The organism is Alteribacillus sp. HJP-4 (assembly GCF_042139015.1).
Classification (GTDB): Bacteria; Bacillota; Bacilli; order Bacillales; family Marinococcaceae; genus JBHIKY01.
Genome location: NZ_JBHIKY010000003.1, coordinates 115,344 through 172,840, shown reverse-complemented (window position 1 = coordinate 172,840; position 57,497 = coordinate 115,344). Strand labels below are relative to the sequence as shown.

General features: G+C 45.2%; 54 protein-coding genes and 3 pseudogenes (2 of these 57 cut by a window edge). 45 read left to right on the top strand and 12 right to left on the bottom strand.

Going from position 1 to position 57,497, the window contains the following annotated elements; all coding sequences use genetic code 11:
- Together ACE4RR_RS03890 and ACE4RR_RS03885 are read left to right on the top strand one after the other, a co-directional pair.
- Nucleotides 1-459: the 3' portion of a bifunctional transcriptional activator/DNA repair enzyme AdaA gene (locus tag ACE4RR_RS03890; protein WP_375534083.1), read on the top strand. It extends 108 nt beyond the left edge of the window; 459 of the gene's 567 nt are visible here — the last part of the coding sequence; its start codon lies off the left edge, out of view; it ends in the stop codon at nucleotides 457-459.
- Nucleotides 449-928 (top strand): methylated-DNA--[protein]-cysteine S-methyltransferase, encoded by a 480-nt coding sequence (locus ACE4RR_RS03885; protein ID WP_375534082.1) that lies wholly within the window; start codon nucleotides 449-451, stop codon nucleotides 926-928. The genes ACE4RR_RS03890 and ACE4RR_RS03885 overlap by 11 nt, the downstream gene beginning before the upstream one ends.
- Before the next feature lie 17 nt (nucleotides 929-945).
- On the opposite strand, the gene ACE4RR_RS03880 is transcribed toward ACE4RR_RS03885, so the two are convergent.
- Nucleotides 946-1,659: an AAA family ATPase gene (locus ACE4RR_RS03880; RefSeq protein ID WP_375534081.1), complete on the bottom strand. Its 714-nt coding sequence runs from the start codon at nucleotides 1,657-1,659 to the stop codon at nucleotides 946-948.
- A gap of 102 nt (nucleotides 1,660-1,761) precedes the next feature.
- On the opposite strand from ACE4RR_RS03880, the gene ACE4RR_RS03875 reads away from it, so the two are divergent.
- Together ACE4RR_RS03875 and ACE4RR_RS03870 are read left to right on the top strand one after the other, a co-directional pair.
- The gene (locus tag ACE4RR_RS03875) at nucleotides 1,762-2,283 is read left to right on the top strand and encodes a DinB family protein (protein ID WP_375534080.1); all 522 of its coding nucleotides are present in this window, start codon (nucleotides 1,762-1,764) and stop codon (nucleotides 2,281-2,283) included.
- 43 nt (nucleotides 2,284-2,326) lie between these two features.
- Complete coding sequence (locus tag ACE4RR_RS03870; RefSeq protein WP_375534079.1) at nucleotides 2,327-2,812, top strand: DinB family protein; 486 nt, start codon at nucleotides 2,327-2,329, stop codon at nucleotides 2,810-2,812.
- Nucleotides 2,813-3,077: 265 nt separating this feature from the next.
- Here the strand turns inward: ACE4RR_RS03870 and ACE4RR_RS03865 are convergent, their stop codons facing one another.
- Together ACE4RR_RS03865 and ACE4RR_RS03860 are read right to left on the bottom strand one after the other, a co-directional pair.
- A complete protein-coding gene (locus ACE4RR_RS03865; protein WP_375534078.1) occupies nucleotides 3,078-3,473 on the bottom strand; it encodes a hypothetical protein in 396 nt (131 codons plus the stop codon).
- A gap of 257 nt (nucleotides 3,474-3,730) precedes the next feature.
- Complete coding sequence (locus tag ACE4RR_RS03860) at nucleotides 3,731-4,240, bottom strand: hypothetical protein (protein WP_375534077.1); 510 nt, start codon at nucleotides 4,238-4,240, stop codon at nucleotides 3,731-3,733.
- Nucleotides 4,241-4,718: 478 nt separating this feature from the next.
- Between ACE4RR_RS03860 and ACE4RR_RS03855 the strand changes: the two genes are divergently transcribed.
- A complete protein-coding gene (locus ACE4RR_RS03855) occupies nucleotides 4,719-5,507 on the top strand; it encodes a DUF4349 domain-containing protein (protein ID WP_375534076.1) in 789 nt (262 codons plus the stop codon).
- A 67-nt stretch (nucleotides 5,508-5,574) separates the two neighbouring features.
- On the top strand, nucleotides 5,575-6,114 hold the full coding sequence (locus ACE4RR_RS03850; protein WP_375534075.1) for a hypothetical protein: 540 nt from the start codon (nucleotides 5,575-5,577) through the stop codon (nucleotides 6,112-6,114).
- 49 nt (nucleotides 6,115-6,163) lie between these two features.
- On the opposite strand, the gene ACE4RR_RS03845 is transcribed toward ACE4RR_RS03850, so the two are convergent.
- A complete protein-coding gene (locus tag ACE4RR_RS03845; protein ID WP_375534074.1) occupies nucleotides 6,164-7,030 on the bottom strand; it encodes an SDR family oxidoreductase in 867 nt (288 codons plus the stop codon).
- 96 nt (nucleotides 7,031-7,126) lie between these two features.
- Between ACE4RR_RS03845 and ACE4RR_RS03840 the strand changes: the two genes are divergently transcribed.
- The 4 genes from ACE4RR_RS03840 (at nucleotide 7,127) to ACE4RR_RS03825 (ending at nucleotide 10,315) form a co-directional block, all read left to right on the top strand.
- Entirely contained in the window at nucleotides 7,127-8,086 is a 960-nt protein-coding gene (locus ACE4RR_RS03840) for a helix-turn-helix transcriptional regulator (RefSeq protein WP_375534073.1), read from the top strand.
- Nucleotides 8,087-8,321: 235 nt separating this feature from the next.
- Entirely contained in the window at nucleotides 8,322-9,149 is an 828-nt protein-coding gene (locus ACE4RR_RS03835) for an MBL fold metallo-hydrolase (protein WP_375534072.1), read from the top strand.
- 89 nt (nucleotides 9,150-9,238) lie between these two features.
- On the top strand, nucleotides 9,239-9,610 hold the full coding sequence (locus ACE4RR_RS03830; RefSeq protein ID WP_375534071.1) for an ArsR/SmtB family transcription factor: 372 nt from the start codon (nucleotides 9,239-9,241) through the stop codon (nucleotides 9,608-9,610).
- 66 nt (nucleotides 9,611-9,676) lie between these two features.
- Complete coding sequence (locus ACE4RR_RS03825) at nucleotides 9,677-10,315, top strand: LysE family translocator (protein WP_375534070.1); 639 nt, start codon at nucleotides 9,677-9,679, stop codon at nucleotides 10,313-10,315.
- 36 nt (nucleotides 10,316-10,351) lie between these two features.
- Here the strand turns inward: ACE4RR_RS03825 and ACE4RR_RS03820 are convergent, their stop codons facing one another.
- Together ACE4RR_RS03820 and ACE4RR_RS03815 are read right to left on the bottom strand one after the other, a co-directional pair.
- Complete coding sequence (locus tag ACE4RR_RS03820; protein WP_375534069.1) at nucleotides 10,352-10,816, bottom strand: CBO0543 family protein; 465 nt, start codon at nucleotides 10,814-10,816, stop codon at nucleotides 10,352-10,354.
- Nucleotides 10,737-11,897, bottom strand: coding sequence for a DUF2515 family protein (locus ACE4RR_RS03815; protein WP_375534068.1), 1,161 nt, complete (start codon nucleotides 11,895-11,897; stop codon nucleotides 10,737-10,739). The genes ACE4RR_RS03820 and ACE4RR_RS03815 overlap by 80 nt, the downstream gene beginning before the upstream one ends.
- 77 nt (nucleotides 11,898-11,974) lie before the next feature.
- Between ACE4RR_RS03815 and shc the strand changes: the two are divergent.
- A pseudogene (gene shc, locus ACE4RR_RS03810) lies at nucleotides 11,975-13,858 on the top strand (squalene--hopene cyclase); the annotation flags it as partial.
- Nucleotides 13,859-14,144: 286 nt separating this feature from the next.
- On the opposite strand, the pseudogene scpC reads toward shc, so the two are convergent.
- Nucleotides 14,145-15,676 (bottom strand): annotated as a pseudogene (gene scpC / locus ACE4RR_RS03805) (succinyl-CoA:acetate CoA-transferase ScpC).
- 114 nt (nucleotides 15,677-15,790) lie between these two features.
- Nucleotides 15,791-16,441: a LytTR family DNA-binding domain-containing protein gene (locus ACE4RR_RS03800; protein WP_375534067.1), complete on the bottom strand. Its 651-nt coding sequence runs from the start codon at nucleotides 16,439-16,441 to the stop codon at nucleotides 15,791-15,793.
- Nucleotides 16,442-16,951: 510 nt separating this feature from the next.
- On the opposite strand from ACE4RR_RS03800, the gene ACE4RR_RS03795 reads away from it, so the two are divergent.
- Together ACE4RR_RS03795 and ACE4RR_RS03790 are read left to right on the top strand one after the other, a co-directional pair.
- Complete coding sequence (locus tag ACE4RR_RS03795; RefSeq protein ID WP_375534066.1) at nucleotides 16,952-17,668, top strand: metallophosphoesterase family protein; 717 nt, start codon at nucleotides 16,952-16,954, stop codon at nucleotides 17,666-17,668.
- Between the two features lie 74 nt (nucleotides 17,669-17,742).
- On the top strand, nucleotides 17,743-18,519 hold the full coding sequence (locus tag ACE4RR_RS03790) for a methyltransferase domain-containing protein (protein ID WP_375534065.1): 777 nt from the start codon (nucleotides 17,743-17,745) through the stop codon (nucleotides 18,517-18,519).
- 462 nt (nucleotides 18,520-18,981) lie between these two features.
- Here ACE4RR_RS03790 and ACE4RR_RS03785 read toward each other — a convergent pair whose 3' ends face one another.
- The gene (locus ACE4RR_RS03785) at nucleotides 18,982-19,863 is read right to left on the bottom strand and encodes a hypothetical protein (protein ID WP_375534064.1); all 882 of its coding nucleotides are present in this window, start codon (nucleotides 19,861-19,863) and stop codon (nucleotides 18,982-18,984) included.
- 12 nt (nucleotides 19,864-19,875) lie between these two features.
- Entirely contained in the window at nucleotides 19,876-20,574 is a 699-nt protein-coding gene (locus ACE4RR_RS03780) for a TetR/AcrR family transcriptional regulator (protein WP_375534063.1), read from the bottom strand.
- 113 nt (nucleotides 20,575-20,687) lie between these two features.
- On the opposite strand from ACE4RR_RS03780, the gene ACE4RR_RS03775 reads away from it, so the two are divergent.
- The 6 genes and pseudogenes from ACE4RR_RS03775 (at nucleotide 20,688) to ACE4RR_RS03750 (ending at nucleotide 26,508) form a co-directional block, all read left to right on the top strand.
- The gene (locus ACE4RR_RS03775; protein WP_375534062.1) at nucleotides 20,688-21,071 is read left to right on the top strand and encodes a VOC family protein; all 384 of its coding nucleotides are present in this window, start codon (nucleotides 20,688-20,690) and stop codon (nucleotides 21,069-21,071) included.
- A 99-nt stretch (nucleotides 21,072-21,170) separates the two neighbouring features.
- Nucleotides 21,171-22,580: a Na+/H+ antiporter NhaC family protein gene (locus tag ACE4RR_RS03770; RefSeq protein ID WP_375534061.1), complete on the top strand. Its 1,410-nt coding sequence runs from the start codon at nucleotides 21,171-21,173 to the stop codon at nucleotides 22,578-22,580.
- Nucleotides 22,581-22,801: 221 nt separating this feature from the next.
- On the top strand, nucleotides 22,802-25,024 hold the full coding sequence (fliD, locus tag ACE4RR_RS03765; RefSeq protein ID WP_375534060.1) for a flagellar filament capping protein FliD: 2,223 nt from the start codon (nucleotides 22,802-22,804) through the stop codon (nucleotides 25,022-25,024).
- A gap of 213 nt (nucleotides 25,025-25,237) precedes the next feature.
- Nucleotides 25,238-25,621 (top strand): annotated as a pseudogene (gene fliS / locus ACE4RR_RS03760) (flagellar export chaperone FliS); the annotation flags it as partial.
- On the top strand, nucleotides 25,622-25,984 hold the full coding sequence (fliT, locus tag ACE4RR_RS03755) for a flagellar protein FliT (protein ID WP_375534059.1): 363 nt from the start codon (nucleotides 25,622-25,624) through the stop codon (nucleotides 25,982-25,984). It abuts the pseudogene before it with no gap.
- Nucleotides 25,985-26,124: 140 nt separating this feature from the next.
- Nucleotides 26,125-26,508: a DUF8042 domain-containing protein gene (locus ACE4RR_RS03750; RefSeq protein ID WP_375534058.1), complete on the top strand. Its 384-nt coding sequence runs from the start codon at nucleotides 26,125-26,127 to the stop codon at nucleotides 26,506-26,508.
- Between the two features lie 171 nt (nucleotides 26,509-26,679).
- Here the strand turns inward: ACE4RR_RS03750 and ACE4RR_RS03745 are convergent, their stop codons facing one another.
- Nucleotides 26,680-27,750 carry a DUF6612 family protein gene (locus ACE4RR_RS03745; RefSeq protein WP_375534057.1) on the bottom strand — a complete coding sequence of 357 codons (1,071 nt, stop codon included), beginning with the start codon at nucleotides 27,748-27,750 and terminating at the stop codon, nucleotides 26,680-26,682.
- Between the two features lie 468 nt (nucleotides 27,751-28,218).
- Between ACE4RR_RS03745 and ACE4RR_RS03740 the strand changes: the two genes are divergently transcribed.
- From ACE4RR_RS03740 to ACE4RR_RS03695, 10 genes are all read left to right on the top strand, one after another.
- A complete protein-coding gene (locus tag ACE4RR_RS03740) occupies nucleotides 28,219-29,649 on the top strand; it encodes an NAD-dependent succinate-semialdehyde dehydrogenase (protein ID WP_375534056.1) in 1,431 nt (476 codons plus the stop codon).
- Between the two features lie 213 nt (nucleotides 29,650-29,862).
- Nucleotides 29,863-30,060, top strand: a complete 198-nt coding sequence (locus tag ACE4RR_RS03735; protein WP_375534209.1) for a cold shock domain-containing protein — start codon at nucleotides 29,863-29,865, stop codon at nucleotides 30,058-30,060.
- Nucleotides 30,061-30,243: 183 nt separating this feature from the next.
- Complete coding sequence (gene hpf, locus ACE4RR_RS03730) at nucleotides 30,244-30,831, top strand: ribosome hibernation-promoting factor, HPF/YfiA family (protein WP_375534208.1); 588 nt, start codon at nucleotides 30,244-30,246, stop codon at nucleotides 30,829-30,831.
- A 345-nt stretch (nucleotides 30,832-31,176) separates the two neighbouring features.
- Nucleotides 31,177-33,714, top strand: coding sequence for a preprotein translocase subunit SecA (gene secA, locus ACE4RR_RS03725; protein ID WP_375534055.1), 2,538 nt, complete (start codon nucleotides 31,177-31,179; stop codon nucleotides 33,712-33,714).
- An 85-nt stretch (nucleotides 33,715-33,799) separates the two neighbouring features.
- A protein-coding gene (prfB, locus tag ACE4RR_RS03720) for a peptide chain release factor 2 (protein ID WP_375534054.1) occupies nucleotides 33,800-34,904 on the top strand; the annotation gives its coding sequence in 2 pieces (ribosomal slippage) (nucleotides 33,800-33,871 and nucleotides 33,873-34,904; 1,104 coding nt in all).
- A 139-nt stretch (nucleotides 34,905-35,043) separates the two neighbouring features.
- Nucleotides 35,044-35,931 (top strand): YitT family protein, encoded by an 888-nt coding sequence (locus ACE4RR_RS03715; protein ID WP_375534053.1) that lies wholly within the window; start codon nucleotides 35,044-35,046, stop codon nucleotides 35,929-35,931.
- A 44-nt stretch (nucleotides 35,932-35,975) separates the two neighbouring features.
- The gene (locus ACE4RR_RS03710; protein WP_375534052.1) at nucleotides 35,976-36,305 is read left to right on the top strand and encodes a c-type cytochrome; all 330 of its coding nucleotides are present in this window, start codon (nucleotides 35,976-35,978) and stop codon (nucleotides 36,303-36,305) included.
- A 412-nt stretch (nucleotides 36,306-36,717) separates the two neighbouring features.
- Nucleotides 36,718-37,404 carry a cell division ATP-binding protein FtsE gene (gene ftsE, locus ACE4RR_RS03705; protein WP_375534051.1) on the top strand — a complete coding sequence of 229 codons (687 nt, stop codon included), beginning with the start codon at nucleotides 36,718-36,720 and terminating at the stop codon, nucleotides 37,402-37,404.
- The gene (ftsX, locus tag ACE4RR_RS03700; protein ID WP_375534050.1) at nucleotides 37,394-38,287 is read left to right on the top strand and encodes a permease-like cell division protein FtsX; all 894 of its coding nucleotides are present in this window, start codon (nucleotides 37,394-37,396) and stop codon (nucleotides 38,285-38,287) included. The genes ftsE and ftsX overlap by 11 nt, the downstream gene beginning before the upstream one ends.
- 39 nt (nucleotides 38,288-38,326) lie before the next feature.
- Nucleotides 38,327-39,673 (top strand): murein hydrolase activator EnvC family protein, encoded by a 1,347-nt coding sequence (locus tag ACE4RR_RS03695; RefSeq protein WP_375534049.1) that lies wholly within the window; start codon nucleotides 38,327-38,329, stop codon nucleotides 39,671-39,673.
- A gap of 286 nt (nucleotides 39,674-39,959) precedes the next feature.
- On the opposite strand, the gene ACE4RR_RS03690 is transcribed toward ACE4RR_RS03695, so the two are convergent.
- Complete coding sequence (locus ACE4RR_RS03690; protein ID WP_375534048.1) at nucleotides 39,960-41,084, bottom strand: cysteine desulfurase family protein; 1,125 nt, start codon at nucleotides 41,082-41,084, stop codon at nucleotides 39,960-39,962.
- A 178-nt stretch (nucleotides 41,085-41,262) separates the two neighbouring features.
- Here ACE4RR_RS03690 and ACE4RR_RS03685 point away from each other — a divergent pair, with 178 nt between their 5' ends.
- From ACE4RR_RS03685 to ACE4RR_RS03610, 16 genes are all read left to right on the top strand, one after another.
- Complete coding sequence (locus ACE4RR_RS03685) at nucleotides 41,263-41,562, top strand: PadR family transcriptional regulator (RefSeq protein ID WP_375534047.1); 300 nt, start codon at nucleotides 41,263-41,265, stop codon at nucleotides 41,560-41,562.
- A gap of 14 nt (nucleotides 41,563-41,576) precedes the next feature.
- The gene (chrA, locus tag ACE4RR_RS03680) at nucleotides 41,577-42,755 is read left to right on the top strand and encodes a chromate efflux transporter (protein WP_375534046.1); all 1,179 of its coding nucleotides are present in this window, start codon (nucleotides 41,577-41,579) and stop codon (nucleotides 42,753-42,755) included.
- 184 nt (nucleotides 42,756-42,939) lie between these two features.
- The gene (locus ACE4RR_RS03675; RefSeq protein ID WP_375534045.1) at nucleotides 42,940-44,421 is read left to right on the top strand and encodes a S41 family peptidase; all 1,482 of its coding nucleotides are present in this window, start codon (nucleotides 42,940-42,942) and stop codon (nucleotides 44,419-44,421) included.
- A 164-nt stretch (nucleotides 44,422-44,585) separates the two neighbouring features.
- Nucleotides 44,586-45,779: a PDZ domain-containing protein gene (locus ACE4RR_RS03670; RefSeq protein ID WP_375534044.1), complete on the top strand. Its 1,194-nt coding sequence runs from the start codon at nucleotides 44,586-44,588 to the stop codon at nucleotides 45,777-45,779.
- A gap of 54 nt (nucleotides 45,780-45,833) precedes the next feature.
- The gene (locus ACE4RR_RS03665; RefSeq protein ID WP_375534043.1) at nucleotides 45,834-46,064 is read left to right on the top strand and encodes a DUF2198 family protein; all 231 of its coding nucleotides are present in this window, start codon (nucleotides 45,834-45,836) and stop codon (nucleotides 46,062-46,064) included.
- Between the two features lie 26 nt (nucleotides 46,065-46,090).
- Nucleotides 46,091-46,273 (top strand): hypothetical protein, encoded by a 183-nt coding sequence (locus ACE4RR_RS03660; protein ID WP_375534042.1) that lies wholly within the window; start codon nucleotides 46,091-46,093, stop codon nucleotides 46,271-46,273.
- 516 nt (nucleotides 46,274-46,789) lie between these two features.
- Nucleotides 46,790-48,766 (top strand): excinuclease ABC subunit UvrB, encoded by a 1,977-nt coding sequence (uvrB, locus tag ACE4RR_RS03655; protein WP_375534041.1) that lies wholly within the window; start codon nucleotides 46,790-46,792, stop codon nucleotides 48,764-48,766.
- A gap of 7 nt (nucleotides 48,767-48,773) precedes the next feature.
- Nucleotides 48,774-51,656, top strand: a complete 2,883-nt coding sequence (gene uvrA / locus ACE4RR_RS03650; protein ID WP_375534040.1) for an excinuclease ABC subunit UvrA — start codon at nucleotides 48,774-48,776, stop codon at nucleotides 51,654-51,656.
- Between the two features lie 300 nt (nucleotides 51,657-51,956).
- Nucleotides 51,957-53,123 (top strand): DUF4097 family beta strand repeat-containing protein, encoded by a 1,167-nt coding sequence (locus ACE4RR_RS03645; protein WP_375534039.1) that lies wholly within the window; start codon nucleotides 51,957-51,959, stop codon nucleotides 53,121-53,123.
- 12 nt (nucleotides 53,124-53,135) lie between these two features.
- Entirely contained in the window at nucleotides 53,136-53,336 is a 201-nt protein-coding gene (locus ACE4RR_RS03640) for a PspC domain-containing protein (protein ID WP_375534038.1), read from the top strand.
- Nucleotides 53,336-53,695 (top strand): phage holin family protein, encoded by a 360-nt coding sequence (locus ACE4RR_RS03635; RefSeq protein WP_375534037.1) that lies wholly within the window; start codon nucleotides 53,336-53,338, stop codon nucleotides 53,693-53,695. Before ACE4RR_RS03640 ends, ACE4RR_RS03635 begins: the two co-directional genes overlap by 1 nt.
- Nucleotides 53,696-53,889: 194 nt before the next feature.
- Nucleotides 53,890-54,825, top strand: coding sequence for an HPr(Ser) kinase/phosphatase (hprK, locus tag ACE4RR_RS03630; RefSeq protein ID WP_375534036.1), 936 nt, complete (start codon nucleotides 53,890-53,892; stop codon nucleotides 54,823-54,825).
- A gap of 43 nt (nucleotides 54,826-54,868) precedes the next feature.
- Nucleotides 54,869-55,750, top strand: coding sequence for a prolipoprotein diacylglyceryl transferase (gene lgt / locus ACE4RR_RS03625; RefSeq protein WP_375534035.1), 882 nt, complete (start codon nucleotides 54,869-54,871; stop codon nucleotides 55,748-55,750).
- Nucleotides 55,751-55,777: 27 nt separating this feature from the next.
- A complete protein-coding gene (locus tag ACE4RR_RS03620) occupies nucleotides 55,778-56,728 on the top strand; it encodes a nucleoside recognition domain-containing protein (RefSeq protein ID WP_375534034.1) in 951 nt (316 codons plus the stop codon).
- On the top strand, nucleotides 56,718-57,365 hold the full coding sequence (gene ppaX, locus ACE4RR_RS03615; protein WP_375534033.1) for a pyrophosphatase PpaX: 648 nt from the start codon (nucleotides 56,718-56,720) through the stop codon (nucleotides 57,363-57,365). Before ACE4RR_RS03620 ends, ppaX begins: the two co-directional genes overlap by 11 nt.
- Nucleotides 57,362-57,497, top strand: the beginning of a protein-coding gene (locus ACE4RR_RS03610; RefSeq protein ID WP_375534032.1) for an acyltransferase. The gene runs 356 nt beyond the window's last position; 136 of the gene's 492 nt are visible here — the first part of the coding sequence; it begins with the start codon at nucleotides 57,362-57,364; its stop codon lies beyond the right edge, outside the window. Before ppaX ends, ACE4RR_RS03610 begins: the two co-directional genes overlap by 4 nt.

The following is a 57,497-nucleotide window of genomic DNA, read 5'->3' as shown; positions in this document are numbered from 1 at the left end:
CGCCCATCCTGCAGCTCCCGGAGACCGAATAAAGAAAATGTCACATTCTTTGAAACGACGCTGGAGGCAAGAGCGGCGGGGTACCGTCCCTGCAAAAGGTGCGAGCCGGAAACCACTGATTTTGCACCGGATTTAGATATTATAAAAAACGTCAGATCATTCATCCATGAGCATTATAAGGAAAAGCTCACGCTGCCTCAAATGGCACATCACGCTGGAGTCAGCCCCTATTATTTAGGGCGCCTTTTTAAAAAAAGAACGTTGGAAACCCCGCGTGTTTATCTGGAAAGAGTGCGCTTAAGAAAAGCTATCCAGCTTTTGAAAACGACAGACCTCTCTATCCTTGACGTCTGCCTGGAAGCAGGATTTCAAAACCAATCCAGCTTTTATCAAGCTTTTCAACGAAAGAATACAGTTTCACCTAAGCGTTATAGAAAGGAGAAGAGCCTTGAATTATGAGGAGTATAAAACAGATTTCGGAACGATAAGGATTGTGTTAAAGGAAAATGGTAATCTCGTTCGCGTAGTATTAACTGAGCACCACTGGAGAACTGTTGTAGAAAATCAGGAATTGAAGAAGAGTGTGGAGAACAGCGGGGAGGTGCGCAGGCAGCTTCAAGAATATTTTGAAGGAAAACGAAAGTATTTTGAGGTACCGTTTGAGATGAAAGGGACCCCCTTTCAAAAGGAAGTATGGTCGGCTCTTCAGAGCATTCCATACGGTGAAACGACTTCGTATTCAGAGATTGCTTCAATCCTTGGACGTCCTCAGGCTGTCCGGGCGGTCGGCCATGCCAATAGTATAAATCCTCTGCCGATTATTTTCCCCTGTCACCGGGTGATAGGAAAGAATAAAACGTTGACAGGCTACGCCGGAGGAATGGAGATGAAGAAGAAGTTACTTCAGTTGGAGGGAGCTTCGTTTTAAAAGCTTATGCTTCTCTGCTAATCATCGAAAATATCCTTCAAAAACTTTTCTCTGTTCTGGAGGAAGTAACTAGTAATTTGATAGGGGTCAGTCATTTCATACTCTATCTCTTTAATATGCCCATTATCAAAGCTTAAAATAGTGGCGTCCGGATAACCTAACAGAATGGGAGAATGAGTGGAAATGATAAATTGACTCTCCCTCGACACGTCTAAATCACGTAAAATTTTAAGAAATGTCAGCTGCCGCTGCGGAGATAAAGCGGCCTCTGGTTCATCCAATAAATAAATCGCCTTCCCCTTGAAGCGATTTAGAAAAAGGGATAAAAAAGACTCTCCATGGGATTGCTCGTGCAAGGATCGGCTGCCATAGGAATCAGCTGCCTCTACAGTATCAACATGGGAAGCAAAATGAAAAAAAGACTCAGCCCGCAGAAAGAAACCATTGGTGACTTTAGGAAGCCAGGACAGTCTTATGTAATCTCCAAGAGCTGATTCTGAAGCATCTACTTCATAATAATTATTTCTTCCGCCGCCTGCTGTATTAAATTCACACTTGTCTGCGACTGCTTCAAGCAGCGTGGACTTTCCTGCTCCGTTTTCACCGACAAAAAATGTAACATTACTTTTAATATCCAATTGATGAAGACTTTTGATGGAAGGTATAGAAAAAGGATAGCTCTGAAAAGAAGGAATTTGATCATGCTGAAGTTGAATTCTTTTTAAGAACAAAAGATCACCAGCTTTTCACATTTATTTTTAGTCTCAGCTTATCACAAGTGCCTTTAGTAAGGGAGAGGTACGCCTATTTACAATAGAAAGGAAAAGTCTCCTATGAATTTTACGATGGAAGAAGCGATTGAGATTTTAGAAAGAACGCCGAATGCATTAGAGGGACTATTATCCGGCGTGTCCGAGGGCTGGATCGAATGCAGGGAAGGCAAAGATACGTGGAACGCTGCAGACGTGGTTGAACATCTTATTGAGGCAGAAAAGTACAATTGGATTCCGAGAATGGAATTTCTTCTTAAAGAAGGAGAGCAAAAGCCATTTCCAGCATTTGACCGCTTTTCTCATCTGGAAAAGCCTGCCCGTCCAATAGAACAACAGCTCCTAGAGTTTAAATCCGTGCGTGCTCAAAATCTCGCTAGACTGAAGGAGCTGATTGATCCTGCCGTTCATCTTGAGTTAACGGGATTTCATCCTGCCTTCGGCGCAGTAAAAGGAAGAGAGCTGATTTCAACCTGGGTAGTTCACGACCTAACCCATCTTGCGCAGATTACCAGGGTGATGGCAAAAAGGTACCGGGAGGATGTGGGACCATGGGAAGAATATTTAGGAATTTTAAAAAAATAAAATGAAAATGGAGTTGTAATCTTATGAACGGGAGGCTAGATTCATGCAGAAGTTATTTCAGTATAATTGGCAGGTAAGAAATGATTGGTTCGCATGGTGTGAAAATGTGCCGGAAGAAGAACTATTAAAAAAACGGACAGGAGGGGCAGGAAGCATCCTCTACACGTTGTTTCACATTATTGATGTGGAATACAGCTGGCTGCAGGACCTCCAGGGAAAACAAGCACCTGAGGAGCCACCATTTCATAATTACAACAGCCTGGAAAGAGTCAGGGAGCTTTCGAACATTTATCATCAAGAAGTCGAACCGTTTGTATCTTCCTGGACAGATGAAATGGAATCACTTATTCATCTGGATACAAATGCTGAAGGAAGAACTATCCGGTTAAGGCATGGAGAAGTCATGCGCCACGTAATAGCACACGAGATACATCATGTGGGGCAGCTGTCCATTTGGGCTCGGGAAATGAACAGGAAACCAATTACGGCGAATCTAATTGAAAGAGGTCTATTCGACGAATACGAATAAAAGAACACTTTGAAGAAAGAGAATCTTTCTTGGGGCTGTAGCAAAAGCCCCTTTTTATAGAAAAAGTAGTATCCTAAATAGAAGATAGCAGGGGACAAGTCCGAAGACTCCAGTGGGAAGAGCAGCGGCTGAAGATCCGCCGGGCGCGGGTTTCGCCCGGTTAGCTGAAGCGCTGCCCACGGAAAGCGAAGGACTTGTCCACTGCTTTTTTTACCATGCAAAAAGGGCGAGTATCATTTATGATACAGCCCCATACTCATTCATATTAATCGTAGAACCAGACAAAAGATTCACCGCTTGAGTATTTTTTCAAATAAAATTCGGCTTGCCCGTCATCAACGTAATCGTTAATATCACTGAATACGTGACAACCATTTGAATCGAAATCATTGCTGCCGGCTGTTTTAAAATAGACTCCACCATATTTTACTTTGTCGTCAAAACTATACGGATCTTCTTCAAATAACTGATAAAATCCCGGCTGACTATCAGAACTGAGACATATCTTAAAAGCGCCTCCACCAGATGGCCAGATAGCTGTTTCATCGCTGAATCTGTCTCCTCCTAAACTATCCCACTCTCCAGCATCCGCAGAAACGATAGAAATAGGGACAAAGAAGATAAGAGTCAATGCGAGTAAATACTTAGGGAATCTTTCCATTTCAATAACACCTCCTTATTATTCAGTTTTTGTCATTCTCACCTTCATTGTACATTGAGTGTCAAACATTGGAAATTAGTGTTAGCAGCCGGAATGGTTGGCCTGCTTATTCCAACGGAAAGGGCCTCATCTCTTTATTTTCTCTCTTTTATAAGATGAATTTTCTAAAAGCAAAAATTAAACCGCTGTCCCGAAACTGTCGGAAGAGCGGTTGTAATCTGTAAGATGATTAATGATGGCTGGTGAGAGACCTTCAATTATTTTCGTTGAGAGCGCGGCAGTATATGGCTGCGGTCAAAGCTGCCCAGGGGTGCTTCTGAAGAAGAATGAACAAAATCTTTGTTTCTTACGTATTCCGGCGCCGCTTGTTTACCTAAGGATTTATAGCGGATGTGAAATTCTTCTTCAAATTCAGGAATTTCTTCTTTGGCTGCGGATTGCTGCTCCATTCCGGCAATCCAGGTTTCAAGCTTGTACGTTCCCCGGTCAATGATCACACACAGATCTTCCAGCGATTTGATTAATTCCATTAAGCAGTCCAATCCATTCTTCAAAATAATGCCCTTCACTTTCGCTTGTTGGACAGAGTGTTCCACCTTATAAGGCTTATCCTGATAATGAAACTCGATGAAGCAGCTGCTGCGATCCCAGTTAAACGTGTAGTCTTCAATTTTCAGCTTTTTCATAACTGCGATCAGCTTTCTTTCACACATATTCTGCTCATTATGCGGCATCCACTTGAAAAAATTGTTTATCATTTTTAACATCTCAATCACCATCCTTCTTCATTGTGCCAAGATTGTAACATCGTAGAACTTATGTCATTTACTTCAACAATAATGTAGAAATCCCCTGCAATAATCGTTTTACAATTATCGACTATTTTCTCATTTTACAGCTTGCTTTCTTTTCTTAGTTAGTAAAATAGACATAAAGACCTGCAATGAAAATATGAAATGGTAACGGACGGAAACTATTTTGTTGAAAAAGTTAGTAGAATACAGGTTATGAAACAAGGTTTGCATAAGTAAAAGTTCTCCTATGTTGTACTCTTCATAAATCTTCTTTCTTTTTGCCACCTGTCTGCTGCTTCACGCGTTTCATAGGTAAAGACAGTACAGGGGGAAAAAAAATGACAGACCGGACGCGTCATTTGTGATTGGGATTGTGGTGCTTTTCTTAGGAATATCAGCGTGCAGTAATGAAAAATCAGACGGGGGCGAAGTGTCTCAGGATGAGGCTGTCATGGATTCAGGTAATGAGTCAGGCGTGGAAGAGGAGTCAGTGGAGGGGTCTGCCGGCGCGGACCAGAGAGTAGAAAACGATTCGCCCACTGATGAAAATAGAAACAGTGGCACCGAAGCGCTTGAAGAAGTGGATGCCGCGGATCGAATGATTATTTATGAAGGAAATATGAGAATTGAAGTTGAAAATTATGGGAATGCACAACGCCGAATTGAACAACATATTGAAGAGATGGACGGTTATATTGTTGAGTCCAATGTTCAGGAGGAGAAGGAGGAGGAACCAAAGGGACTCCTTACTGTACGGATCCCTCAGGAGCACTTTTCCTCATTTTTGAATGTGGTGGAAAAGGTCGGCACAAAAGTGCTTGATCGCTCTACAAACGGAAACGATGTGACAGAGGAGTATGTAGATCTTGAAGCACAGCTTCGTTCTCAGGAAACGGTGGAGGAACGACTGCTCAGTTTTTTGGAGAAAGCGGAAACAACGGAAGACCTCCTTGCTATTTCCGATGATTTATCCGTGACCCAGCAGGAAATAGAACAGCTGAAAGGACGAATTAATTATTTAGAGAATCACGTTGATTATTCAACAATAACGATTGAAATGAAGGAGAATGCTGGTTCGGCCGTGGCAAAAAAGGATTCACTGCAGACGTGGAGGGAAGCACAAAATCTTTTTAAGGATACGATAAATGCTATACTTACCTTCTTTTCACAAATAGCCATATTTTTCATTGGTTTGTCTCCTGTGCTATTTCCACTTTTTGTATTTTGGCAGGAGCAGTGATTTATTTTAAAAGGAAACGAAAAAAACAAACAGTGGATGAGTCATAGGATGGCGGCGGGGAGGAGAAATGGAAGTGGAGTATATAAGAGATTACGCAATGTATACCGGCATTTTTGGGATGTTCAGCTTTATGTGGTTTGGCTGGGCACAGGAAAACCCGAGAAAAAGCTGGCGCAAATATTTAGGGGCAGCTTCTGTCCTGGCAATGGTTGTCTGTTTGTTCGGGGTATACCTGAGTGTGACCCATTGGCAGGAAGCCACAGCCCTGTCTGTTACAACTACATTTCATCGTTATATAGTTTTCGTCTGGATTGAATTTTTTCTAGCCGGGATTGGCGCAATTGTTTTATTAAAAAGAAGATTAAAAGAATATGTTGCCCCCTGGATCGCTTTTATTGTCGGAATTCATTTTTTCTGGTTAACTAGTATCTTTCAGGATGGAAGCTTGATTGTATTAGGAGTGCTGCTTACGGGGACGTCACTTATGTCGTTACCGATATCTAGAAAGCTGAATGTTGCTGCAAGTGCTGTTACAGGGATTGGTTTCGGTACCCTCCTTTTCTTTTTTGCGTTGTCAGGCCTCATTCGCTTTCTTCTGGCGGCATGATTAACATTGATGCCTGATCGGATTGGACTTAGAGGAAAAGCACGTTTTTTTACACGTGCTTTTCAAAATATCTGCCCCAGTGCGGCTGGGTGCCGTCCGCATCTTTAAAATTATAAATCTCCGAAAGTCCCCAGGTACTCAGAGCCATGCCGTTAAACCTCCGTACTTCTGGATCGACAGCGAGATGCTTTAAGGCTTCTCCTATATAATAGGGTGACTCAGAGGCAATGAAGTGTTTTTCCTGCTTTGCTCCTTCCTGCCAATTATCTTCGGTAACCCCAAACAGATCCAGCATGGCTTCGGAACGGAGAAATCCTGGGGTCAGTGCCAGTGACGTAATATGATAGTCTTTAAGCTCCTCTGCAAGTGCTTTTGCTATATGAATGTTAGAGATCTTTGCCAAACTGTAATAGACGTTTCCACGATAATCCTGGGTGGTTCCGTCGGTAATTTCAATGATTAACCCGCTCATGTTCTTTTTCATCAGTGGGACAGCATAATGCGTGGTGATGAGATGCGAATGAACAGCCTGCTTTTGCATTTGCAGCCCCATCTCAACACTATGCTCTCCTATATCCTTTCCCCACTGACTGAGAGGGTCGCCTCCCCAAACATCGTTCACTAAAATGTCCAGCTGGCCCTGCTGTTCCTCGTTTATTCTTTCTAGCAGCTGTTTTACTTCTCTCTGCACAGTATGGTCGACCCTTACACCAATGCCATGACCTCCGGCAGCTGTCACTAACTCTGCCGTTTCCTCAATCGTCTCGCGGCGCTGCATGGGAGAAGGTTTCGATCTTGTCGTACGGCCGGTTACATAAACAGTCGCTCCAGCTTCTCCTAATTTTACAGCTATCGCTCGGCCTGCACCTCTTGTGGCGCCTGCGACAAGTGCTGTTTTACCTTTCAGCGTTGGCATCTCAGCAATCATCCTTTCTCTTTTATTACTTAAAGGGTAAAATAAAAACATGACATATACTGTCATAATTAAAATTTATTTTAGGGAGTCATTCTAATGAAGGCGGAAAGAATGATAAAAATATTGATACTGCTCCAATATGGAGAAGTGCTTCCTACCAGTAAGCTTGCGGATGAATTAGAGGTATCGCAGCGCACGATACACCGGGACATGGAAGCACTGAGTGCAATCGGGATTCCAGTTTATGCAGAAAGAGGAAAAGCAGGAGGGTGGAGGCTTGTAGATGATTGGAAGCAGCGATTAAGCTGGTTCAAGGAAAAAGAGATATTGTCTTTCTTTTTACCTCCTTCTGAAAAGATCCTTTCGGATTTAAATTTGGATATCTCAAGAACTGATTTAATTAATAAACTGCTGGTATCGCTGCCGGAGCAGTCACGCAAAAATGCGCAGCATTTGTGGGAACGAATCTATGTGGATATGGGAACGTGGCGAAGCAGTGCAACGCAGACCAATTCGGTCCTGGAAGTGCTGCAAAAAACGGTGATGGAGGAACAAATTGTTCATATCCTCTATAAAAAAGGCAGCGGAGAGAGAAAAGAATATAGAATTAAGCCGCTTGGCCTTGTGGCAAAGGGAAGCTCATGGTACGCTGCGGCCTTAAATGAACATGACGAGCTGAGGAGCTACCGCGTGTCACGTATTTTGGAAACAACTCTCACAGAAGAGCACTTCACCAGGCCCGGCGATTTTCATCTGCCTGCTTACTGGGAGTCATCAAAACAGTCCTTCATTCAAAAAATTCCAGAGTTCCATGTGAAGGTGACAGCTTCTTCTAAAGCATATCAGCGTATCGTGTTTACCGGTCACTTTGTACAAATCAAGGAACTTCAGAAAGTTGGAGGATGGACCGAGGTTGAATTAACTTTTCCTACGGAAGAGGAAGCGGTTCATTTTCTCATAGGCTTCGGCCGGGAGATGAAAGTGATTTCTCCAAAATCTGTGATTTGTAAAATTATAAATAGAGCAGAAGAAGTGCTGGATTTATATGAAGTGTGAGGGGAAGTGGGAAAAGAACACTTTATCTGGGAAAATGGACGGGAGCGGGGGAAACCACACCAAGACGGTGGAAATGCCTGCGTCAAAGCGTGAAAAAATTTCGGCACGGTGGAAACCAGATGCTTGAACGTGGAAATCGTCCCGTGGAAATAGCAGGGGGCAAAAGCACTCATACTGCTTTTTAATCAACCATTTAGGGTATAGAATTGGAGACTTCTATAAAAAGGAGGACGAGATGTTACAGAAATATATATGTGTCACCTGCGGCGTTCAGTATCCACCAAGCGAACAGCCTCCGGAGTTCTGCGCGATTTGTGAGGAAGAAAGACAGTATGTCCATCCGGAGGGCCAGAAATGGACAACGCTGGAGGAAATTCGCCGCAGCGGCAAGTATAAAAATGAGATTCTGAAGGAAGAAGAAGGAGTTTATAGCATAACGACAAAACCCGGATTTGGAATTGGCCAGACTGCTTATCTCGTTAAGAACAACGGTTTCCACGTGTTGTGGGACTGCATTACCTACCTAGATGAGTACACTATTACTTCTATCCGTGAGCTGGGAGGAATTGATGCGATTGCTCTTTCTCATCCTCATTATTATTCCACGCAGCTTGAATGGGCTGAGACATTTGATGCGTCAATTTATATTCACGAGGATGACAGCCAGTGGGTGATGAAGCAGGAAGAGCAGATTAAGTTTTGGAACGGAGAGGAAAAAAAGCTGACAGAAGATATGTCTGTTCACCGTCTCGGCGGGCATTTCAAAGGTGGAGCGGTGTTACACTGCCTACCTGTTCAAAAGCGAAAAGGACTTCTTTTTACCGGAGATATTATTCAGGTTGTTGAAGATACGGACTGGGTGAGCTTTATGTACAGTTATCCCAATTTAATTCCGCTTCCCGCAGAGAAAGTGAAAGAGATGGCTGAACGCGTCGGCGGGCTCTCATTCGACCGAATTTACAATGCCTTTCATAAAAACATTCCGAAAAATGCAGATGAAGCTGTCCAAAGATCAGCCGATCGCTACATCCGGGCACTGGAAGGTACATTGTTCAAGACGTGAATGAACGGGGAAAGTGGGAAAGCGCCCTGCGGCCCGATTTCCACCTCCAAGTGTCTGTTTTACCCCTTACCGGGAAACCTCTCCACCAGATGTTGTGGTTGACAAGAGAGGATAATTCATTTATATTTCTAAATATGTCGAATAATAAAAATGAAAATACGATGGAGTTTAGTGCAATGTTCAAAGCGCTTTCCAATGAACACCGCCTTCATGTGTTTCTGTATTTAGCGAAATACTGCATCCCGGGTGAACTCAGTACAGAAAGAGAAATGCGCTTAACGGTGGGAGAATTGGGAGAAGGGCTGAATATTGCCCCGTCTACAGTTTCTCACCATTTAAAAGAATTAAGGCAGGCAGGTTTAATTCGAATGGATCGAAAAGGAAAAAATATTGAATGCTGGGTTGAACAAGCGACAGTAGATAAAATAATTATGTTTTTTCAGCAGGCGAAAGGAGAATAAATTTTTTTGATTTAATATTTCGATTGTTATCGAAATATAGAATTATAGACAAGAGGAGAGAATGTTATGCTGCAATTAATATTAAGCGGTTTTTTCATTGGATTTGTATCTTCCCCAACCTGTCCAAGCAATGGAGAAGAAATTAAGCACGGGACAAGATACGGTTTGTCCTCCTCAATCTCCGTGGGAGCGGGAGCAGTTGCAGGAGATGCGGTTATTCTACTTGCGATATTATGGTGGTTAATGCCTTTCATAGATTCGAATTCGATGATCGTTACATTTCTCTGGCTGTTTGGGAGTATCGTGCTTTTATACGTGTCCTGGGGGATTTTTAAAGAAATGAAAACCGTGGAAGCGGTGGGAGGCAAGCGAATTAAGAGAATAACTAAACCGTTCCGCCATTATGCGAAAGCCTTTTGGACGGGAGCAGCTATCACCGCATTTAATCCTTTTACATTTTTATGGTGGATGGGACTTCTTACTCCAATACTTGATAGTAACGGCGACATATCTGCAGTTTACCCTGCAGCTGTCCTTGCAGGAGCATTTATCTGGTTTATGCTGCTTGCATATCTGGTGTATCTTGGAAATCGTTGGCTGAATAAAAGAAAAAGGCAGGTGCTGCTGCTATTGAGTGGCTCAGCCGTTCTTGGGTATAGTATTTATTTTTTATTTCAATTTATCAGACTAGTCTTTTCTGCCTGAGGCAGTTGTTTATAAAGGAGAGAGAGGGATAGACAGTTAGCGTGACCTGGAAAAGTATTTGAAAATCTGCCACATGATCATAAGGAAAATCATATAACCAAAAAAAGAATAGCTGTGTTTCCATGCTGGGTGGTGAGCAAACCAGCCGAGTTGTTCACTGATCTGCTCACCCACAGCTGCCCCTATGCACATCAGCAGGCCAAGTATCATTCGTGCAGCGGGCTGAAGACAGCTGGCCGTAATTAAAAATAAGATTGTTATTATAGGCAGGGCTGCCAGGGTAAAAACGATATGAATTGGAAAAATCTCTGGAAACGGCCGCGCCGGGAAGTGATACAGCCCATTTCCGACAAAGTACAAATCCAAATAGGTGCCTGCCAAAGCGGCAGTCAGCGCTGTGAGAAGAAAGGCAGACCTTTTTTTATTCTGGTCTGAAGAAGATGGCTTTTTTGGTAATAATGGTATGTTCGATCGCTTCGAGTGTTTTACAGTACTCCTCATATATGCCTCCGTCTGTATATTTTTCTTCTATTAAATAATCAACCACTCTCCAATCCTTCAGCCAGTCTCCTTTTTCGGTTTCGGAGTGATCTGTATCCGCCCACGCATACTTGAGCGGAGGGCTGTAAAGCCGGTCTGCCCCTTTTTTGAGCCTGCATTTTCTTGTGCGGGGCCGGTACACAGTGCCTGGCAGCGTTTCATTAATAGAATGAAACAGGTGCCCCCAATAGTCTTGTCTTGAGCCTGTATGAGGATGGTGGATGGCCCAGCGCAGTGCGCCTTCTAAGGATGCTTCATTATGAAACAGCAGCGAATATAAACGTTTTCCAAGCATGATACGGTGATGAAGAGAAGCGAATTGCTGCAGTGTATCCCCTAATAAGGCAGGTTTCTTCGCTTTCAGATTTTTGTAAAAAGGAATAATGACATGATTGAAACGTAAAAAATCATACAGCTTAAAGCCGAGTGTGTTTAATACTGTTTTTTTGAAATAATCGTTTTGAATTATCCGTTTTTCAAGGTAGCTTTGTTCATTGATTATCGTTGCAATCGCAAGCAGGTAGCGGTCGCCATGCTTCCAAAAATAATTCCAGATTGTCTCCATAAATACTGATACATTCATGAATGGCAGAAGATAAGAATAATTTCTGGATGAATAGACACCTTCCCGGTAAAGGAGCAGCTGCGGATACACATCTTGAAATATGAGCCAATTGCCTCGTTCTAAAAATGAATAATAATAACGCTGTTCTTTTTCCGTTAACAGCCGTGGAAGGAGATCGCCTTTTAAATCGGTCATCTGCCAGCCGCCATTGCGTGAAACGAGGTGGCCAAGCAAAGCCCAGTGAATATCAGGATGCTGGATATAAAAATCCAGATACGCCTTCGTTCTTGTCACATTATTTCTGTTCAACCGCCTGGTTTCTTCTTTTATTTGTTTTATCAAGCTTATTTCATGAGCTGTAAGCGGCGGCTTTGGAAAAGTACCTGTATTTCCTTGAATTTTTTTCTTTACTTCTTCTTTCAATTTTGCGTAAGGTTTGGACTGCGGTTTCTTTTTGTTCAGCCAGTGGATTGCCATTCCGCTCCTCCTGTTCTCGCATAGCGTCTTTCAGAAAGGAATAAGCATGTAACAAATGCGGGGAAAAGAGGGTAGACACAAGTATGAAACAACAAGTGGATGCTGAAATAACAAGGCTCACCAGCCTTTTGATCAAAGAACAGAGCCCGGATGGCACCTGGCCATATCCTTTTGAAACAGGAACATCCACCGATTGCTATATGATTATTTTATTGCGAACCTTAGAAATAAATGATGAAGAACTGATTCAAACACTTGCAGAAGGAATTCTTCAACAGCAGGAGAAAAACGGGGCGTGGAAATTATTTTATGATGAGGAAGAAGGAAACCTCACGGCCACAGCGGAGGCCTATTATGCGATTTTGTATTCTGGAATTGTCGAAAAAAAAGACCCGAGAATGAAAAAGGCGCGGCAGTTTATTATTCAAAACGGCGGCTTAGAAGAAGTCAACATGTTTGCGAAGGTGATGCTTGCTCTGACGGGACAGCTTCCCTGGCCGAAGCACCTCCCTTCCATGATTGAAATAATACTGCTTCCAACTTCCTTTCCGATTCATTTTTTCTCGTTTTCTGTGTATGCCAGAGCCAATCTCACACCTATCTTAGTAGCAGCAGATAATTTCTTTCATTTAAAATCAGCATTATCACCAGATCTATCAGATTTACTTTTACAGAATCGCGGCGATGAATGGGAGGAGGAAAGAAAAGCCTGTCAACGCATATTTTCTGTAGTACAGCAAGGAATTCAGCGATTGATAGGCTTTCCGCAGGAGCTTCATCAGCTGGCGTTAGAACGTGCAGAAACTTACATGCTGAGCAGAATAGAGTCTGACGGCACTTTTTTCAGCTATTTCAGCTCAACGTTTCTGATGATTTTTGCACTTTTGTCCAGAGGCTATCCAAAAGAACATCCGGTCATTGTTAGGGCGGTGCAGGGATTACGATCATATAAAACGAAAATTGGGCCGAGAATTCACATGCAGTTTACAACGGCATCTGTATGGAATACTGCGCTGGTCAGCCATGCCCTTCAGCAGGCAGAACAGTCTTATACTGCTCCATCTATTCAAAAAGCCAATGAATACCTGCTGGCACGGCAGCATTCCGATTATGGCGATTGGGCCGTTCAAAATCCTAGCTCTCTCCCAGGCGGCTGGGGTTTTTCGGATATAAACACCTTTAATCCAGATGTTGATGATACTACGGCTGCGCTGCGGTCCATCCGGGAACTTGCCTTGAATCGTCCCGAAGTGAGGCAGGTTTGGGACCGTGCCATGCAATGGCTTGTGTCGATGCAGAACAACGATGGCGGCTGGCCGGCGTTTGAAAAGAATGTAAATCAGGCATTTCTTTCCCTGGTGCCAGTTGAAGGAGGAGGCAAAATTCTTCTGGATCCCTCTACTGCCGATTTAACAGGTCGAACGTTAAATTTTTTAGGTAAGAATACGCACGCGGACCGTTTTCAGCCCTTCATTAAACAAGGTATCAATTGGCTCGTTAAGGATCAGCGTGCAGACGGATCTTGGTACGGACGTTGGGGAATTTGTTACATTTACGGCACATGGGCAGCGTTGACCGGTCTTTCTGCGGTAAAATTACACAGTGGTCATTCGGCTGTGAAAAAAGCCGTTCAATGGCTTTATTCTATTCAAAATGATGACGGCGGCTGGGGGGAATCGTGTAAAAGCGACCTGGAAAAGACATATGTCTCCCTCGGTGTAAGTACACGGGTTCACACTGCGTGGGCATTAGATAGCCTGCTTGCGGTGGAAAAAGAAGAGACACCAGCAATAAAGAGGGCGGTCCGATTTTTACTGGAGACCGCAGAGCTGGATGATTGGACAACAGCTTATCCGAAAGGGCAGGGGCTGCCGGGAGGTTTTTATATTCACTACCACAGCTATGAATATTTGTTTCCGCTGCTCGTGTTAAGTCATTATAAGAAAAGGTTTATTCACTAGAAGCGGCCTATAACTGCTCTGATGTAAAAGGCAGAAGCGATTATGTCATTATCAGCAGGCAGTACACGGACATGAGATCCGTTATAATTTCAGAAATGACACTATCTTAAAGGTTGGCAGAACTAGGGTACGCTATTTGCCAAAAATGGAAAGAAATTAGCATTGATTTTGGCGAATAGCGGTACCAGTGTCCGGAACAACACAGTCAGTTCCACAAGATATGGTCTTGTACCAGCTTCCAATTGCTTGCCTCGTGCCCAGTTGAATGGGGGGTGCTCCGTGGTTATTAATTCGGCTGCAGAGCAGCATCCAGCATTGTACCAAGTTTGGAAAAGCGGCTATGCCAGGAAAAAGCCTTCTCTAAGTCGTGAGGAGTCTGGCCGCCGTGCCGGCAGGCTTCTTCATAATACTCATACAGTTGTCTGCGGTAGGTGGGATGCGCACAGTTTTCTATAATAAGAGGTGCCTTCTCTTTTGGCGCAAGTCCTCTCAGATCGGCAAAACCCTGCTCTGTAACAATCACATCGACATCATGCTCAGTATGGTCTACGTGCGAGACAAAGGGTACGACGCTTGAAATGTTTCCATCCTTCGCAATGGATGGAGTAACGAATATAGAGATTCTGGCATTTCTCGTGAAATCGCCCGAGCCACCGATGCCGTTCATCATCTTTGTTCCAAGAACATGAGTCGAGTTAACGTTGCCATAGATATCAAATTCCAATGGAGTATTGATGGAAATCAGGCCCAGCCGCCGTATAAGCTCCGGGTGGTTGGATATTTCCTGCGGCCGCAGGACGAGCCGGCCTTTATATTTTTCAATATTACCGTATACTTCCTCCAGCTTTTGCTCTGACAGCGTAATCGAACAGCCGGATGCGAAACGGACTTTACCTGCATCCATCAGATCGAAAACGGCATCCTGAAGCACCTCGGAATAGATCTCTAGATCCGTAAATCCAGACTCCAGCAAGCCGTGAAATACGGCATTAGCCACCGAACCGATACCAGATTGAAGCGGAGCTAAATTTTCCGGAAGACGCCCCTGATCTTTTTCTGTACGAAGAAATTCGATAAGCTGCTCTGCCATTTTAATCGTATTTTCATTTGGAGGTGTGATTGTCGAGGGGGAATCAGGCTGATCGGTAATCACAATTCCTTTTATTTTATTCTTGTCCACCTGGATGCCGGTGGAACCGATACGACCATCCACGGTTGTGAGAGGAGTTGGATTGCGGCTGCCCTGTGTTCCTGGTTCGTAAATGTCATGCATTCCTTCAAAAGCTTCCGATTGAGCTAAATTTAATTCAATAATTATGGCTTCTGCCTTTTGCGCAAAAATAGAAGAATTACCTACTGAGTTGACGGAATGATGGTCCCGTCCTCAGTAATTGCTACCGCTTCCAAAATAGCAAAATCAATCGTCTCAAGTACGTCCTGACGGAGGGCTTCTGCTGTGTGCAATAAGTGTTGGTCTACGAACAGCATCTCCCCCGAATTAATCTCCTGGCGCATTTTCTTATCGGCCTGAAAAGGAAGTCGTTTATGAACAATGCCTGTCTCCGCCATCAATCGGTCAATATCAGATCCAAGAGATGCTCCAGTATATACATTCACTTTAAACAATTCATTTTTTGTTTGTTCCACGAGTGCTGAGGGCACCGCTTTGGCATCACCTGCACGAGTGAAACCGCTTAGTCCAAGGGTCATTCCATTCTTTATCCATGATGCTGCCGTTTCCTCTGTGACGATTGTATTCTGAAGTTCTTTGTCACGTAAACGCTGTTGAATTTGCTCGTTCATAATAGCCTCCTCCATGTAATTTTCTTATTATTCTAACGCCTGAAGCAGGGAATCTCATGCGTTTTCTCATGAAAAGGCTTTAATTTAGAACGAGCCAGCAAATATAGTACACGAAACAGCAGACTTCAGTCAGAAGGAAAGAAATTTACGGAATTGACTTGCGTACGTCTGACTGACAGGTATTTTTGTTCGATCTTTCATTATTAATAAAAAAGTAGAGTGAGAATCAGGCTGAATTTCAGAAATATAATTGACGTTTACAATATAGGAACGATGACAACGGATAAAGCTATCATCCGGTAAATAGAGTTCAATCTCACTTAATGTGAATTTATGCGTACCAATACCTCGTTCCGACTGAATCCACGTTTTTCTGTTCTGCGCTTCCAGAAACATCATTTCTTCATAGGGGACCGGCACCCAGCAATGATCTTTTTGTATCGTCAAAAAAGTAGAAAGAAAGCGTAATTGCTTGGACGGCAAGATGGCAGTTACGCACCCTGCCGTTCCTCCGGCATCGATTATAGGATCGCTTGTCCCATAATAGGGAGTTCCGAAAACATTACTGTTGATGTGCTCAGAGGTTTTCTGCCGCACCGCCAGCGCTTTAAATGTAACCGTATTTTCATCTATTTCATCACCGGGCTTGATTTTTAAATCTACATATTTGCTCGGTTCATAATAAAGAAAACGGTGAACGTCCGACACGGCTATCGATGCCTCCTTCGGAAAAAGCTCTCTGAAAGATTCCACCATAGCTGCTACGGAGAATCGATTCACATTTTCCCCTCCTCTGATAATCAATATCCTTTAGTATAACGTGAATTATAGTTACTTTTAAAAAAAGAGGGGTTCTATGCTCCCCCTTTTATGCAGATATTAAAGCTCCACTGCTGTCACTTTCGCAAACAAGCCAGCAAGTGCAAAGTTTCCTGTATCAGTCACAAGACCCAATTCAAACAAGTATTCACCAGGCTTAGTAAATGTCGCAAATAATAAGGCACAGCTGTTTAAATTCGGTTCCTCATAAACGAATATTGCATGGAAGATTAGTAGATAGACATTCCGTCATGCTGAAAACCCCCTTTCTATCAAGTGGTAGATAGTACTCTATATCTTATGCTTTGAATGCTTGGACGATTGGACGAACTGTCCACAGCAATAGTGGATAGATGGAATAGATAGGAAGGATTTTGAAGAGGAAGAGACGAATTTTCAGGAAAGGAGGCGGTTTACTTTTATGAAAAATCTTATAGTATTGCAAGCGCATGCACCTGTGGGGAGACCACGATGAAAATAGCTATCATTTCAGACATACACGGCAATAAAACAGCGTTGGAAGCGGTGCTCCGGGATATGTCCGCGCGGGAAATTGAACGGATTTTCTGCCTTGGAGATTTGGTAGGAAAAGGTCCACTTGGCTCCGAATGCATAAAGCTTGTTCAGGAGAACTGCGAGCAGGTCATTCGAGGCAATTGGGATGTGTTTATTCAAGCTCCTGCTGAGAATGATTTTATTCAATGGTTTCAGGAAAGATTATCAGAGGAGGATTTTGAGTATCTTGCAAGCCTGCCCTTTCACATTGATGAAGAGATAAACAGTCAGCTTATCCGATGTTTCCATGCGTCTCCACGAAGTGAATTCGAGAGGATTTTTCCTTGGGATTCTATTGATAAAAAGCTGTCTATGTTTGAAACCAGTAAAAATATAGGAGAAATCCATCCCCCGCGGCAGCCCGATATCGTTTTTTATGGAGATATTCACACGAGCTTTTTACATACCTATAAAAATGGAATTCTTTGCAACGTTGGGAGTATTGGTAATTCTCTCGACCTGACATCAGCATCCTATGCCATTTTAGACGGTGAATATTCAAGTAATGCTGTACAAATGGTGCGGGTGGAGTATGACAGAAGAAAAGAATTAAAGATTGCTGAAAATGAGGGACTCCCCTCGCTCGATAAATATCGTGATGAAATAATTCTTGGGAAATACCGGAATCGTTAATGGTGGTTTTCTCAGAAGAAGCAGATTGCTTCCCAGCACCTTATAACTAACAACGGCGAAAGGAGAACAAGTGAGTGGGTATAAATTTTCACAGTGAAGATAACCGGGGCTCATATACTACGCGGGAAGCAGACGCGTCATGGGTGGCAGCAATGAAGGAACTAGTATCTTATCAGGATATTGCTAAAGCGGCAGATATCGGCTGCGGAGGCGGCATTTATTCAAAAGCGCTTGCTGATATGGGAGCTAATTCGGTGACCGGTGTGGATTTCTCTGAGGCGATGTTAAAAGGCGCCTCGGAATACTGTTGGGATAGAAAAAATATTAGGTTTCATTATGGGACGGCGTTCGCAAGCGGAATAAATGCAAACGAGCTGCAACTCGTACTCGAACGAGCATTGATCCATCACATTAAGGATTTACGGGCCTGCTTTCAGGAAGCATACAGAATTCTGGGAAATGGCGGAGTTTATATTATACAGGACCGCACCCCGGAGGATTGTCTGATCAAAGGAAGCGACTCTCACATCCGCGGGTATTTCTTCGAGAAGCTTCCCCGCTTAAAAGACATCGAAACGAAACGGCGGCATGCGGCTCCTACCGTTATTCATGCGTTGAAAGAAGCTGGTTTTCACAATATCGAGCAGAGAAAGCTCTGGGAAACGAGAGAAATTTATTCTTCTAAGACTCAGCTGTTAAAAGATGTAGAGGAGCGGACAGGACGCAGTATATTGCATGAATTGAATGAAGAAGAGTTGACTAACTTACTTCAGCACCTGGATCAATCGATAACAAGAGAAGAAACGATTGTTGAAAAAGACAGATGGACGCTTTGGAAGGCTGTGAAATAGAGTTGACTAATGGTTCTGGATTTATGGGAATATTACTAAGACATCATGCTCTATCTAATCTATTATCGTAGAAGATAGCAGTATTACTTATCCAAAAAGAAACCTATGTTAAAAAAGCGTTTCTAAAATATTCGACATTCTCTTTCGTAGCCATTATTAAAGGTTTCTATATAACAGAACCCGCTAGCTGGTTTCCATTTGTATTGGAGTAATAATTTTGACCATAAATTTACTACACCACAAGGCTTGTCGCCAGATTCCAATGGCGAAAGCCTTAGCTTTTCTTATACTTTGTTCCTTAATAAGGTTAATTTTTCTAAAGTGCAAGCGAGTTTGCGCAGGGATGATCAACCTCTCTATACAACCTCTCTATTTAAATAAATCATTATAAATGTTGAGCGCGGTGGCTGTGTTAAATAGGGAAATATTTTTCACTTGCCTTTAGAAATTAAGTGTTATTTCTTATGGAACACGCGGTTTACTTTCGATGATGGGAATCTGACTATGGAAGTATTTCAAAAAAGCCCATACCAGTGTGGCAAACCAACTGAGGGAGAATAACCCGGCGGCAATGGAAAGTGGCGAGAGTTCAAACACAGAGTGGCCGATGGCGGTCTGAATCAGTATCAGAAGCAGAAGAGTTACCCAGGATGAACCGGCAATGTGTACGATTTTACGTGCAGAAGTGGTCATTTCTGCAGATGATTTCATAAGTAAAAAACCTATGACCGGAAGGGCCTGCAGGGCGTGATAGCCTAATCCGTGCAGAACGATAATATTACCAGCCTCTCCAGTTGCCCTGCCCTGAAGAATAATCATCCAGATGCCTGCTGCATTAGCAATCAGTACAGAGACGAAAGCGTATCGAATCGTGAGAATCAAAGGACGGCGTTCGCCTCTTTCCTTATTTTGAAAAAAAGCAATTGTAACCCACGCTGCAGCAAATATGATAACGAGAGTGACAAGGCCGAAAAACATTCCGACTGCCATATCGAATATGGAGCCTGCCTGGGAAAAACGCGGATTAAAGCCTCGCAGATGCTGGACCGTTTCAATCGCAAAGCTTATGATTGCGGCAGTGAATAACATCCGGCGTACACGTTTCCGTGACCGCTCCTTCATGCCGGCAAGCGGCAAAAGTACAGCAATACTCAGCATAAAAATACCGACCGCGGCGTTAAAGGAAAAAGCACTGCGAATGTTTCCTTCCGGTAAGACAATGGTTCCAAAAAAGTACATATAGACCGCAAGACCTGACGCAAGCACTAAACCAAACACCCCTGCTGCAAAGAGAAGCATTTCCTTTCGGGCTGCAGCAAGCAGCCATGACAATTTTCTCCTCATGTTCCTCACCTCTTAAGAATTTTTTCCATAAGTTGTGTTCCAGTATGGTGAAAAATCGGCTTCGCCCTCTGGTTTCTGAGAAGGCGGAAGTAATAGCTGAAGGTGCATGTCATAATAGGCTTTCCTGTCTGAAATTCCACACGTATGCGCAGTGAGAAAGGCACCGTAAAAGATGGTGAGGATCAAGTGGACTAAATGGGAAACAGGGACGTCGGCGCGCATTTCACCGGTTTGCTGAGCCTCCTTCGTAAAATGCTGAAATTGTTCATATAAATGAGGAAGCTCTGTTTCGGACACCTCGCGACCATCCGTCAAAACATGACGTTCTGCCTCGGTCAAGGCAGGGACGCGTGGACAAGAGGCTTCGCTTGCTAAAAAACGAATCAAGCTTAGAAACATACCGGGATGCTCGGAGGCATCGTCTGCCGCCCGGTAAAATATTCTTCTTAAACCATCGAGCCCGTGGAGCGGTTTCAATAGTTGATCAACTGCACGTTCAAAACCCCAAATAGCCATGTAATAATTAAAAAGCTCCTCCTTTTGGGAAAAGTAATTAAAAAAGGTGACTTTGGAAACCTCTGCTTCCCGGCAGAGGTCTTCAATGTGAAGCTCCTTCAACCCTTCTTCTCCAGCGTGCTTTTTTGCGGTTTTCAAAAGCAGCAGCTTTGTTTTTGCTTTTTTAAGTTGTCTAAGGTTAATTTTTTTATTCATAATAAAAATTTAACTCATGTTAAATTTTATGTCAATCTTTTCTTTATAAAGGATTAGAAGATTGCAGCTAGAACTACTTTACAAGTAACTAAAAATATTAAGGAGCAGTGATTATGAGCTGGAAACCGGAAGGATATACGAGTGTATCGCCGTACTTAATTGTTGAACAGGCACAGCAGGTGATTGATTTTTTGAAGGAAGTATTTGAAGCAGAAGAGCTGCGTCGGTATGAAACACCGGAGGGAGCTGTCATGCATGTCGAAGTAAAAATTGATGACACTGTGGTGATGATGGGCGAAGCGCCGGATTCATCGGTCTCTGCTTCCCCTCACCTTCATGTTTATGTAAGAAATGTCAATGAAACATATCAGCGGGCAATCGAGTACGGCGCAGCGTCAGTGCAGGAGCCGGTAATGAAAGAAGGAGATCCTGACCGCCGCGGAGGAGTCCAGGACACTGCAGGAAATACATGGTGGATTTCAACGATGCAGCAATAATCCTTACAAGCCTGGCGTTTCCGAGCACTCCCGCATATTTTCACCAGTCCTCCATATGCTAATGAGGTCATGTCTGAAAAAGATGGGTGAAATGCGGGTATGGATGCAGGCTGGATGTCTATCATTCCGTTTTTGATTGTAATGCCGGTAGCGATATATACAAAACAGGTGCTGCCAGGACTGCTTTTAGGGCTGCTCGTTGGTTCTTATATTGTCTCGCCTTCCTTTGTCGGCGGGATGCAGGCGATGCTTGCTTACGTGGTGCAGGCGCTGATAGATGAAAATAATATTAAAATTATCGTGTTTTTATATGCGTTTTCCGGATTGACCGGAATGATTAAATTCTGCGGGGGAATAAAAGGTTTTGTGGAGGCCGCTTCTGAAAAAATCACTTCCAAAAAAGAAGCGCTCTTTCTCACTTATATTTCTACGATCGGCACCTTCAGCGCGCCGACTTTTCGGTTTGTGACAATTGCGCCGATCATGAAAGCACTATTAAAAAAGGTGAAGATGAGTACAAAGGAACTTGGGTTTGTCATAGAGACAACGTCTACACCGATAATCGTACTCCTGCCGGTGGCTACGGCGTTTGTCGGATATATGGTATCTGTCGTGCAGATTTCCGTGCAGACCAAGGAGGGGGCGGGAGAACCGTACGACTTATTTTTGCAGAGCATTCCGTTTAATTTCTTTGCGATCGTCATTATTTTGCTAGGTATTTACTTAAGTTTTTTCCATCATTCTCGTTCCAATGCTCCGACGCAGATCGAGGATGGAGGGGAGGAGGACGAGGAGGACTGGCACAATTGCCATCCGGCCGTGTCCAAAGAACTGCCGACTAAACCGTGGAACCTGGTTGTGCCGATTGCTCTCGTGATCAGCCTGACGTTATTTTTGACGTGGTGGGACGGACGCGGCGGGGGACGTTCCCTGACGGAGGCGTTTATTGAGGCGGACGTAATGGAAGCAATGGTTGTCGCTTTATTGATTACGACCCTCCTCTCGATTCTCTTTTTTCTCGTGCAAAAATTCAAGCTGAAGGATTTAATCAGCAGCTTTATAGTCGGAGGCAACGAGTTGATGTCTGTTGTGGTGCTTCTGTCCGTCGTCTGGGGTCTTTCCTCTGTTACAGAGGAGCTTGGATTTTCCGGATTTGTGACAGCCCACAGCGGCTGGATTCCTGAATTGTTTATTACTCCTCTTATGTTTGTATTCGGAGCGGCGGTGTCCTACTTTATTGGTTCGGCCTGGGGGACCTGGGGTATTCTCATGCCTCTTGGCGTTTCGCTTTCCGCAGTCGCAGATGTGTCGCTGCCGCTTATTATCGGAGCAGTGTTTGCGAGCGGATCCTTCGGGGCGTTTGCATCGCCTCTGAGTGACGATACGAACACGATAGCAAGAATATTAAATTTAACCGTTATTGATTATGCTCATTATAAATTAAAGCCTGCCCTGCTTGCTGCCGGTATTAGTACGGTGCTTTACACCGCAGCGTCATTCTTTTTTTGAAATCAGCCCTCCCTGAACAGGGGAGGGTATTTTTAATACACTTTGAGCAGCTGGCAGAGTGCAGTGAAAAAAATCCAGCTCTCGCTTGAAGAAGCCGGATTACCTTTTTCTGATAATGATGGTTAACATATCACTTTATTCTGCCGATATAATAAACACGAACGAAGCGTTCTAAGAAAATTTAATAGACAATTGAATAGAGAGAGGAGAGGCGTAAAGCAATGAGAATGGCTGGTTTTGCGTCTGGAATGGAAATTGATCAGATTGTCCGCGATATGATGCGGGTCGAGCGTATACCGGTGGACCGGATGATGCAGAAGCGTCAGACAGTAGAATGGCAGGTGGACGAATACCGAAGTGTCAATCGTCTGCTTGATGAATTTCGTAATAATATTTTTGATTCGGTGATGCGTCAGGCGAACATGAAATCACGGACTGCGTTCTCTACAAATGAAGGTAGAGTGACAGCAACTGCGGCCTCAACTGCCGGCAATACGTCCTACCGGATATCGGAAGTGAGCCAGCTGGCCGAAGCTGCCTCGCAGTCTAGCGCCGGTAGGATTGGCGGAAGTGGATTTGATGCCTCAAAAGCCCTAAGCGAACAGAGCCTGGGAGAATCAGCGCCAGAATGGAAAACCGGTGTATTGCAGCAGGAGACCATCAGCTCACAGGCATCCGGGAGCAAATTTTCAATTGAAAAAGAGGGTTTGCTGGATACGGCGGCCGAAGATATGGTCGTAAAAGTAGATGGTCAACTTTATAACGTGGTTACGGATGACCGGGAGTTAGCGGAAGACCAGGTGCGGATTACCTTTGCTGCTGATCTGGGGGGGATGGAACTCGAATTTGGAAAATCACTCTCGGCCAAAGCGGATATCTCCGTTCATGAAAGGCAGAGCTTTACTCCCTCCTCCGAAAGAAACTCGTTTCAGCTTCGAAAAGGCTCAGTAGATGCGGCGTCGCTGGAAATAAGAATTGACGGCGGAGCACCTCTCGTGATTGTGACAGATCAGGAGGCAGAATTACAGGAAGGACAGGCGTATTTAAACAGCTCGACTGGGGCTGTCCGGCTTGCTTCTGCCACAGAAGGTACGGTGGAAGTGACGTTTTCGCAGCAGTACACTCGCAGCTCAATTACATCGTTTAATGAAAATGGGGAGTCTGTTAAAGATACGTTTCTTATTCAAAGTGGACAGTCGTTGAATCAGGTTTTGCAGGGAGTCAACCGATCAAGTGCCGGGGTGAATACTTTTTATGACGACTTTACTGGTAAGATTGCCTTTACCCGATCGGAGGCCGGAGATTTTAACCGTGCTGGAGAAGAAATGCTGTTTGAAGGTGATTTTTTCACCAATGTGCTTGGGATGAAAAATTCAGGCGTTTCAGCTGATGCGGGCGGCGGGCTGGTGGTCACTGGGCCGGACGGTGCTTCCGCCGTATTCGCAGGTCTTCATTTTAGTCCAGAGGCCTCCGGCGAATCTGCCGGTGTGCTGACAGATGAAACTGGAGCTGCTTATGCTAATCAATGGATAGAGGTAAATGGAAGAGTGGTTGGCCGCACAGATGAATCAGGGAACCTTAAGTATGAAGGTTTTCAAGGCGGCCGGAATGCGAGATTTACTGTTAATGGTCTCGAAACAGAACGGACGAGCAATACGTTTACTCTAAATGGGATGACACTCACGTTAAAAGAGACATTTTCCGCGGAAGAAGGAGCGGTTACGATCGGTTCCTCTATAGATACCGACAAAATTTATGACACGATCACCGGTTTTGTAAATGAATATAATGAGCTTCTTGATAAAATTAATGAAAAATTAACCGAAACCCGCTTTCGTGATTATCCGCCTCTGACAGGAGAGCAGAGGGGGGAGCTGAGTGACCGCGAAGCAGAGATGTGGGATGAAAAAGCACAGAGCGGCCTGCTCCGGAACGACAGGATGATATCTGGCTTTACCAATACATTCCGGACAGACTTATATGGGGCAGTAGGAAACGGCTCAGCTTATAATCAGCTTACAACGATTGGGATTTCAACAACGAGAAATTATAATGACCGCGGCAGGCTTGAATTTGATGAAACAAAGCTTCGAGCCGCAATTGAACAGGACCCGGACGGTGTGTTCGAGCTGTTTGCAGCGGATGGAGCTTCTTCCTCCGAAAAAGGGATTGCACGAAGGCTGCGTGATTCATTGGACCAGGCTATTAATTCTCTGGCGGAAAGAGCGGGAGGCTTCAAAGGAAAACTTCAAAATCATCAATTTACACTTGGGCGTGACATGAATAACCTAGACAATCAAATAACAAATTTTGAACGAAGGCTTTCAGAAACAGAAGAACGTTACTGGAGACAGTTCACTGCTATGGAAAAAGCAATGGCGCAGGCGAATGAACAGGCGAATATGTTTTATTCGCAGATGTTTGGAGGCGGCGGCCTTTATTAAAAGATTATATAACTGGGGGAATAGCCGACTATGGCCATACAAAATGCACAGGCACTCTACAAAAAGAATATGAAAGACGCAGAAACTTATAAACATACAGCTCCAAAGAAACCGGCAGCCCGGTCCTCATTTACTCCAATATCACAAAGAAGCCAGGCCACGACTGTAAAGGAGGAGGGGCAGGCACGAAGCAGTGGTAAATCGGCTGCGTCCTTTAACAAGTACAAGCAAAACGCGATGCAGACGGCCTCGCGTGGAGATTTGACATTGTTATTGTACAACGGGTGCCTGAAGTTTATTGATAAAGCGGACAACGCTCTGACGGAACAGGATATCGAGACGAAGAACAAATATATTATCCGGGCCCAGGATATTATTCGGGAGCTGATGGTTACGTTAAAAACGGAAACAGAGACGTCTCAAAATATGTTCAGCCTTTATGATTACATTCATCGGCGTCTCGTGGACGCGAACGTAAATAATGACAAAGAAGCGCTCGGGGAAGCACGCGGGCTTGTCGTAGAATTTCGTGACACCTGGAAGGAGATTATTAAATTAGACCGCCAAAACCGGTTTGGAGAAGGTGGACGAGCATAAATGGCAGTCGTGAAGGAATTATTCATGACAACAAAAAAGCTTCACGATCATGTAATCTCGCCGCTTCCCAAGGAATTAGATGCCAGGGATCAGTACATCGAAGAATTGCAGGAGCTGCTGGAAACCAGGGCATCATTGCTTGAGGAAATGAAGATACGTAAGACATTCAGTGAAGCAGAGCTTGCGATTGGCCGGGAAATGGTACGAATGAATGAAAACATTCAAATGCGCCTTGAAGCAGCCCAGGGTGAACTGCGGCTCGGTCTGCAGGAATTAAAAAAGAAAAAGCAGTCAAGCCGTCGTTATGACCGGCCATACAGCGGACCGACGGTGGATGGTGTCTTTTTTGACCAGAAAAAATAATGAACAGTCTGCTTCCTTATAAGCAGGCTGTTTCTTGCGGTTTGTGTCGTGTTCAATCAGTGCGTCCCTGAATCGAGTTGAAATCGTCTAGTCAGGCAGACGTACAGGTATGTTATGGTGAGTAAAAAGGAGGGTTTCCATTGACTGGAGCGCTTCAGCAGGCAGAGCGGGATTTTCTCGAGCAGTATTTGGAGTGGCTGATCATTGTAGAAGAAGGACTCCGATCTGTCACAAGCTTTTATCATGATAATTTAACCGAAAATGGAGATCGGCTGTTAAAACAAATGATGGACGGATTCACTCCCTTCTCTCCAGAAAATATGACAATGCAGCAGGTGTTTGGCCGCGAGGAAGAAACCACCGCTGTGATGGAAAAATTTTATGAGAAGGTGCTTCAGGCAGCGAAAATGGCTGAACATGAAGAGGGAAGTCGGCAGGAGAGGATGCAGATGGTGGCAGGAGAACTGCTGCCGATTTTTCAGCGCTGGAAGCTCCTCGTTGACAGCCGCCGAAACCGCGAGTGAGAGCGAGTTAGGCTGGAGTGATACTGTACAAAATGATAGCAAAACCTATACGTTGTGTATATGCTTTGTGGGGTGCCTGGCCCCCCACAAAGCACATCCCCATAAAAAGCACACCACCCTCATGTCCTAATAATATTAAAAGACCGCTGCGATATTGCCGCAGCGGTTCCTTTATTTTTCCGTATCAAAGTCATCTTCAATATTCTCGTCATCGTCGAAGAGATCATTCAAATCCACTTCTTCGGTGCCTTCCTCTTCGGATTCTTCTCCGTCCTCATAAAATTCTTCCAGTTTGATACCGCCGATTGTTTCAAATTCCTCCATATCTTCAAATCCGCTGAATTCTTGGAGATCAAGATCGTTTGCCTGCTCAATAATATAATCGGGAATCTCCACTTCTTCGGCTTCATTATACGAGGAATAATGAGCTACAATCGTATGGGTGGACTGATACGTCTCTCCTTCATCATTATTCATGAGAAGCGTAAGATCCATCCGGATCGAATCTACTTCATTCGTTTCCTGGTCAATAATCAGCTCATAATCAATCGACTCTATTTCGCTCATAAACAAAATATCCTCCATGGTGGTGGAAAAATCTCGATTGACCATGCTTACCATCTGCAGCGCTATTTGCTGCTGCGGTTCTTCTTCGCCGGAAAAGGTAATATGATTTTTATTTTCTCGTTCTTCAATTTCAAAATCTTCACCGTATGTCTCAATGGTGTTCAATGTGCGGGCCGGGTTATCAAATCGATTCTCTGTCGCTTGAATATCCTCGACAAATTCATCCGGGATCTGTACCCACTCTTCCTCATCAGATTCAAAAATATAAAATCCTTCTTCAGTGTAATAGCGTTCCAGAGAGACAACGTTGTCCTCATCAGGATTTTCGTCGTTAGGATCATTGTCAATAACGGAGTTTTCGTGATAACGCATTGGCTCTAGATTAACTGCTGCAGTTGATCGGTATGTATTGGTCAGTTTTTCTTCGTCATCGTACTGTATGGTCTGATTCATATTGGTATCTATGACATAGCTTTCCAGATCCTCTTGAACCTGAATAGCTTCTGCTAATACATCTTCGGCTTCGGCTGGTTCTTCCTCCTGTTCCTCTGGTTCTTCTTCAGGATCAGGCGGGGCCGGTTCGCTGCCGTTATCATCCGGATCTTCATCAGACATGCAGCCTGCAAAAAAAAGCACACACACAAAGGTGAGCAATCCCGCAAGCATTCTTTTCATTAGGTGACCCCCTCTTACATATGAAGGTATACATACAAATAGTACCACATGCAGACGTGCTTGGATAGAGAAGGAAAACAATGGATGATCAGACGAAAAAGCAATAGCCCCCTGAGCTGCTGCGGTGCGGGAAGCAGCAGCTCAGAGGGCGCCCGAAGCGGAGAGGAAAAACAGGAGTGCTTCGGATACGTAAGATAGGGTTTGAGAGGCAGAACTAAAACCTGTTGTTTCGTTCTAATGTAAGTGTAGTAAAAAGTGGAAAATAAACCAAATACCAAATTTAAATTCTGGAAGGGCAAACCGGACTATTTTTCATATATTGCACGTTTTATAGTAAAAATTACCTATAAAATAATGGAGGATGGAACACGGCAAACAAAATTTGGATAAATTTTGTGTAGAGAAAAATTAAAACGGGTAAAGATAAGGTGGCCACATGAAAATTATAAAATTAAAGGAGTCGATAGCATGGATGGGAAGCTGTATATCAATGGTAAGTGGAAGGACGCAGCAAATGGCTCTTTTGATGTCGTAAACCCTGCCACCGGGGAAAAAATCGGCACGGCTGCAGACGGCCGAAAACAGGAAACAAGAGAAGCAATTGAAGCTGCTGAAAATGCATATGAATTTTGGTCGAAGAAAACCGCAGCAGAACGGGCAGGTTATTTGAAAGAAATCCACCGTTTAATGATCGAGAAGAAAGACAAACTCGGTGAAATGATTACACATGAAATGGGTAAACCACTGAAGGAAGCGAAGGGAGAAGTAGAGTATGCAGCCTCCTTTCTGGAGTGGTTCGCCGAGGAAGGCAAGCGGGTGTATGGTGATACCGTTCCATCCAGCTCACCGGATAAGCGGATGATGGTTATCCGCCAGCCGGTTGGTGTTGTTGGTGCGATTACGCCTTGGAACTTTCCACAGGCAATGGTAACTAGAAAAGTGGCACCTGCGCTTGCGGCAGGCTGCACAGTGGTGCTTAAGCCTGGCGAGGACACTCCTTTATCGGCTGTTATGTTTGCTGAAATATGTGAGGAAGCAGGCCTGCCGGCAGGTGTGTTTAACCTGATTTCCACAGAAGAAGCTTCGGAAATCGGCGGCGAAATGATGGAAAACAAAGCGATCCGCAAGGTTACATTTACTGGCTCCACGGAAGTTGGCAAGATCTTAATGAAACAGGGAGCGGACCAGATTAAAAAGCTGTCGCTGGAGCTTGGCGGACATGCTCCAATCATAGTCCTGGATGATGCGGATATTGATAAAGCCGTCCAGGGCTCGGTCGCATCGAAATTCCGTAACGCCGGACAGACATGTGTCTGCGGGAACCGTATCTACGTACAGGAAAATATATACGATGAGTTTATCGAAAAGTTTAAAGCTGAGGTTTCGAAGCTGAATGTCGGCGACGGTTTTAAGGATGGTGTCGATGTCGGACCGCTAATTAATAAAGCAGGCTATGAAAAGGTCGACCGTCATGTCCAGGATGCGCTAGATAAAGGGGCCACTCTTGTTCATGGAGGCGAAGGCTATGAGCAAAGCGGTGCATACTTCTATTATCCAACGATTTTAAAGGACATTACCGATGAAATGGTGATTATGGAAGAGGAAACGTTTGGGCCGGTTGCGCCGGTGCAGAAGATAAAAGACGAAGACGAAGGAGTGCGCCTTGCAAATAATTCCCCATTCGGCCTGGCCTCGTACTTCTTTACCGAAAGCCTCAGCCGCGGCATGAACGTGGCAGAAGGACTGGAATTTGGAATTGTCGGGTGGAATGACGGCGTGCCGTCCGCAGCACAGGCACCGTTCGGCGGCTGGAAACAGAGCGGCATCGGGCGTGAAGGCGGATATCAGGGAATTGACGCCTTCCTGGAAACAAAATATATTTCCATGGGAATAAAGTGAATGTGAATTGTGTAAAAAATGGCGGGGCCTGGCCCCGCCATTTTTTATTACTAAAATTATAGTTTTGGATGCATGAATGGGCGGGCTGCTGGATAGGATATACAAAGCGGCTGCTGGGTGGACATTAACATAACGGTAGCAAGGCGGGTGGCTGCTTTTTTAAATTCCGCCCCGGGGTATCCCCGCGCATTATTTTTGAAAGGAATGGGAACGATGCAAGGAAAAGTGAAGTGGTTTAACAATGAAAAAGGCTTTGGATTCATAGAACGAGAGGATGGCGATGATGTATTTGTCCACTACTCGTCAATCAAGGCTGAAGGCTACAAGTCTTTGGAAGAAGGACAGGAAGTCGAGTTTGAAATTGTAGAAGGGGAACGTGGTCCGCAGGCTGCAAACGTTAATAAAATGTAGGTTTCATTTTGTATTGAAAAAATCATACGAATATCATGAATCCGCTCCTGGCCCATGTCGGCAGGGGCGGTTTAGGGTTGGCGATAAATAATTTTACAAAAATTTCGACATAATTTCTGTTTTGGCAGGAATGAAAGAGTGGAATGTAGAATATAAGATTTATCGAAAGGAGGAGTTTACTTGATGAATTATAATGTTCGAGGTGAAAACCTAGAGGTGACTCCGGCTCTAAGAAGCTATGTGGAGAAGAAAGTGGGCAAGCTGGAGCGTTATTTCGACACGACGCCGGTAGCGGACGTTCATGTCAGAATGCAAGTGCAGAACAACGAGAATATTTTAGAAGTCACCATCCCGATGCCGCAGCTGCTGCTGCGCGCGGAAGAAACGCACGCTGATATGTATGCTGCGATCGACCTGGTGGTGGAGAAGCTCGAACGGCAGATCCGCAAATATAAAACGAAGGTAAATCGCAAGTTCCGCCAGAGCGGAAGCGTGAAGTATATGTTTAAAAATGATATCGAAGAACTAAATAATGAACTGGCAACAAATGGAGAGCCTTCTAATGAAGAATTTCCGGAAGGAGAAGTGGACGAACTGGAAATCGTCCGGACCAAACGATTTAATCTTAAGCCGATGGATGCAGAGGAAGCCATTCTGCAGATGGACATGCTCGGCCACGCGTTTTTCGTATTTTCTAATGCTGTCAGCGGCGATACTAATGTTGTGTACCGCAGAAGAGACGGCCGCTACGGCTTAATTGAACCTGAATAAATTTACATTTGAAGCTCAACGTTACACCTCGAGGGTGATAAATGAAGAAAATAAATACGGTGACCTGCATCGTATTGTATAAAAAAATGGGCTGTTTTCTTTGAGAAAAGAAACAGCCCTTTTCCTATGTCATCCCTGTTTACCCTTGACCTTAACCGTCAATTTCCGACATCGTTCTACTGAAGTCGGATGCCGCCTTAAATTTCTACAGCAATTTCCCTGTTATTGCTGCCTGGTTTTATCCTCTGCCATCACGTTGTAAGCATGCTTGGAAACTGATAAAATGATTATCAAGTATGAGCATAATTCCATTGGTTTAATTATAGAGAGGACGATGATCTGATAATGATCGGCTTGTTGAAAAAGGTGATTGGTGATACAAATCAACGGCAGGTGAAAAAGCTCCAGAAGACGACTGAGGAAATAGAGTCGTATGCTGATGAGATGAAGAAGCTTTCGGATGACGGCCTGCGGGCAAAAACGGAGGAATTCAAACGGCGATACGCAGAAGGAGAAACACTTGAAAAGCTTCTCCCAGAGGCGTTTTCGGTAGTGCGTGAGGCATCTACACGTGTGCTTGGAATAACGCCGTTTCCGGTTCAGCTGATGGGTGCGGTGGTTCTCCATGAGGGGGATATTTCAGAAATGAAAACTGGGGAAGGAAAGACCCTGGTTGCGACGATGCCGGTGTATTTAAATGCGATTACCGGCAAAGGGGTTCATGTCGTGACGGTGAATGATTACCTTGCCCGCCGTGATAGTGAGGAAATGGGGAAACTATATAATTTTCTTGGTTTGACAGTCGGCTTAAATTTGAAGGGCCTGACGAAGGAAGAAAAGCGCGAAGCATATAATGCCGATATTACCCACGGAACAAATAATGAATTCGGCTTTGATTATCTGAGGGACAATATGGTGCTCTACAAGGAGAAAATGGTTCAGCGGCCGCTTCATTTTGCCGTGGTCGACGAAGTGGATTCGATTTTAATCGATGAGGCACGGACTCCGTTGATTATTTCCGGCTCCGTCGAGCAGTCGACGAAACTCTATGTGGCAACCAATGCATTTATGCGCCATTTGAAAAGTGAAGAGGATTATACGTATGATGAAAAAACGAAAAATGTGCAGCTGACGGAGGAAGGTGTGAACAAGGCAGAACAGGCCTTTAAGATAGACAACCTTTTCGACCAGCGCCATGTTACGCTGATTCACCATATAAATCAGGCACTGAAGGCGCATGTGGCGATGCACCGCGACGCGGATTATGTAGTAGAGGACGGACAGGTAGTCATTGTCGACCAGTTTACTGGACGTTTGATGACAGGGCGCCGCTACAGCGATGGCCTTCACCAGGCGATTGAAGCGAAGGAAGGACTTCAGGTACAGAAGGAGAGCATGACTCTTGCTTCCATTACATTTCAGAACTACTTCCGGATGTACAATAAGCTTGCCGGCATGACCGGTACGGCCAAAACGGAGGAAGAAGAGTTCCGGAACATTTACAATATGAATGTAACTTCTATTCCGACAAATCAGCCGATTGTGCGGGATGATAAGCCGGATATGATATATAAATCAAAAGAAGGGAAATTTCGTGCAGTGGTCCGCCAGATAGAAGAGCTGTATAAGTCAGGGCAGCCGGTGCTGGTAGGTACGGCTAGTGTAGACACGTCAGAGCTTGTATCTGGAATGCTGAAAAAACGAAAGGTCCCGCATAATGTATTAAATGCGAAAAACCACGAGAATGAAGCAAAAATTATTGAGGACGCCGGACAGCGCGGGGCTGTGACAATTGCAACCAATATGGCCGGCCGGGGCACCGATATTAAGCTCGGAAGCGGAGTAAGAGACGCTGGAGGGTTATTCGTGCTCGGAACCGAACGCCATGAATCGAGGCGGATTGATAATCAGCTTCGCGGGCGTTCCGGCCGTCAGGGTGATCCAGGGGTATCACAATTTTATTTATCGATGGAAGATGAATTAATGCGCCGCTTCGGCTCAGATAATATGCGCGGCATGATGGAACGCCTCGGAATGGAAGAGGACCAGCCGATTGAAAGCAAGCTCGTCAGCCGTGCGGTCGAACAAGCCCAAAAACGGGTGGAGGGGCACAACTTCGATGCGCGTAAACAGGTGCTGCAGTATGATGATGTAATGCGTGAACAGCGCGATATTATATATGCCCAGCGCATGGAAGTGCTCGAATCTGAAAACTTAAGCGAAATTGTGAAAAACATGATGAAAAGCGTAGTAGAACGCGGAGTCAGCCTATATACCCCAGAGGATGAAGTTCCGGAAGACTGGAACATTGAAGGTCTCGTCAACTATATGAAAGGGACCGTGTTGAAAGAGGATGACGTGACCGAACGTGAGCTCCGAAAGCTCGAGCCGGAGGAAATGGTAGAGCTGATAATGGAAAAAGTAGACGAACGATACAGCGAAAAAGAAGAAGAGCTTACCTCAGAAACGATGCGGGAGTTTGAAAAGGTTATTATGCTGCGTGCCGTAGACCGGAAGTGGATGAATCATATAGACCAGATGGACCAGCTCCGTCAGGGTATTCATCTGCGTGCCTATGCACAGAATGATCCGCTCCGTGAATATCGTTTTGAAGGATTTAATATGTTTGAAGAAATGGTAGCTTCTATCGAAGAAGAAGTGGCCACATATGTAATGAAGGCCCAGGTTCGGAACAACCTGGAGCGCAAGGAAGTGGCAGAAGGGCAGGCTGTCCATGGGAACAATACCGAACGTCAGCGCCAGAACCAAAAGCGGCGCCCCGTACGCCGGACGGAGACAGTTGGGCGAAATGAACCGTGCCCGTGCGGAAGCGGCAAAAAATACAAGCACTGTCATGGACGGCAGCAGGAGGAAGCACAGTAGGATGGTATTAGGAGGGGCGCCAGCGCAGGCATTGCCGGCCCCCTCCGTTTTTACGGTTTTTATACTACGATGAGGTGATGATTGCATGGATATGGCAGAAATTCGCAATGAATTAACGACAATGGCTAAGCGATTAGCGGACTTTAGGGGGTCTCTTTGACCTCGCTGAGAAGGAGGAGCGTATAGCGGAGCTTGAAGAAAAAATGACGGAGCCTGGATTTTGGGATGACCCGAACGCCTCAAAAAAAGTAATTAATGAAAATAATGCACTAAAAGAGAGTGTAAACGGATATAAAGAACTGGCCGAAACGTTTGATGATCTTGAGATTTCATATGAGCTCGTCAAGGAAGAAAACGATGCAGAATTATGGCAGGAGCTGGATAGCGGGATGAAAGCTCTAATGAACAGCTTGAATGATTTTGAACTGCAGATGCTGCTGAATGAGCCATATGATAAAAGTAACGCCATCCTCGAGCTGCATCCGGGTGCAGGCGGAACAGAATCACAGGACTGGGCGTCAATGCTACTGCGGATGTATAAACGCTGGGCGGAAAAACGCAGTTTTTCCGTCGAAACACTGGATTATCTGCCGGGAGATGAGGCAGGAGTGAAAAGCGTGACCCTGCTGATTAAGGGGCACAACGCGTACGGTTATCTTAAGGCGGAAAAAGGGGTTCACCGTCTCGTAAGAATTTCACCGTTTGATTCTTCGGGCCGCCGTCACACTTCCTTTGCTTCCTGTGATGTGATGCCGGAATTGGATGACGAAGTTGATATCGACATTAATACCGAGGATTTAAAAATAGACACATACCGCTCCAGCGGGGCCGGCGGGCAGCATGTTAATACGACAGACTCAGCGGTACGCATCACGCACGTTCCTACTAACACAGTTGTAACGTGCCAGAGTGAACGTTCACAGATAAAAAACCGCGAAAGAGCCATGAAAATGTTAAAGGCGAAATTATATCAGCTTAAGATTGAAGAGCAGCAGCAGGAACTCGATGAAATCCGCGGCGAACAAAAAGAAATCGGCTGGGGCAGCCAGATTCGTTCCTATGTATTCCACCCGTACAATATGGTGAAGGATCATCGGACCAATCATGAGATTGGTAACACGTCAGCAGTAATGGACGGTAATATTGATCCGTTTATAGATGAATATTTGCGATTAAGCATCAATGTATGATAAGGAAGGCGCGGCGCCGGGAATCGGCGCCGTTTTGTCTGCAAAGAATAAGAATGTGGTAGTGCTCGATGAGGTCCGCATCACTGGAATTGCTAAAACCACACGGCCAGGAATTTATTAAAAGAAAGGAGAGGCTCGGATGAGTGTGAAAAAACGGCGGCGGGAGCCGCTTTCGAAGAACGTTCGTCTCATACTGCATGCAGTGCTCATTTTTGCCGGGTCCTCAATTGTCGCGGTAGCCTATAATTTATTTTTGCTCCCAAATCAAATTGCATCCGGCGGTGTGAGCGGGTTTGCAACCATTATGAATGACCTCACGGGACTTGAACCGGCTTTGATTTTGTGGGCAATGAATATACCGTTATTTATTGCAGGTCTTTTATTGCTCGGGGGCTGGAAGTATGGAAGCAAAACACTTGCTGGATCATTATTTCTGCCGTTCGTTGTTTACATAACAAGAGAGCTCCCGCCAGCGGTAGAAGATCCACTGCTCGGGGCATTATTCGGCGGGATTGGCGTCGGATTCGGCCTGGGATTAGTTTTTCGAGCAAATGCTTCAACGGGAGGGACGGATCTCGCAGCTCAGATCATTCATAAATACACCGGAGCCTCGCTAGGTGCCTGTGTGTTCGTCATCGATGGGCTGATCGTCGTTTCTTCCGCTTTTGTGTTCAGTATTGAATTTGCTCTTTACGCCCTCATTGCCCTTTTTGTAACTGGAAAAACAATAGACATTGTTCAGACCGGTGTGGGGTATGCTAAAATTGCGCTCATTATTACGAAGGAAGAAAATGCAGTCAGTACTGCGATTTTGAACAGAGTTGATCGCGGAGTAACGAGGCTTGCAGGCTATGGTGGGTACACAAATGACCCGCGTCCGGTGCTCATGTGTGTAGTAAACCGCAATGAAGTCACCAAATTAAAACAATTCGTTCAAGCGGCTGATCCTCATGCCTTTGTGATCGTAGCAAACGCTACAGAGGTCCTTGGTGAAGGTTTCAAAAAAGAAGGCTCAGGGTATAATTAGTGAGAATTAATATGTAAATTTTTCTAGTTCAGGAGGGAAACTCAATGAAGAAATTTCTTACAGCAGCTGCCGGCGGGCTGATTATTATACTTGGCGCCTGTGGTGGTGGCGGAGATGAGGAGGATTCTGCCGGTGATGGCGGCGGCGAATCGTACGATGAAGCAGCCGCAGAGGAAGCCTTTCAGGGAAACTGTGCACAATGCCATGGTGAAAACTTAGAAGGCGGAAGCGGTCCTGCGTTAGAAGGAGAAGGTCTGTCGCAGGATGAAGTACTTTCGATGATTGAAGAAGGCGGAAGCGGCATGCCTTCTGGTATTGTGGAAGGGCAAGAAGCAGAAAATGTTGCACAATGGGTTTCTGAGAAGTCCGAATGACAACGTAATGCCCGATTCGACAGACCCCCCATTCGGATCGGGCTTTTATTATCACCGCAATTCAAATCTACTGGTTCTTATTACCTGCGAAAAACCTCTCACTAACTCCCTAAATTGTTCATGATTTGTGTAAAAACCCCTGCCTTATTACACCCCTTATAACAAACTTGAAATGAAATTGTAATACTATTTTAGCGTTTGAGAGAATGCAAAAATGATATAATGACATAGGTGCAAAAATGACAAAAAAACAGTTTTTACGTCAAAAATTGTAGAATAACGATGTAATACATAAATACTTGGGATCTCCAAGTATATTTTCATGCACCAGTGCAATTTTTTCTCAAAAAACAATCGGACAGGCACCAGGAAAAACAACAAACAATTGTTTGCTTCAGGAAGTGGTATCGTAATGATAGAAATGAAAGAAGTTTCAAAGACTTATTCCAACGGTGTTAATGCCCTTAATGCCATCGATATTTCCATAAAAAAAGGGGAATTCGTATATGTGGTCGGGCCCAGCGGCGCTGGAAAGTCCACCTTTATAAAAATGATGTACCGTGAGGAAAAACCTTCCAACGGAAATATCATTGTGAACGGAACAGATTTGTCGAAGGTAAAAGAACGGCATGTCCCTTATTTAAGACGGAAAATCGGTGTGATCTTCCAGGACTTTAAGCTGCTTCCGAGCTTAACCGTATTTGAAAATGTAGCTTTTGCACTTGAAGTCATCGGCGAGCGCAGAGATGTGATCCGAAAAAAAGTTATGAATGTGTTAGAAATTGTACGGTTAAAGCATAAAGCACGCTTCCTGCCGAACGAGCTTTCCGGAGGCGAGCAGCAGCGTGTCACCATTGCAAGAGCAGTTGTGAATAACCCGAGTGTAGTCATCGCCGATGAGCCGACCGGCAACCTTGACCCCGACACATCATGGGAAATAATGGAAATACTAGAGGATATTAACCGCCGCGGGACGACCATCATAATGGCTACCCATAACCGTGAGATTGTAAACACAATTAAGAAAAGAGTTATTGCGATTGAATCCGGCCGTATCGTCCGTGATGAGTGGAGAGGGGGCTACGGGTATGAAAGGTAGAACCCTCACCCGCCACATAAAAGAAGGCACAAAGAATATCGGCCGTAATGGCTGGATGAGCTTTGCTTCGATCAGTGCAGTAACAATTATGCTGTTTGTAGTGGGAGTTTTTCTGCTTCTAATCATGAATGTGAATCAATTCATGGAAAACGTTGAAAACGACGTTGAAGTCAGGGTATACATAGATCTAACTGCTGATGAGCAGGAACAGGAAGCTCTCGAAGAAGAGCTGGAGCAGACCGAACACGTAGAGAGTGTTTCGTTTCTTGGCAAGGATGAAGGGCTGGATCAATTAATTGAAAGTCTCGGCGACGAAGGGAAAGCATTTGAATCACTCCGAGATGAAAACCCACTTAACGACACCTATATACTTCAGGCTACTGATCCGCAGCTGACCGAAGAGGTGGCTGAAGAAGTAGAGGCTCTGCCCAACATTGACCGTGTCGATTACGGCGAGCAGGTAGTGGAACAATTGTTTGAAGCAACTAACGTCCTGAGGATTATCGGGATTGCATTAGTTCTCGGCTTAATGTTCACGGCCATGTTCTTAATTTCGAATACAATCAAATTGACAATCGTTGCGAGAAGAAAAGAAATACAGATTATGAAGCTTGTGGGGGCAACCAATGGCTTTATTCGCTGGCCGTTCTTTATAGAAGGGCTGCTGCTTGGTGTATTAGGAGCTCTTCCGCCGGTTGCAGCTGTGGTCTTCGGTTACCAGTATATAACCGAAGAATTCGGAAGCAGGCTTCAGATTAATTTTGCTGAGTTAATGCCTGTCTATCCTCTTACCATGCAGGTATCTCTTATTCTACTGGGAATAGGTGCTCTTGTCGGTGTTTGGGGAAGCATTGCTTCCGTTCGGAAGTTTTTAAAAGTCTAATAGTACGATTGGGGTAGAAATAGAGGAGGAAAACCGGGGATGAAGAAAAAAGCTATTAAAAGCTTTCTTGCTTTCATGATTGTAACATCAGGATTTGCATATGGTGCAGGCAGTACGGCATCGGCAAATGAAGAGCTGAGAGAAAAGCTTGAGGATCTAGAGGAAAAAAAGAACAGCAATGATTCCGAATCGGAAGAAGCTGAATCGGAGCGTGAAGAGATCCTTAACGATATTCAAGAAATTCAAGAAGAGATCCGGGAGCTAGATGAAGAAATGGCTTCCACAAACGAAGATATTTCTGAAAAAGAAGACGACATTTCTGAGACAGAATCTAGAATCGATGAACTGCATGAGCAGATCGAAGAGCTTGAAGAACGAATAGCAGAACGAGATGAATTGCTGAAAGACCGGGTTCGTGCAATGTATCAAAATGGCGGATCGGTTGACTATCTTGAAGTGTTGATGGGGGCAAACAGTTTCGGCGATCTGCTTGACCGAGTATCTGCGCTGAATACAATCGCAGATCAGGACCGCGACATTCTCGAGAGTCACATTAAAGACCAGGAAGATCTTGAAGCAGCAAAAGCGGAAGTAGAAGAACAGCTCAGCTCTTTAGAAGAAAGCAAGGCAAATTTGGAAGACTTGAAAGCAGAACAGGAGAGTCAGCAATCAGAGAAGGAAAACATCCTCGGCGGCCTTGAAGATGATGAAGAACTGCTCGAAGAAACGTTAATTGCACTTGAAGATGAAGAGGCACTGCTTCAGGAACAGGAAGAGGCTGCCCAAAAGGAATTAGAAGCGTATGAAACCCGCGAGGCAGAAAAGCGTGAGGAGGAAGAACGCCGTGAAGCTGAAGCAGCGGCGGCCGCAGAAGAGGAAGAAGAAGCTGAAGAAGAAAGCTCAGACAGCTCTGAATCTGATAGCTCCGAGTCAGACAGCTCTGATTCCAGCAGCTCGAGCAGCAGCGCAGCACCTTCTGACAGCGGCGGAACGCTGATGAAACCGGCTGAAGGCAGTTACACTTCTGAGTATGGACAGCGCTGGGGCAGAATGCATCACGGCATTGATATCGGTTCCGGCGGCCGCAGTGGTATCCCAATTGTCGCTGCTGAAAGCGGCACCGTCGTTAATTCAAGCTACATGAACGGATATGGAAATACTGTTATGATTTCACATAACATTGGCGGAAAGCAGATCACAACATTATATGCCCATATGTCTTCGACTAAGGTTTCTTCCGGACAAAGCATTTCCCGCGGAGACCAAATAGGCGTCATGGGGGAAACTGGCGCATCCCAGGGGGTTCATCTTCATTTTGAAGTGCATGAAGGCTCGTGGAATGGATCTAAATCAAATTCTGTGAATCCTAGAAACTATCTTCCATAATGACAATATAAATAACAGATACATTCATGCACATCCTTGTTAAAAACAAAATAAGGATGTGCTATTTTTTTAGGAGGAAAACCAGGTCCATTTGCTGGATGCGGAAATAAGTTTCGTTATTCTTTCAAATTGGAGCTATTAGCGGAACCAGGGTCCGGAGAAACCGGGCGTACCCACAAGTCAGGTTTTTCTTTAAAGCAAGGCGCTGCCTGCGGGGCCTTGCTTTAAAGCATGTCACGAGAAAGCTCTCATGACTGCCTTGGGCAGCAATGAGAGCTTTAGCTTTTTACTCTTCAATTATTTCCTTCAATTTCTTGATCACATATTCAATATCGTCCATTGATGAGGCTCGTCCGAGACTGAATCGAATGGCTCCTTTCCCGCGTTCCTCGCTGATTCCCATGGCGCGGAGGACAGGGGAGAGCTGCACGATATCAGAATGACAGGAAGCGCCGGTCGAGGCGGCTACTTCCGGCATTCGTGCCAGCACTTCCTGGCCGATTTCTCCGAGAAAACTGACATTAAGTGTGTTGGGGAGCCGTTCATCAGGATGTCCATTCAGCTGAACCTTTTCTCCGAAAGTGCGCTTTAACTGCTGAAAAAAGAAGTCGGTCAAGGAGCGCCATTTAATTGATATTTCTTCCATTTCCAGCGCTAGTTCAGAAGCGCGCCCCAGTGCTGCAGCAAGGATGACATTTTCGGTGCCGGCCCGGCGGCCACGTTCGTGGCCAGCCCCGTGCATGAAGCTTTCAAGAGGAGTGCCGCTTCTGACATAAAGGGCACCGACCCCCTTCGGTGCATATAATTTATGCCCAGCCACTGAAAGGAGGTCTACTCCTAGTTCGTCCACATGCACAGGAATTTTCCCGATTGATTGAGCTGCATCACAGTGCAGTAATACACCATATTTTTTTGCAATAGATGAGATTTCTTTCAATGGCTGAATCGAGCCGGTTTCATTGTTGGCGTGCATCACAGAGATAAGAATTGTATCTTCGGTAATGGCTGCTTCAATCTCCGCCGGATCAACGACGCCGTGTTCATCAACACCTATCCAGGTTAGAGCAGCTCCTTTGTTTTTCAGGTATCGGCATGGTTCGAGAATGGCAGGATGTTCAATGGTTGTAGTAATGATTTGGCTGCCGGGGCGGCCGAGCGCATCCCAAACCCCTTTTAAGGCATGGTTGTTAGCTTCCGTACCTCCGCTTGTAAAAATAATTTCTTCACACTCTGCACTAATCAGCTCCGTCACTTGGAGGCGTGCGTTTTCCACAGCCTTTTTGGCTGGAATGCCTGCCCAGTGGGAAGCAGAAGGGTTGCCGCTGCTTTGATCGAGTGTATTCACAATCGTCTCACGAACTTCAGCTGCGAGCGGAGTGCTCGCATTGTAATCTAAATAAATGTGTTTCATTCAGAATATTGCACTCCTTAATTACGTTTCCATTGTAACCGTTAGTAGGGTCTATTGTACTTGGAAATCATGGATTTGTCGTTCCTTCTTAGATACTTTTTTAAAATTTTGTAAAGATATTGACTTCTTAATATCGAAATCCGATATCGGATGTTAATATCAAAAGGAGGTGATTTAGATGTACCAGGATTTTTTTTCGGGCTTTATCAAAATCCATATTTTACATCACGCAAAAGAAGAGCCTGTTTACGGCAAGTATCTGATAGATGAATTAGCTTCACACGGTTACCGGGTCAGTCCGGGGACGATCTATCCAGTGCTGCATGATATGCAAAAGAAGGGCTATTTATCACGTAAGGAAAGAAATGTAGAAGGCCGGATTCGTAAGTATTACACAATTACTAATCACGGACTAACAGCTCTAGAGGAAACCAAGGCAAAAATTAGAGAACTGATGAAAGAAGTTATGGATGAGTAATAGGAGGTTTTTATATGAATAAAAATTCCGGATCAGTTTTGGAAGTATTTATTGTCGCACTGCGGCTGGGACTGACCTCTTTTGGAGGTCCAATTGCTCATCTTGGTTATTTTCATGAAGAGTATGTGCGTCGCAGAAAATGGCTGAGTGAGCAGAATTACGCTGACCTTGTCGCATTAGCGCAGTTTTTACCGGGACCAGCGAGCAGCCAGGTAGGGATTGGAATTGGCATGTCCAGAGCGGGCATTTTGGGAGGATTTTTTTCATTTCTTGGTTTCACGCTGCCGTCAGTTATAGCATTGATTTTATTTGCCTTTTTTCTGCAAAGCGCAGATGTTGGTGACGCCGGATGGCTGAATGGGCTGAAGCTTGTAGCAGTAGCGGTGGTCGCTCATGCGATTATTGGCATGGGGAAAAAACTTGCTCCAGATAAAGAACGCGCTACGATAGCGATCGCAGCAATGATTATTCTGCTTCTCTGGGAAGCGATGTACAGTCAGGTGCTGATCATTCTTGCGGCTGGTGTTCTCGGTTTGTATTTATATAAAAAGCACTCCGTGGAAGAAGCAGTATCTCCGATGTCGGTACCTGTTCGAAAGCAGACTGGGGCGATTTGTCTTAGTGTATTTCTTGGTCTGCTTCTTCTGCTTCCGCTGGCTCGCCAGGTTGTCACGTTGGAGAGCCTGGAGATCTTTGACAGCTTTTATAGGGCAGGGGCTCTCGTTTTCGGAGGAGGCCATGTAGTGCTTCCGCTGTTAGAACAAGAGATAGTCGGGCAGGGCTGGGTAGATGCAGAACAGTTTTTAGCCGGATATGGGGCTGCGCAGGCGGTACCGGGACCCCTTTTTACTTTTGCTTCATATCTCGGGGCGGTATCCGGTGGTTTGGGTATGGCACTAGTGGCTTCTGCTGCAATTTTTCTGCCTGCTTTTCTTCTCATTATTGGAAGCCTTCCTTTTTGGAACGATTTACGGACCAACCCACGTATTCAAGCAGCACTTTTCGGTGTGAACGCTGCAGTGGTCGGCATTCTTGCAGCTGCGTTTTATGACCCGATTTTTACAAGCGCTGTTACTTCTGCTGTGGATTTTGCGGCAGCTGCTGCATTGTTCGGGCTGCTTTCATACTGGAAGCGGCCGGCCTGGGAAGTGGTCATTGTCGGAATACTGGCAGGACTGGTGCTGGGGTTGTGAAATACCTTATTCTGATGAGCTATTGCTCCCTATCTTTTATTTTGCGTAATAATCATTTATCCTCGGGCAGCATTCATGCTAAAATATAGGAAGGAACGTACCACTTTTTTCACTTTGAAAAGACATAAGTCAAGAATCATCGATAGCAATCGACAGTATGATACACAACCGGGGTGGAAAATAAATGAAAAAAAATGCGAAAACGGTATCCGCCGTTTTGGGAACCGCCTTGCTTGCGGGAGCAGGCGGAGTGTTCGCCGGCATAAATATAGATGATGAAGATGTTCCCCGTTCTGTTTCGAGTAACACGGATAGTCAGGAAGAGTCTGCAGAATCCGAGGGAAGCGGAGACGGGGAAGCAAGTGAAAAGTTTGAACAGATGTACAATATGATCAGCGAGCAGTACGTAGAAAAAGTAAATGAAGAAGAGTTGATGGAAGGCGCTTTTGAAGGAATGGTCAAAACGCTTGGTGATCCACACTCTTCTTATATGGATAAAGATACAGCCGGGGAGTTTTCTCAATCGCTGGAGTCTTCTTTTGAAGGAATTGGCGCTGAGGTGAGCATGGTGGATGACACGGTTACGATTGTGTCCCCTTTCCGCGATTCTCCGGCTGAAGAAGCGGGACTGCAGCCAAATGATCAGATCCTGGCTGTTGATGGAGAAGATACAGAAGGGGAGTCTTTAAATGAAACCGTTCTGAAGATCCGCGGCGAAAAGGGTTCAAAGGTTACCCTTACTGTCCAGCGGGAAGGCTCTTCTGACCCATTTGATGTGGATGTCGAACGAGATGAAATTCCGGTGGAAACAGTATATTCTGAAGTGACGGAACAGAATGGAAGACAAATCGGAACCATTGAAATTACATCCTTCTCCGAATCAACTGCTGAGGAGTTTGAAAATCAGCTGGAAAAGCTGGAAGCAGAAGAGATAGATGGACTGATAATTGACGTGCGCGGAAATCCGGGCGGATTTCTTGACAGTGTCGAGGATATCGGAGATCTGATTATTCCGGGAGACGATAAGCCGGTCGTGCAGATTGAAGACCGTGCAGGAGAAACTGTCCGCTCTCTATCCTCCCTGGAGGAGAGAAAAGACTATCCAATTGTCGGTTTGATTGATAAAGGCAGCGTATCAGCTTCTGAAATTTTGGCTGCAGCTTTGAAGGAAGCAGGCGGCTATGAGCTGGTCGGCAACACGACCTATGGTAAAGGAACGGTCCAGCAGTCGATGCCGTTTGACGACGGCAGTGAATTAAAACTATCTATGTTTAAATGGCTTACTCCGGACGGAAATTGGATAAATGAAGAAGGCGTGGAGCCAACTATCGAAACTGATCAGCCTGACTATTTCTATTCCGCCGCTCTCTCATCAGAAGAAGAGCTTCAGCTCGATGACATCGGAGAGCAGGTTGAAATAGCCCAGAATATCTTAAAAGGTCTCGGTCATGATCCGGGACGTACAGACGGATATTTTGATGAGCAGACCGAGGCTGCAGTCGAATCGTTCCAGGAGGAAGCAGAGGATATCTCCGTATCCGGAACGATCGATGAAGAGACAGCCGGAGCAATGAATCAGGCTATGTTTGAACTGATTCAGGATCCAGACAATGACAGACAAATGGAAAAAGCACTCGAAGTTGTAAATGAACAAATTCAAGAATAAATGTTTGGAAAATGGAGCGGAGTGCATCTTTCAGAAAGCTGAACCTGAAGGAACCGCTCCGTTTTTGTAGCTTAATAATACATTCTAGAAAAAGAGACAGAAATGATAGTAATACAATTACTATCTATGCCGGGTTTCAATCCGGTTACGAAGGAGATGCCGTTATGGATGTTATTGCCTGGGAACTACTAGCAGGGATTGGGCGTTTTTTTGCTCATCCTCTTACATATTTCATTCCTGCAGCTATGTTAATGCTCGGGTTTTTTCGAGTGAAAAAGGAGCGGGCTACCTTTCATACGAGTGTGTTTCATGCTGTGTTCGACCTTACAGCACCACTACTTCCGGGTCTTGGCGCAGGCTTACTTCTATCAGTTTTACTTGCGGCAACCGGTCTTTACATTTCGTTTTCCTTTCTACTCCTCACAGGGACAGTGACGCTCCTGTTTCTTCTCAGCGGACGCGTCCGCTGGCTCGGACCTTCACACATCTTAGGTCTGAGCTTCATACTTGTTTATTTTCTTCCAAATATTGTGACGGGCTATCCATTGATTGATGAGTGGTTTTCCTCTCTTGGAACCGGAGACCACCGCCCGGTACTTTTCATCCTGGCTGTTTTTATAATCGCCGAAGGACTGTTAATTTGGAAAAATGGAAGCCAATATACGACCCCAATTGTCCGGAAAAGCTCACGAGGCAAAAAAATCGGAGGGCATCAGCTGAAGCGGATCTGGTTTGTACCAGTCTGCCTGCTCATTCCGGGAGGACCGATAGAGCCAGCGGGATTCTGGCCGCTTTTTCCTCTCGCAGAAACGGGAATGAGCCTGTTTATTGTACCGTTTGCCATAGGAGCAAAGTACAGTATTTTTCATACGCTCCCTGCACAAGCAGTAAAAAAAGTGGGCGGACGCGTTGTTTTACTCGGAATTTTTGCGACTGCCAGTGCTGTTTCAGCTCTATACAGTCCAGCTGCGGGACTCATCAGCGCTGCCGCGATATTACTGGTTCGAGAAGCCATAACTCTGAATTTCCGAGTACAAGAACGGAATCGTCCGCCGCTCTTCACCCCTCGTGCACGCGGACTTACAGTTCTCTGTGTGCTTCCGGACTCACCTGGTTCCAAAATGGGACTGGCTCCCGGCGAGATAATTATGAAAGTGAACGCCAGCAATGTTAATAATGAAAAAGACTTCTACCAGGCACTTCAGAAAAATTCGGCTTATTGTAAAATAGAGGTGGCTGATATTAATGCTGAGCTTCGGCACGTTCAGTCAGCGGTATATAGTAATCAACATCATGAACTTGGGGTGCTGTTTGTAAAGGATCAAACCCCACTGACGACTTCAAGCCGGCAGGCATAAAGGTGCCGGCGATCAAAGGATATATAGAATGAAGGAGAAGGCAGGGTATCTAATGTGATAGAAATTTTAACCGCGGCTTTTCTGCCGCCTGTCATTATGATTACGGCTTCCCGCCTCACGCACAGCTATATCGGCGGGGTAGTAACAGCATTAATGATTGCGGCTGCCCTCCAGCCATGGACCAAAGGAGCTGCGGTCACTGCTGCGGCTCTGCTGTCGCTGGCTGTTTCTGCGTGGATTACCTGGCACTGGTTTCATAAAAAACAAGGTAAAGACTTCGGGTAAAGTTTTCGTGTGGATAGGAAGAAGGTTTGGAAGCAGCGGAAGCCTGGACGGCTGCGGTGGAAAAGCACTCCGCAGCGTGGAAAAACTATGAAAAGAGTCGAAACCGTACGTATCCGGTGGAAAAAGCCATCCAGCCGTGGAAACGAGTCAAGCACGGAGGAAATGGTTGGCTGGTCCGGGGAAAAACCATAGAAGCGAGTGGAAACTGAAGCTGCTGCGGTGGAAATCAAACTGGAGCGGAAGAAAAGCACTCCGCAGCGTGGAAACACTATGAAATGAGTGGAAACCGCACGTATCCGGTGGAAAACGCCACCCAGCCGTGGAAACGAGTCAAGCACGGAGGAAATGGTTGGCTGGTCCGGGGAAAAACCATAGAAGCGAGTGGAAACTGAAGCTGCTGCGGTGGAAATCAAACTAGAGCGGAAAAACGCCCCGCAGCGTGGAAACACTATGAAATGAGTGAAAACCGCACGTATCCGGTGGAAAACGCCACCCAGCCTCGACTCAAATGAACGAAGCCTGCAGTGATTATTGACAAAATCACAGCAGGCTCTTTCCAATTTTTACAAACAATTTCCACCATAAGCAATACCCTCTCAAAGATAAACTGAATCGAACATATATTCGAAAAAATCGTTTATATTGACGCTTTATGTGGTATAATGTATAAGCGATAATAGTGAAATGTATGTTACTCCGATTCATATAAAGTGAGGGATCACGCGATGAGCCAAGCCTTTGAAGTAGTTTCAAAATACGAACCGCAGGGTGATCAGCCAAAAGCGATCCAAAAGCTGACCGAGGGGTTAAGAGCGGGAAAACGATACCAAACGCTTCTCGGCGCCACAGGCACAGGGAAGACCTTTACCGTTTCCAACGTTATTAAAGAAGTAAAAAAACCTACCCTCGTGATTGCCCACAACAAAACCCTGGCCGGGCAGCTCTACAATGAATTTAAGGAATTGTTCCCAGATAACGCCGTTGAATATTTCGTCAGCTATTACGATTATTATCAGCCGGAAGCGTATATCCCGCAGACGGATATGTTCATTGAAAAGGATGCCAGCATTAATGATGAAATTGATAAACTCCGTCATTCTGCCACAAGTGCGCTGTTTGAACGCAGTGATGTCATCATTGTGGCTAGTGTCTCCTGTATTTACGGACTCGGCTCACCGGATGAATACCGGGCTCTAGTTCTTTCGCTTCGTTCAGGTATGGAAAAGGAACGTGATCAGCTGCTGAGAGAGCTTGTAGATATTCAATATGAAAGAAATGATATTAACTTCGTGCGCGGTACTTTCCGGGTGCGCGGGGACGTTGTAGAAATTTTTCCGGCTTCCAGGGATGAACATTGCATGCGCGTGGAATTTTTTGGGGATGAAATCGATAGAATCACCGAAGTGGACGCTCTTACCGGAGAAGTGCTCGGGGAACGAAAGCACATTGCCATTTTTCCAGCTTCTCACTTCGTAACGAGAGAAGAAAAATTAACCAGAGCCATTAAAAACATTGAAAAAGAGCTTGCCGGCCAGCTGAAAAAGTTTCGCGAGGAGGGCAAAGAGCTTGAAGCTCAGCGCCTTGAGCAGCGAACCAATTACGATATTGAAATGATGAAAGAAATGGGCTTCTGTTCCGGAATCGAAAACTATTCCCGGCACCTGACCTTCCGGAACCCCGGTGATTCGCCCTATACACTTATCGATTATTTTCCGGAGGATTTTCTTCTTGTCGTGGATGAATCACACGTAACCCTGCCGCAGGTGCGCGGCATGTATAACGGAGACCGTGCCCGCAAGGAAGTACTCGTAAACCACGGCTTCCGGCTGCCAAGTGCAATGGATAACCGGCCACTTCAATTCGGAGAGTTTGAAAAGCGTGTTCACCAGGCATTGTTCATATCTGCGACTCCGGGTCCTTATGAGCTTGAGCACACTCCTGAAATGGTGGAGCAGATTATCCGCCCGACTGGCCTGCTTGATCCCACTATTGACGTCCGTCCGATTGAAGGACAGATTGATGACCTGATCGGGGAAATCAATGAGCGGCGCGAACGGGGAGAACGGGTACTGATTACTACACTCACGAAAAAAATGTCTGAGGATCTGACGGCTTATTTAAAAGAAATAGGGATCCGCGTCAAATATCTTCATTCTGATATAAAAACACTTGAACGTATTGATATAATTCGCCAGCTCCGGCTCGGAGAATTCGATGTGCTCGTCGGCATTAACCTGCTCCGGGAGGGCCTTGATATTCCGGAGGTATCACTGGTTGCTATACTGGACGCAGACAAGGAAGGTTTTCTGCGGGCAGAGCGGTCTCTCATTCAAACGATGGGACGTGCGGCCCGGAATGCCAACGGTCATGTTATTATGTATGCTGATAAGATTACAAAATCGATGAACATTGCAATCGAAGAAACAAAGCGGCGCCGGACCATACAAAAGGAGCATAACGATAAATACGGCATCACGCCGCAGACGATTAAAAAAGCAATACCTGAGTTGATACAGGCGACCATTGCTTCAGATGAAAACGAAGACTTTGATAAGCCGGCATTAGATAGAATGAGCAAGAAGGAACGTCAAAAAGTTATTGACCAGCTTGAGGCAGAAATGAAGCAAGCAGCCAGGGATCTTCATTTTGAGCGGGCAGCTGAGCTTCGGGATATGGTCATGGAATTAAAAGCGGAAGGGTGACACAGCGATGGCTTTAGAAAATTTAACAATAAAAGGGGCCAGGTCTCATAACCTTAAAGATATCGACGTTACGATTCCGCGGGATAAACTTGTTGTGTTTACCGGCCTTTCCGGATCCGGCAAATCCTCCCTTGCATTTGATACGATTTATGCAGAGGGACAGCGCCGTTATGTCGAGTCATTGTCGGCTTATGCACGACAGTTTCTTGGTCAGATGGATAAGCCCGACGTAGACTCTATTGAAGGGCTTTCTCCTGCGATTTCGATCGATCAGAAAACGACGAGCAGAAACCCCCGTTCCACCGTTGGAACGGTAACAGAGATATATGATTACCTGCGTCTGTTGTTTGCAAGAGTAGGAAAGCCGGTATGTCCTGTCCATCATGTAGAGATTTCTTCACAGACCGTGCAGCAGATGGTCGACCGCATGACCTCATATCCGGAACGGACGAAAATGCAGATTCTCGCACCGCTTATTTCCGGACGCAAAGGTGAGCACATGAAAGTGCTGGAAGATTTGAAGAAAAAAGGCTATGTCCGCGTCCGTGTTGATGGAGAAATGAGAGAAGTCAGTGAGGACATCCATCTCGAAAAAAACAAAAAGCATGATATTGAAGCTGTCATTGACCGGGTCGTTATTAAAGAGGGTGTCGAAACAAGATTGTCCGATTCCCTTGAAACAGCACTTGCACTTAGTGACGGAAAAGTTCTCGTAGATGTGATCGGGGAGGAGGAGCTGCTTTTCAGTCAGCACCATGCCTGCCCGCACTGCGGCTTTTCCATCGGAGAGCTGGAACCGCGTCTTTTTTCCTTTAACAGTCCATACGGCGCCTGTCCTTCCTGCGACGGCCTCGGAAGTAAATTAGAAGTTGATCAGGACCTTGTCATACCTGATCCTGACAGAACCCTGCGAAAGCACGCGATCGCGGCGTGGGAACCAACAAGTTCTCAATACTATCCGCAGCTGCTTGAATCGGTATGCCATCATTTCGGCATCGATATGGATGTGCCGGTGAAGGATCTTCCAAAGGATCAGCTTGATATTGTTTTAAAAGGTAATTCCCGGGAGCGGATGGTGTTTCGCTACGAGAATGAACGTGGACGTATACGTGAGCGTAATATCTATTTTGAAGGAGTATTAAAAAATATTTCCAGGCGCTATCACGAAACAGCCTCGGACTATATCCGCGATCAGATGGAGCAATATATGGCAAGAAAAGACTGCCCGGGCTGTAATGGACACCGTCTCCGCAAGGAAAGTCTTGCTGTCAAGCTGAACGAGTCTCATATCGGGGAAGTGACAGAGCTTTCTGTGAAAGATGCCCTTACATTTTTTGAAAATCTTTCCCTCTCGGAAAAAGAGCTGGCTATTGCTCGCTTAATTTTAAGAGAAATCTCAGAACGCCTGGGTTTCCTCGTTAATGTCGGACTGGAATATTTGACGCTGAGCCGGTCAGGAGGTACGCTTTCCGGTGGTGAAGCTCAGCGTATCCGGCTTGCCACCCAGATAGGTTCTTCCCTGATGGGCGTGCTCTATATTCTTGATGAACCATCCATCGGACTTCATCAGCGTGATAATAATCGTCTCATCCGCACACTTGAACGAATGCGGGATCTTGGCAATACGTTGATTGTAGTGGAGCACGATGAGGATACGATGCTTGCGGCTGATCATATTGTTGATATCGGCCCCGGCGCCGGAACACACGGAGGTTATATTACCTCTGAAGGAACACCGGAGGAAATTAAGGAAGATGGAAATTCTCTGACTGGCCAATATCTTTCCGGAAAGAAATTTATTCCTCTTCCGGTGGAGCGAAGAACACCGGAAAAGCGCTGGCTAAAAATCAAAGGTGCAACCGAGAATAATCTGCAGAACACAAATGTTGATATTCCACTTGGCCTGTTTACTGCTGTTACCGGGGTTTCTGGCTCCGGAAAAAGTACCCTCATCAACGATATACTTCACAAATCTCTTGCACAGAAGCTGCATCGGGCAAAAGACAAGCCTGGCGCTCATAAATCGATCGATGGCATTAAGGAGCTCGAAAAGGTTATTGATATCGACCAGTCTCCCATCGGCCGCACTCCCCGTTCGAACCCGGCGACCTATACCGGTGTGTTCGATGACATCCGCGATGTGTTTGCGATGACGAACGAAGCAAAAATGCGCGGCTATAAAAAGGGACGATTCAGCTTCAATGTCAAAGGCGGACGTTGTGAAGCATGCAAAGGAGACGGCATTATCAAAATTGAAATGCATTTCCTTCCGGATGTGTATGTTCCCTGCGAAGAATGCGGGGGCAAAAGATATAACCGTGATACACTCGATATCCAATATAAAGGCAAGAACATTGCAGACGTTCTTGGAATGACGGTCGAGGAAGCAGTAAGCTTTTTCGAAAACATTCCGAAAATCAAGCGAAAAATTCAGACGCTGTACGATGTCGGGCTCGGCTACATTAAGCTGGGACAGCCGGCGACCACCTTATCCGGCGGCGAAGCACAGCGGGTAAAGCTTGCTTCCCAGCTGCACCGCCGCTCTACTGGAAAGTCTTTGTATATCCTGGATGAGCCGACCACCGGACTTCATACCGATGATATAGACAGATTGCTCCAGGTGCTGCAGCGCCTCGTCGAAAACGGAGATTCCGTAATTGTCATTGAACACAATCTCGATGTCATTAAAACGGTCGATTATATTGTGGACCTTGGTCCCGAAGGCGGGGATAAAGGTGGCAAACTTGTTGCAAGCGGTACTCCGGAAAAAGTGGCAGAGGTAAAACAATCTCACACCGGCTATTATTTGAAGCCGATCTTAGAGCGGGAAAGAGCAAGGATGGAAGAAAGAATTCAACAAGCTGAAAGAGTTGCGGAAACCTCCTCATAACGCTGAACTGTCTCCTGGACATCAAGACCACACCTATAGTGGTCTATGCAAATCGGAGGCAGTTTTTCTTTTTCTTCATGTTTTACGAATGGCTGCCATTGGTAAAGAAGAAAATATAATTACGTCGTTCATTCCTGGTCAGAACTCCCCGGCAAACTAAGCTTTACTTTAGAAAACGGGCATCAGGTGGATGGTAAATCAGTCTGCAGGCGGAAGTAAAAGTGAAACCCATACGGTATCGTTAACGTAGAAGGAAGCAGAGGGTATTAAAAAAAGTCCGGGAAAAGGAAGGGATTAATAATGGAAGAAGAACGCAAATTAATTCTGAAGATGATTGATGAGGGTAAAATTTCACCGGAAGACGGAACTAAGCTATTAAAAGCGTTAAAATCAGATGATACAGCGTCTCAGCAGGAACAGACGAAGACAGAGAGCCACCAAAAGGATAACGAACCATCCGTGTCTGGCCCGGATAAAGGACGCAGTCTTTCCACGAATGTCAATTGGGAAGAAGGCAATCGACGGCAGAAAGAATGGAATAGAGAAAAACAGCGTAAAGCTGATTCCGCATCCACATTCACGAGCTTTATTGACAATGCTATTACGAAGATAAAAGAACTTGATCTTGATTTTAATTTCGGCACCTACCATGAAGTGCACCATATTTTTCAGCATAAGTATGCTGAACAGACTGTGCTGGATGTGTCGTTGGAGAACGGGTCCCTCGACGTAAAGCCGTGGGATGAAAATGATATTAAAATTGAGTGTAAGGTCAAAGTGTACAAAGGAAATTCCGAAGAAGAGGCGCGCGAGGAATTTCTGAAAGAAACTGTATTTGAAGTGGAAGGAAACCAGCTTGATTTTTACACTAAGACAAAGTCAATAAAAGTTCAGGCTGTCATGTATATCCCGCGCCGCACCTATGAACGCATTCAGCTCTACACGTTTAACGGTTATTTAACAGGGGAATCAATAAAAGCAGACAGTTTTTCCGCAAAAACCGTCAACGGCGCCATTACCCTCGATAATTTAAATATCATGCGATGCCATGCAGAAACACTGAACGGACCGCTGAAGATAAACGGAGGCGTGTTTGATATAGCCGATATGAATACGATGAACGGCAGTATTGAAATAGAGGCTGAAATTCGTGATCTGGAAGCGGAATCCGTAAATGGCACCATTAACGGCAGGCTCTCTCTTCAACAGGATGCCCGTGCTGCGCTGGCGGCCACTACAGGAAGCATTTTTGTAACGCTGCCGGATCATATCCGCACGGAGGGATTGTTAAAGACGAATGTAGGAAACTATAATTATGCCCTGTCAGATCTCAGTATTATTGAAGAAAAAAAGGATTTTATGCAGAAGTCACTTCGCTTTGTTTCTAATGAAAAAGCATCACCCCGTCTTCGTTTAGATGCAGAAACTAAAACGGGATCTATCTCATTGAAACCCGGCCAGTTATAAGGAGGAATAGTCATGCAAAAATTATACAGAAGCCGCTCGGACCGTAAGTTAGCCGGCGTGTGTGGAGGAATCGCTGAATATTTTAACATTGATGCAACACTCGTAAGAATTATTACAGTGGTACTGGCTGTTGTTACTGCAGCCTTTCCATTTTTAATCGCTTACCTCATCCTTGCGGTTGTAATGCCGAATGAAGAGGATGTTACCTCATAATGGGGTGTATTGCACCTTTTATTATCAACATGATTACATTAATGGTCGTAGCCGGTTTTTTTGAAGGCTTCGAACTTGATGGTATCGGCGCGGCATTGATTGCAAGCATTATTTTGACGGTCATCAATTTACTGATCCGCCCATTGCTTGTACTATTGACACTGCCGATTACATTTGTGACCCTTGGTTTTTTCATATTCATCATTAATGCTGCATTATTAATGCTCACAGCGGGATTAATGGGAGATGCCTTTGAAATTTCCGGGTTTGGAATGGCGCTGCTTGCGGCTATTATTATTGCCATATTGAACGTACTAATAAATAATTTTGTCGTTGAACCAATGCGCAGAAGAAAATAATGTTCTCTTCAAAGAATCCCGTCCTGACAGCAGGGCGGTTTTTTTATATTACCTTATTATTGTATTCATACAGCTTGAAGAAACGCTCTCTCTGCCCCGCATCCACATTCGTTTCAAATCATGCTACAATAGAAATTGTGCTTATCGAAATATGATATTCTTCTTATATATATGTGTCGGGAGGGTGAGAATAGATGGCAAAAGTAACAGCAAAGGATTTAGTGGAACGATTTAATATGGAAGTTCTTGCTGGCGAAGACGGAGTATATCGTGCGATTACAACCAGTGATATATCCCGTCCCGGAATTGAAATGGCTGGTTTTTTTACGTATTATCCTGCCAGAAGATTGCAGCTGCTCGGCAGAACAGAGCTTTCTTTCTTCCAGCAGCTGAACGAAGATGAAAAAAATGAACGTATGGAAAAGCTCTGTACATACGACACGCCAGGCATTATTATCTCCAGAGGATTGATTGCACCACCGGAGCTCGTGGAAAATGCAGAAAAAAATGGCGTTCCGATCATGCGCGCTGATGTGACCACGACCAGGCTCAGCAGCCAGCTCACTAATTTTCTGGAAGCGAAGCTCGCAAAGACCACAGCTATGCATGGAGTACTTGTTGACATTTATGGAATTGGGGTGCTGCTGACCGGGGCAAGTGGTGTCGGTAAAAGTGAAACGGCGCTTGACCTTGTACGCCGCGGCCATCGACTTGTCGCAGATGATTCGGTAGAAATTCGTCAGGAGCATGGAGATACGCTTGTCGGACGAGCCCCTGAATTGATTCAGCATTTACTTGAAATTAGAGGACTGGGAATTATTGATGTGATGACATTGTTTGGCGCAGGAGCGGTACGGCCGTTTAAACGAATCGCCTTAACAATTAATTTGGAAATATGGGACGATAAGAAGGCTTATGACCGTCTCGGTATTGAAGAAGCAACCGTGAAAATTATTGATACGGAAATTCCAAAATATACGATTCCGGTTCGTCCGGGACGGAACCTTGCGGTAATTGTCGAGGTTGCCGCGATGAATTTCAGACTGAAGCGGATGGGTATCAACACAGCTCAACAATTTTCTGAAAGATTAACCGATGTGATTGAAGACGGGGACCGGGAAGAATTTTAATCCCCCGCTTCTGCAATGAAAAAGAGAAGAAAAGAGGGAGATAATGCTGCATTCCATACAGCCCATTGACCGCGTCGCGGTTGAACTGGGGCCGCTGACCGTATACTGGTACGGGGTTATCATCGGTCTTGGTGCTTTTCTCGGCTTTATTATTGCAAACCGGGAAGCACAGAAGCGGGGCATGCCGAAGGATATTTTTGCTGACTTATTAATTTTTGCGATACCAATTTCAATCATTTGTGCCCGACTTTACTACGTTATCTTCACGTGGGAATATTACGCCCAGAATCCCGGACAGATACTTGCTGTCTGGCAGGGTGGACTGGCTATTCACGGGGGCTTGATTGGTGCGGTGGTAACCGCAGTGATATTTTCAAAAAAACGCGGAATTTCCTTTTGGAAAATTGCTGATATTGCTGCCCCTAGTATAATTCTTGGACAGGCGATAGGGCGCTGGGGAAATTTTATGAACCAGGAGGCCCATGGAGGCCCGGTTAATCGTGACTTCCTTGAGAGCTTAATGCTGCCGGAATTTATCGTCAATCAGATGTACATAGACGGAACATATTATCATCCGACCTTCTTGTATGAATCCCTCTGGAGCCTCACAGGTTTTGTTGTTCTGCTGTTACTGAGGCGCGTCAATCTGCGCCGGGGTGAAATGTTTATGTCCTACGTCATCTGGTATTCGATCGGTCGTTTTTTCGTAGAAGGAATGAGGACCGACAGCTTGATGATCGGAGATGTGCTTCGTACCGCTCAAATGATTTCGATTTTACTAATAGCCGGCGCAGTTATACTTATTATATATCGGAGAAAAGCAGGACTGGCACAGGCGCGATATCTAGATGAGGACGGTCCTGGCATTCCAGCACCGAAAGGTAATAAGACGAAAAGCCCGGCTAAAAAAAAGAAAAAGAAATAACGCTGGATGGAGAGAGGTTTAGATACATTGAATACGCTGAAGAAAGGGTTATTTGTCGGTCTGGGAACTATCTGGACACTAGCAAAAATTATATTTCCAATTACCTTCATAATCACCCTGCTTGGATATACTCCATTTCTTGATTGGCTGGCAGAAGCACTTGCCCCTTTCATGCACTGGCTCGGTCTCCCAGGGGAAGCTGCCATTGCCCTCGTGCTCGGAAACATGCTTAATTTGTACGCAGCTATTGGTGCAATTTTGTCGATGGATCTAGCAGTGAAGGAAGTATTTATACTTGCTGTGATGCTTTCTTTTTCCCACAACCTGTTTGTGGAATCTGCGGTGGCAGTCAAGGTCGGCATCCGCATGTCAGTTGTACTCGCTGTGCGCGTAGGCCTGGCCATTTTTTCGGCAGTAGTGATTAACCTGATCTGGCAGGGCGGTCAGGAGCAGGCCAAGTACGGTTTTGTCGCACAGAGTCAAGAGACAGTACCTGCCACCTGGGCAGGCATGGCTGGGGAAAGCCTGGTCACAGCGTTTATGGGAGCAGCTCAGCTTGCCATCGTCGTCATTCCAATCATGATATTGATTCAAATTATGAAGGATCTGAACTGGCTTGACGCTTTTTCGAAAGCGATGGCTCCCTTCACTAAAATGCTAGGTATCCGTGAAAATACATCAACGACACTTGCTTCAGGAATGTTTTTTGGTCTTGCTTTTGGAGCAGGGGTTATGATTCAGGCAATAAAAGAAGATAATGTTAAAAAGAAGGATTTATACTTAGTGTTTATTTTTTTGGTAGCCTGCCATGCCGTGGTGGAAGACACTCTTATTTTTATCCCGCTTGGCATCCCGGTTCTGCCGCTCCTGCTTATCAGGCTTATTACAGCTGTGCTGCTTACAATGGTAGTTGCGTACATCTGGAACCGCTCCGAAAAGAATGCCATGTCTAGAAAGGAAGCACAATATGACTATTAACACGATTTTATTTGATCTCGACGGAACTCTTGTCAATACGAATGAGCTGATTATCGCCTCATTTCAGCATACACTGGATCAATACATGCCGGGAAAATACAACCGCGAAAGCATCATCGAATTTATCGGGCCGCCGCTGACGGACAGCTTTCACCGGGTGGATCCTGAGAAGGCGGAAGAAATGATAGGCGTCTATCAAAAACATAATAAAGCAAATCACAATGATTTAATAGAGGAATACGAAGGCGTGAGACAAACTGTGGCTGAGCTTTCAAAGCAGGGCTATAAGCTGGCAATTGTAACGACTAAGCGCCGAGAAACGGCATTGATGGGAGCTGAATCGGCAGGTCTGCTCGAGTATTTCCCTGTTGTGGTGACATTTGATGACGTAACACGGGTAAAGCCGGATCCCGAGCCGCTTCATCTGGCGATGGAGCAGCTCGGCGCTGAACCGGAGGAAACACTTATGATAGGTGACAGTCATTATGACATTCTCGGCGGGAAAAATGCAGGAGTTCTCACTGCAGGCGTTGCCTGGTCCATTAAAGGAGAGGATGTTCTCTTGTCGTATGAGCCTGACTGGATGCTGCAAAAAATGCCGGATCTCCTTAATCACCTCGGAGTTCAAGTGACGTGAGAAAAACGACTCGGTATTCTGTATCATCCGCTAATTCACTCTGGCAGATATATAAGTCTGTGCCTTTCTGGAAAGTGAAGAAGAATTTCATTGTGATTCAAATCGCACGCTTTACACCATTTTTACCAATGA

What these genes read in the sequence shown, in the direction of transcription:
- ACE4RR_RS03840 (WP_375534073.1), top strand. Translation starts at nt 7,127, where the DNA reads ATGAAGGCGGAAAGAATGATAAAAATATTGATACTGCTCCAATATGGA.
- ACE4RR_RS03870 (WP_375534079.1), top strand. Translation starts at nt 2,327, where the DNA reads ATGCAGAAGTTATTTCAGTATAATTGGCAGGTAAGAAATGATTGGTTC.
- uvrB (WP_375534041.1), top strand. Translation starts at nt 46,790, where the DNA reads ATGAGCCAAGCCTTTGAAGTAGTTTCAAAATACGAACCGCAGGGTGAT.
- ACE4RR_RS03820 (WP_375534069.1), bottom strand. Translation starts at nt 10,816, where the DNA reads ATGAGGAGTACTGTAAAACACTCGAAGCGATCGAACATACCATTATTA.
- ACE4RR_RS03860 (WP_375534077.1), bottom strand. Translation starts at nt 4,240, where the DNA reads ATGTTAAAAATGATAAACAATTTTTTCAAGTGGATGCCGCATAATGAG.
- secA (WP_375534055.1), top strand. Translation starts at nt 31,177, where the DNA reads ATGATCGGCTTGTTGAAAAAGGTGATTGGTGATACAAATCAACGGCAG.
- ACE4RR_RS03745 (WP_375534057.1), bottom strand. Translation starts at nt 27,750, where the DNA reads ATGAAAAGAATGCTTGCGGGATTGCTCACCTTTGTGTGTGTGCTTTTT.
- ACE4RR_RS03710 (WP_375534052.1), top strand. Translation starts at nt 35,976, where the DNA reads ATGAAGAAATTTCTTACAGCAGCTGCCGGCGGGCTGATTATTATACTT.
- fliD (WP_375534060.1), top strand. Translation starts at nt 22,802, where the DNA reads ATGAGAATGGCTGGTTTTGCGTCTGGAATGGAAATTGATCAGATTGTC.
- ACE4RR_RS03670 (WP_375534044.1), top strand. Translation starts at nt 44,586, where the DNA reads ATGGATGTTATTGCCTGGGAACTACTAGCAGGGATTGGGCGTTTTTTT.
- ACE4RR_RS03830 (WP_375534071.1), top strand. Translation starts at nt 9,239, where the DNA reads ATGTTGTGGTTGACAAGAGAGGATAATTCATTTATATTTCTAAATATG.
- ACE4RR_RS03815 (WP_375534068.1), bottom strand. Translation starts at nt 11,897, where the DNA reads ATGGCAATCCACTGGCTGAACAAAAAGAAACCGCAGTCCAAACCTTAC.
- hpf (WP_375534208.1), top strand. Translation starts at nt 30,244, where the DNA reads ATGAATTATAATGTTCGAGGTGAAAACCTAGAGGTGACTCCGGCTCTA.
- hprK (WP_375534036.1), top strand. Translation starts at nt 53,890, where the DNA reads ATGGCAAAAGTAACAGCAAAGGATTTAGTGGAACGATTTAATATGGAA.
- ACE4RR_RS03690 (WP_375534048.1), bottom strand. Translation starts at nt 41,084, where the DNA reads ATGAAACACATTTATTTAGATTACAATGCGAGCACTCCGCTCGCAGCT.
- ACE4RR_RS03845 (WP_375534074.1), bottom strand. Translation starts at nt 7,030, where the DNA reads ATGCCAACGCTGAAAGGTAAAACAGCACTTGTCGCAGGCGCCACAAGA.
- fliT (WP_375534059.1), top strand. Translation starts at nt 25,622, where the DNA reads ATGGCAGTCGTGAAGGAATTATTCATGACAACAAAAAAGCTTCACGAT.
- ACE4RR_RS03685 (WP_375534047.1), top strand. Translation starts at nt 41,263, where the DNA reads ATGTACCAGGATTTTTTTTCGGGCTTTATCAAAATCCATATTTTACAT.
- ACE4RR_RS03795 (WP_375534066.1), top strand. Translation starts at nt 16,952, where the DNA reads ATGAAAATAGCTATCATTTCAGACATACACGGCAATAAAACAGCGTTG.
- chrA (WP_375534046.1), top strand. Translation starts at nt 41,577, where the DNA reads ATGAATAAAAATTCCGGATCAGTTTTGGAAGTATTTATTGTCGCACTG.
- lgt (WP_375534035.1), top strand. Translation starts at nt 54,869, where the DNA reads ATGCTGCATTCCATACAGCCCATTGACCGCGTCGCGGTTGAACTGGGG.
- ACE4RR_RS03835 (WP_375534072.1), top strand. Translation starts at nt 8,322, where the DNA reads ATGTTACAGAAATATATATGTGTCACCTGCGGCGTTCAGTATCCACCA.
- ACE4RR_RS03735 (WP_375534209.1), top strand. Translation starts at nt 29,863, where the DNA reads ATGCAAGGAAAAGTGAAGTGGTTTAACAATGAAAAAGGCTTTGGATTC.
- ACE4RR_RS03695 (WP_375534049.1), top strand. Translation starts at nt 38,327, where the DNA reads ATGAAGAAAAAAGCTATTAAAAGCTTTCTTGCTTTCATGATTGTAACA.
- ACE4RR_RS03775 (WP_375534062.1), top strand. Translation starts at nt 20,688, where the DNA reads ATGAGCTGGAAACCGGAAGGATATACGAGTGTATCGCCGTACTTAATT.
- uvrA (WP_375534040.1), top strand. Translation starts at nt 48,774, where the DNA reads ATGGCTTTAGAAAATTTAACAATAAAAGGGGCCAGGTCTCATAACCTT.
- ACE4RR_RS03865 (WP_375534078.1), bottom strand. Translation starts at nt 3,473, where the DNA reads ATGGAAAGATTCCCTAAGTATTTACTCGCATTGACTCTTATCTTCTTT.
- ACE4RR_RS03635 (WP_375534037.1), top strand. Translation starts at nt 53,336, where the DNA reads ATGGGGTGTATTGCACCTTTTATTATCAACATGATTACATTAATGGTC.
- ftsX (WP_375534050.1), top strand. Translation starts at nt 37,394, where the DNA reads ATGAAAGGTAGAACCCTCACCCGCCACATAAAAGAAGGCACAAAGAAT.
- ACE4RR_RS03770 (WP_375534061.1), top strand. Translation starts at nt 21,171, where the DNA reads ATGGATGCAGGCTGGATGTCTATCATTCCGTTTTTGATTGTAATGCCG.
- ACE4RR_RS03875 (WP_375534080.1), top strand. Translation starts at nt 1,762, where the DNA reads ATGAATTTTACGATGGAAGAAGCGATTGAGATTTTAGAAAGAACGCCG.
- ppaX (WP_375534033.1), top strand. Translation starts at nt 56,718, where the DNA reads ATGACTATTAACACGATTTTATTTGATCTCGACGGAACTCTTGTCAAT.
- ACE4RR_RS03850 (WP_375534075.1), top strand. Translation starts at nt 5,575, where the DNA reads ATGGAAGTGGAGTATATAAGAGATTACGCAATGTATACCGGCATTTTT.
- ACE4RR_RS03675 (WP_375534045.1), top strand. Translation starts at nt 42,940, where the DNA reads ATGAAAAAAAATGCGAAAACGGTATCCGCCGTTTTGGGAACCGCCTTG.
- ftsE (WP_375534051.1), top strand. Translation starts at nt 36,718, where the DNA reads ATGATAGAAATGAAAGAAGTTTCAAAGACTTATTCCAACGGTGTTAAT.
- ACE4RR_RS03780 (WP_375534063.1), bottom strand. Translation starts at nt 20,574, where the DNA reads ATGAATAAAAAAATTAACCTTAGACAACTTAAAAAAGCAAAAACAAAG.
- ACE4RR_RS03855 (WP_375534076.1), top strand. Translation starts at nt 4,719, where the DNA reads ATGGATTCAGGTAATGAGTCAGGCGTGGAAGAGGAGTCAGTGGAGGGG.
- ACE4RR_RS03645 (WP_375534039.1), top strand. Translation starts at nt 51,957, where the DNA reads ATGGAAGAAGAACGCAAATTAATTCTGAAGATGATTGATGAGGGTAAA.
- ACE4RR_RS03740 (WP_375534056.1), top strand. Translation starts at nt 28,219, where the DNA reads ATGGATGGGAAGCTGTATATCAATGGTAAGTGGAAGGACGCAGCAAAT.
- ACE4RR_RS03715 (WP_375534053.1), top strand. Translation starts at nt 35,044, where the DNA reads ATGAGTGTGAAAAAACGGCGGCGGGAGCCGCTTTCGAAGAACGTTCGT.
- ACE4RR_RS03640 (WP_375534038.1), top strand. Translation starts at nt 53,136, where the DNA reads ATGCAAAAATTATACAGAAGCCGCTCGGACCGTAAGTTAGCCGGCGTG.
- ACE4RR_RS03825 (WP_375534070.1), top strand. Translation starts at nt 9,677, where the DNA reads ATGCTGCAATTAATATTAAGCGGTTTTTTCATTGGATTTGTATCTTCC.
- ACE4RR_RS03785 (WP_375534064.1), bottom strand. Translation starts at nt 19,863, where the DNA reads ATGAGGAGAAAATTGTCATGGCTGCTTGCTGCAGCCCGAAAGGAAATG.